Genomic DNA, 54,134 nt, shown 5'->3' with positions numbered 1-54,134 from the left:
TCGGCTCCGATCCGCGGATCGGCTATCACTTCCTGTATGCGGGCGTCGGCTACGGCGGCTCGTGCTTTCCGAAGGACGTGCAGGCGCTCATCCGCACCGCGAGCGAGAACGGTCAGCCGCTCAGGATTCTCGAGGCGGTCGAGGACGTGAACCACGCGCAGAAGAACGTGCTGCTCGACAAGATCGCGCAGCGCTACGGCGCCGATCTGGCGGGCCGCACGTTCGCCGTCTGGGGGCTTGCGTTCAAGCCGAACACCGACGACATGCGCGAAGCGCCGAGCCGGCGCCTGATCGCGTCGCTGCTCGCGCGCGGCGCGACGGTGCGCGCGTACGATCCCGTCGCGCTCGACGAGGCTCGGCGCGTGTTCGCGCTCGATCTGCACGACGGGCCCGACGCGCTCGCGCGGCTCGCGTTCGTCGATTCGGCCGACGATGCGCTCGCGGGCGCGGACGCGCTCGTCATCGTCACCGAATGGAAGGAATTCAAGAGCCCGGACTTCGCGCATCTGAAATCGGTGCTGAAGGCGCCCGTGATCTTCGACGGCCGCAACCTGTACGAACCCGACGCGATGGCCGAGCTCGGCATCGATTACCACGCCATTGGACGCCCCTATGTCGAGCCTTTCTCTTCCGAGCGCGGATAAGCGCGCGGCGCTCGCCGCGACCGCGCGCGCCGTGCCGCGCGAGCAGATCGCGAAATCGCGCGTGCTCGTCGTCGGCGACGTAATGCTCGATCGCTATTGGTTCGGCAACGTCAACCGGATCTCGCCCGAGGCGCCCGTGCCCGTCGTGCACGTGCAGCGGCAGGAGGAACGGCTGGGCGGCGCGGCGAACGTCGCGCGCAATGCGGTGACGCTCGGCGGCCAGGCGGGCCTGCTGTGCGTCGTCGGGCGCGACGAGCCGGGCGAGCGGATCGTCGAGCTGCTCGGCGAGAGCGGCGTGACGCCGTATCTCGAGCGCGATCCGTCGCTGCCGACGACGATCAAGCTGCGCGTGCTCGCGCAGCAGCAGCAATTGCTGCGCGTCGACTTCGAGGCGTCGCCGACGCACGAGGTGCTGCTCGCGGGGCTCGCGCGCTTCGACGCGCTGCTGCCGTCGTACGACGTCGTGCTGATGTCCGACTACGCGAAGGGCGGGCTCACGCACGTGACGACGATGATCGCGAAGGCGCGCGCGGCGGGCAAGCCCGTGCTCGTCGATCCGAAGGGCGCCGACTGGGCGCGCTATCGCGGCGCGTCGCTGATCACGCCGAACCGCGCGGAGTTGCGCGAGGTCGTCGGGCGGTGGACGTCCGAGGACGATCTGCGCGCGCGCGTCACGAAGCTGCGCGAAGCGCTCGCGCTCGATGCGCTGCTGCTCACGCGCTCGGAAGAGGGGATGACGCTCTTCTCGAACGACGGGGAACTGCACGTGAGCGCGCTCGCGCGCGAAGTGTACGATGTGTCGGGCGCGGGCGACACGGTGATCGCGACCGTCGCGACGATGCTCGGCGCCGGGCTGCCGCTCGTCGAAGCGGTGGTGCTGGCGAATCGCGCGGCGGGCATCGTGGTCGGCAAGCTCGGCACCGCGACCGTCGAGTACGACGAACTGTTTCATTGAACGACACCGGCGCGCGCCGCCCGCGCGCCATACGCACACTCTCATCGGCAGAACGATCATGACTCTCATCGTTACCGGCGCGGCCGGCTTCATCGGCGCGAACATCGTCAAGGCGCTGAACGAGCGCGGCGAGACGCGCATCATCGCGGTCGACAACCTGACGCGCGCGGACAAGTTCAGGAACCTCGTCGATTGCGAGATCGACGACTATCTCGACAAGACCGAATTCGTCGAGCGCTTCGCGCGCGGCGACTTCGGCAAGGTGCGCGCGGTATTCCACGAAGGCGCCTGCTCGGACACGATGGAAACCGACGGCCGCTACATGATGGACAACAACTTCCGCTACAGCCGCGCGGTGCTCGACGCGTGCCTCGCGCAGGGCGCGCAGTTCCTGTATGCGTCGTCGGCCGCGATCTACGGCGGCTCGAGCCGCTTCGTCGAGGAGCGCGAGGTCGAGGCGCCGCTCAACGTGTACGGCTATTCGAAGTTCCTGTTCGATCAGGTGATCCGTCGCGTGATGCCGAGCGCGAAGAGCCAGATCGCGGGCTTTCGCTACTTCAACGTGTACGGGCCGCGCGAGTCGCACAAGGGGCGCATGGCGTCAGTCGCGTTCCACAACTTCAACCAGTTCCGCGCCGAGGGCAAGGTCAAGCTGTTCGGCGAGTACAACGGCTACGGCCCGGGCGAGCAGACGCGCGATTTCGTGTCGGTCGAGGACGTTGCGAGGGTGAACCTGTATTTCTTCGATCATCCGGAGAAGTCGGGCATCTTCAATCTCGGCACCGGCCGCGCGCAGCCGTTCAACGACATCGCGACGACGGTCGTCAACACGCTGCGCGCGCTCGAAGGCAAGTCCGCGCTCACGCTCGCCGAGCAGGTCGAGCAGGGGCTCGTCGAATACGTACAGTTTCCGGACGCGCTGCGCGGCAAATACCAGTGCTTCACGCAGGCCGACCAGACGAAGCTGCGCGCGGCCGGCTACGATGCGCTGTTCCTGACGGTGCAGGAAGGCGTCGATCGCTACGTTCGTTGGCTGTTCGGCCAACTGTAAGCGGCGCGCCCGCCTCCTTAGACTGGGTCTCACGGTCGGCAGCCGCCGGCCGTTTTTCCACGGAGATCCAGATGCTGAAGAAACTTCTCGCGACGGTCGCGCTGTGCGCCGCGGCCGCGCACGGATGGGCTGCCGTCGACGTCAACGTCGCGAACGACGATGCGCTTCGCGGCATCAGGGGCATCGGCCCGGCGAAAGCCAAGGCGATCGTCGACGAGCGGGCCGCGCACGGCCCGTTCAAGGACGCGGCCGATCTCGCGCACAGAGTGAAGGGCATGGGCGGCAAGACGGTCGAGCGCTTGCAGGCCGAGGGCCTCGCGATCGGTGCGGCCCGCGCGCCCGCCGCAGCCGCGGCGCCGCAGAAAGCGGCGGCGGCCGGCAAGAAATAATCCGGGCTGCTGACGATTCTGGTGCTGGCGGCCTCTCGCAATCGAGCGGCCGGCGGCAGGGTGATGCCTCCTTCAGGCGCCGCTTCGGCGGCGAATTCCCGCGGCGCGTGCCGCGGGCTTTTTGCATGGCCGCCACGCAGCGTACTCGCGCGTGCGTATGTCGCGCGGGCCTCGGCTGGCGCGGCAATCATGAACGTCGGGCGGCTCGCGCACATCGAGCACATCGAGCGCCGGAAGGCCGGGCGCTTTCGGTGGCAGGCTTGATGGCCATCGGCGCGCATGTTTCTCCGCTGGTTTACAATCGACCCGTTCATCGGCATCGGATAAACGTGACGTTCATGGCTTACAAAACTATCGAAGACACGATCGGCAATACGCCGCTCGTGCAACTCGTCCGCTTGCCGGACGACGAGATTCGCGAGCGCAACAATGTGATTCTCGCGAAGCTGGAAGGCAACAATCCGGCGGGCTCGGTGAAGGACCGTCCCGCGCTGTCGATGATCCGCAAGGCGGAAGAGCGCGGCACGATCAAGCCGGGCGACACGCTGATCGAGGCGACGAGCGGCAACACCGGCATCGCGCTCGCGATGGCGGCGGCGATCCGCGGCTACAAGATGGTGCTGATCATGCCGGAGGATCTGTCCGTCGAGCGTCGTCAGAGCATGGCCGCGTATGGCGCGGAGATCGTGCTGACGCCGGTGAAGGGCGGCATGGAATTCGCGCGCGACCTTGCCGACCAGATGCAGCGCGAAGGCAAGGGCGTGATTCTCGACCAGTTCGCGAATCCGGACAATCCGCTCGCGCATTACGAAGGCACCGGCCCCGAAATCTGGCGCGAGACCGAGGGCCGCATTACGCACTTCGTATCCGCGATGGGCACGACGGGCACGATCATGGGCACGTCGCGGTATCTGAAGGAAAGGAATGCGAACGTCGAGATCGTCGGCGCGCAGCCCGACGAGGGCTCGCGCATTCCCGGCATCCGCAAGTGGCCGGAAGCGTATCTGCCGAAAATTTTCGATCGCAGCCGCATCGATCGCGTCGAGAACGTGAGCCAGGCCGCGTCCGAAGCGATGGCGCGCAAGCTCGCGGCCGTCGAAGGCATCTTCTGCGGCATCTCGTCGGGCGGCGCATGCGAAGTCGCACTGCGCGTCGCGCGGCAGGTCGAGAATGCGACGATCGTGTTCGTTGTCTGCGACCGCGGTGATCGTTATCTGTCGACGGGAGTGTTCCCCGCGTAACGCACGGCGCCGTCTCGCAGGCACGTGAAAAAAAGCGCTGCTCAAGCAGCGCTTTTTTCATTCCGGCGATTGCGCGCTCCGCGCTGCGTCGGCGTCACTCGGACGACGGCTGCGCCGCGGGCGCCGCGGGTGCGGCATCGGCAGGCGCCGACGTCAGCGCGCCGCTGGCTTCCATTTGCGCCTTCACGCGCTCGCCCAGTTGATAGACGGCGAGCGCATAGAAGAAGCTGCGGTTGTAGCGGGTCAGCACGTAGAAATTCTGCAGTCCGAGCTTGTATTCGGTTGTGCGGCCGGGCGTCGGCAGATCGATCACGGTGACGGGCGTGCTCGCCTCCGATGCGATGTTGACGGACGCCTCGTCGAGCACGAGGCCCGCGCGCAGCAACTGCGACAGCGCCCAGTGCGGCTCGGGCCGGCCGTCGGCCGCCGCTTGCGCGACGCCCTGGCTGCCCGCATCGGGCGCGATGTTCCATACCACCGGCCGGCTGGTTTCCCAGCCGTGCTGCTTCAGATAGTTCGCGACGCTGCCGATCGCGTCGGCCTGGCTCGCGCGCAGATCGATGTGGCCGTTGCCGTCGTAATCGACCGCGTAATCGCGGATGCTGCTCGGCAGGAACTGTGGAATGCCGATCGCGCCTGTGTAGGAGCCGAGCACGCTCGTCGGGTCGAGCTGGCTGTCGCGCGTCCATACGAGGAAGTCTTCGAGGTTCTTGCGGAACGTCGCCTGCCGCGCGTCGCGATTCGGCGTGTCCGGATAGTCGAAGGCAAGCGTCGTCAGCGCATCGAGCGTGCGGAAGTTGCCCATGTAGCGGCCGTAGATCGTCTCGACGCCGATGATGCCGACGATCACCTCGGGCGGCACGCCGAATTCCGTGGACGCGCGCTGCAGCGTGCCCTGGTTCGCGCGCCAGAACTTCACGCCGGCGTTCACGCGCACCGCGTCGAGAAAGCGCGACTGGTAGACGCGCCAGTTCTTGACGGTGGGCGACGGCGCGGGCATCACGAGCTTCGCGGCGGTCGCCGAGTAGCTCACGCGCGCGAACAGCGCATGCAGCGCGTTGGCGTCGAAGTCATGGCGTGCGACCATGTCGGCGATGAACGCGTCGATCTTCGCATTGTTCGCGTAGCGCTGCGGAACGATTTCTTCTTCGAACGTCTGTCCTTGCGGCGCGCTTGGCTGCGGTTGCGGCTGCGTTTGCGCGACGGCGGCTGACGCGAAGAGCGTCGCGGCGAGCGACAGCGCGGCGAGCGGGAGGCGAAGACGGAAAGCGAGCGAGACGGGTGCGGCAGGCTGGTGGAAGGTCATGTCGAAGCGAAGCGGACGAGACGGATGATTTCGGGGCAGTATAACCGACACGCCCGTCGCGCCGGCCCGGCGCGGGGCGCGATGTGGTAAGTTAGCGGCGAACTTCGCACCAGACGATATCGCGGACATCCTTGACGGAGACCTGCGGCGCGCACCGGCCGCGTCGCGGAACGAGCTTATGCCAACGGCCTTTTACACGCACCCCGACTGCCTGCTGCACGAGATGGGGGAGTGGCATCCCGAGTCGCCGGCGCGACTGTCGGCGATCCAGGATCAACTGATCGCGAGCCGCATCGACGATCTGATCGTCCACGAGACGGCGCCGTTTGCGAGCGAGACGGCGCTGGCCCGCGTGCACACGCAGGCGCACATCGACTACATCCGCAGCCGGATTCCGAAGGAAGGGTACGTCGAGATCGATCCCGACACGTCGCTGAACCGCTACACGTGGCGCGCGGCGCTGCGCGCGGCGGGCGCGGCCGTCGAGGCGACGGATGCGGTGCTCGAGGGCCGCTACGACAACGCGTTCTGCAGCGTGCGTCCGCCCGGCCATCATGCGGAGCCCGCGCGCGCGATGGGTTTCTGTTTCTTCAACAACGTCGCGATCGCCGCGCGCCACGCGCTCGAGACTCATGGTCTCGAGCGCGTGGCGATCATCGATTTCGACGTCCATCACGGCAACGGCACCGAGGCCGCATTCGCGAACGACGAGCGCGTGCTGATGTGCAGCTTCTTCCAGCATCCGCTGTATCCGTTTTCGGGCGTCGACCATCAGGCGCCGAACATGGTCAATCTGCCGATGGCCGCGCGCACGAACGGGATGGCGGTGCGCGAGGCGGTCGATCTGATGTGGCTGCCGCGGCTCGACGCGTTCAGGCCGCAGATGCTGTTCGTGTCGGCGGGGTTCGACGCGCATCGCGAGGACGACATCGGCGGGATGGGGCTCGTCGAAGCCGACTACGAATGGATCACGCAGCAGATCTGCGAAGTCGCGCGGCGGCATGCGCAAGGCCGGATCGTGAGCTGCCTCGAAGGCGGCTACAACCTGTCCGCGCTCGGGCGAAGCGTGGTCGCGCATCTGCGCGTGCTCGCGCAGGTGTGAGCGCGTAGGGCGCGCATCGCGGACGGCACGGGCGCCGATGCTCGATGTCGAGCCGCGGAGCGCCGACGTGTGCAGGCGTGTCCGCACGAACCGGTCGGCGCGCTTCCTGACGTCCCTGCCTCAACCGCGCGCCGGCGCGCGCGCGACGATCCAGTCGATCAGCGCGCCGATCACGCGCTCACGTTCCAGATCGTTCATCGTCTCGTGATAGTTGCCTTCGTACAGCGTGAGCGTGCGGTCGGGCGAGCCGACGTGCCGGCCGAAATCGCGGCTGCCGTCGGGCTCGGTCAGCTTGTCGGCGGTGCCGTGATAGACGAGGACGGGGACGCGCAGCGCCGCGCGGCCGGCCTCGATTCGCCGCATCGCGCCGAGAATCTCGGCGCCCGTGCGCGCCGGCACCGAGCCGTGGTGGACGAGCGGATCGGCGCGGTTCGCGGCGACCACGGCCGGATCGCGCGACAGCAGCGCGGCGTCGATCTTGATCGCCGGAAAGCGAGGCCACACGCGGCTGATGAAGCGGCTCATCGCGAGCATCCATTTCGGCACGTCGCGTCCGGGCGCGAGCGCGGGGCTCGACAGGATCAGGCCCGCCAGGCCCGGGCGGCGCGCGGCCGCGCGTTCGACCGCGCGTTCGACCGCGTAGAGCGCGGCGATCGCGCCGCCCATGCTGTGTCCCATCAGGAAGAGCGGCGTGTTCTCGCGCGCGGCGCTCGCGACGAGTGCGTCCGCGTCTTCCAGATACCGATCGAAGCGCTCGGCCCATGCGCGTTCGCCGGGCGAATGCCCGTGCCCGCGCAGATCGATTGCGACGGCCTCGATGCCCGCCGCGTTCAGCCGTTCGGCGAGCGCCTGGTAGCGGCCCGCATGCTCGGCGAGCCCGTGCACGAGCGCGACGGTCGCGCGCGGCGCCGCGCACGGGGACGCGGCCGCGGGCCAGCGGTAGGACGCGAGCTCGAGCCCGTCGGCGGTACGCAGGCGCCCGCGCTGAGGGGCGGTGCCGGAATCGGCGGCTAAGCGGGGCGAAGTCGAAGCGGCTGCGTCCATGGCGGGCGTCTCCGGCGTGTCGTTATGGGGGATGGGCTCGATCATAGACGCCGTCCGTGACGGCCCGCGCGGGCGTCGTCCTCTAATCGCCTTTGGTTATGAAAAGGTGGAAATCGATTATTAAGAGAAATGTGACGAATGCGGTAAACTCGCGGGCTATTCCCAAGATGCGGCGGCGGTCGACAGCGAAGCCCGGCACATCCGGCTGCGCCGTTCCGCCGTTTTTTACATGATCGAAATTCGCAACCTTTCGCAGCGTTTCGAGGGGCCTCGCGGCTGGATCGAGGCGCTGCACAACGTCAATCTGACGATTCCGCAGGGCGAGGTATTCGGCATCATCGGCCGCAGCGGCGCGGGCAAGAGCACGCTCGTGCGCACGATCAACCTGCTCACGCGGCCGTCCGAAGGCAGCGTGTTCGTCGGCGGGCGCGACCTGACGCAATTGTCGGCCGGCGAGCTGCGCGGCGCGCGGCGCGACATCGGGATGATCTTCCAGCACTTCAACCTGCTGTCGTCGCGCACGGTGTTCGACAACATCGCGCTGCCGCTCGAGCTCGCCGGCGTGAAGCGCGCGGAGATCGAGGCGACCGTGCTGCCGCTGCTCGATCTCGTCGGCCTCGCCGCGCAGAAGGACCGCTATCCGGCGCAGATCAGCGGCGGGCAGAAGCAGCGCGTCGGCATCGCGCGCGCGCTCGCGAGCAAGCCGAAGGTGCTGCTGTCCGACGAAGCGACGTCCGCGCTCGACCCCGAGACGACGCGCGCGATCCTCGACCTGCTCCGGCGCATCAACCGCGAGCTCGGCCTCACGATCGTCCTCATCACGCACCAGATGGAAGTGATCAAGGACGTGTGCGATCGCGTCGCGGTGCTCGACGCCGGGCGCGTCGTCGAGGAGGGCAACGTGATCGACGTGTTCATGCGCCCGCATCACGAAGTCACGCGCGCGCTGATCGGCGACGTGATCGCGCAGGAGCTGCCGCCCGCGATGAAGGCGCGCGTTGCCGAGCGCCTGAAGACGGGCTCGGGCCATCTGTTGCGCCTCGCGTTCACGGGCTCGGGCGTCGACCAGCCGATCCTCTCCGAGACGATCAGGCGCTACGAGCTGGACTTCAACATCCTGCACGGCCAGATCGACGAGATCCAGGGTCGCGCGTTCGGTTCGCTCGCGGTGCTCGCCACCGGCGAGCCGGGCAAGGTGGGGCAGGCGTTCGCGTATCTGCGCGAGCAGGGCGTGGTCGTCGAGGAGCTTTCGTATGTTGAGTGAAATGTTCGATATGTTCGTGCAGTCGTTCTGGGAGACGCTGATCATGGTCGGCATTTCCGGAGCGGTCGGCGCGCTCGTCGGCCTGCCGCTCGGTGTGCTGCTCTATCTCACCGACCGCCAGGGCGTGCTGCAGAATCTCGCGGTGAACCGCGTGCTGGGCGGCATCGTCAACGCGGTGCGCTCGACGCCGTTCATCATCCTGCTCGTCGCGGTGATTCCGTTCACGCGCCTCGCCGTCGGCTCGTCGATCGGCACCGCGGCGGCCGTCGTGCCGCTCACGATCGCGGCGGCGCCCTTCATCGCGCGGCTCGTCGAGACGGCGCTGCGCGAAGTCGACCGCGGCCTCATCGAAGCCGCGCAGGCGATGGGCGCGACGACGGGCCAGATCGTGTTCAAGGTGCTGCTGCCCGAATCGCTGCCGGGCATCGTCGCGGGGCTCACGATCACGTTCGTGTCGCTCGTCGGCTATTCGGCGATGGCGGGCGCGATCGGCGGCGGCGGCCTGGGCGACCTCGGCATCCGCTACGGCTATCAGCGCTATCTGCCCGAAGTGATGTGGACGGTCGTCGCGATCCTGATCGTGTTCGTGCAGATCGTGCAGTCGTTCGGCGACTGGCTCGTGCGGCGCCTGAGCCACAAGTGACGCGATCGGCAATCGAAGACGAACGAGCGCCGCGCAACGCGGCACGCGACGGCGCCGCAACCGCTGAGGAGATCCGAAGATGCAACGAAGAATGATGCTGAAGCTCGCCGCCGCGCTCGGCGCGGCCGCGTGCGTCGCGAGCGCGCAGGCGCAGGCGCAGGCGCAGACGATCAAGGTCGGCGTGACGGGCGGCCCGCACGCGCAGGTGATGGAGGAAGTGAGGAAGGTCGCGGCGAGGAGCGGGCTCGACATCCGTATCGTCGAATTCTCCGATTACGTGCAGCCGAACGCGGCGCTCGCGGCGGGCGACCTCGACGCGAACAGCTACCAGCATGCCCCGTATCTCGAAGCGCAGGTGAAGGACCGCGGCTACAGGATCGTCAAGGTCGCGGACACCGTGACGTTCCCGATGGGCATCTATTCGAAGCGCGTGAAGTCGCTTGCGGCGCTGCAATCGGGCGCGCGGATCGCGATCCCGAACGATCCGACGAACGGCGGCCGCGCGCTGTTGCTGCTGCAGAAGCAGGGCCTGCTGAAGCTGCGCGACGGCGCGGGCCTGAAGGCGACGCGCTTCGACGTCGTCGACAACCCCAAGCAGTTGAAGATCGTCGAGCTCGATGCCGCGCAGATCCCGCGCTCGCTCGCCGACGTCGACGCGGCCGCGATCAACACGAACTACGCGATGGAAGCCGGCCTGAAGCCGAAACAGGACGCGATCGCAATCGAGGGCCCGAACGGCCCGTACGCGAACATTCTCGCGGTGCGCGCCGAAGACAAGGACAAGCCGTGGGTCGCGAAGCTCGTCGCCGCATACCGGTCGCCCGACGTGAAGCGCTTCATCGAGCGCCGGTTCGGCGGGGCGGTGATCGCCGCATGGTAGGAGGAATAAGGGATGCCGCCGATTAGAGGCGAAAATCGAAAGCCCGGGCTTGGCGTCCGGGTTTTTTCTCTTTTAAAATAGAACGACCGTTCGCTATTATCGGCATGCCGCAAGGGGGCGCTATCCTCGGCGCAGCCGCAAATTGAATGACCGGCGTCGCCGCCGCGTCAGCGAGCCACGCTATAAAATGGCCGCTGATCGTATTCGTAACTTTGGAGCGTGTGCATGAAAATCCTGGTGCCAGTGAAAAGAGTGGTCGATTACAACGTGAAGGTCCGCGTGAAGTCGGATGGCACGGGCGTCGATATCGCGAACGTGAAGATGTCGATGAACCCGTTCGACGAGATCGCCGTTGAAGAAGCGGTGCGCCTGAAGGAAGCGGGCGTGGCGACCGAGGTGATCGCGGTGTCGGTGGGCGTCGCGCAGGCTCAGGAAACGCTTCGCACGGCGCTCGCGATCGGCGCGGACCGCGCGATTCTCGTCGAATCGAACGACGAGGTGCAGCCGCTTTCCGTCGCGAAGATCCTGAAGGCGCTGGTCGACAAGGAGCAGCCGCAGCTCGTGATCCTCGGCAAGCAGGCGATCGACGACGATTCGAACCAGACGGGCCAGATGCTCGCCGCGCTCGCGAACCTGCCGCAGGCGACGTTCGCGTCGAAGGTGACGGTAGCCGACGGCAAGGCTACCGTCGCGCGCGAAGTGGACGGCGGCGCGGAAACGCTGTCGCTGACGCTGCCGGCGGTGGTGACGACGGACTTGCGCCTGAACGAGCCGCGCTACGTGACGCTGCCGAACATCATGAAGGCGAAGAAGAAGCCGCTGGAGACGGTGAAGCCGGAAGACCTGGGCGTGGACGTCGCGCCGCGTCTGAAGACGCTGAAGGTGGTGGAGCCGCCGAAGCGCGCGGCGGGCGTGAAGGTCGCGGACGTGAAGACGCTGGTCGAGAAGCTGAAGACCGAAGCCAAGGTGCTGTAAGGGGAGCGCAAAGAGATGACGATTCTGGTGATTGCGGAACATGACAACGCGTCGATCAAGGCAGCCACGCTGAACACGGTGGCCGCGGCAACGAAGATCGGCGGCGACATTCACGTGCTGGTCGCGGGCCACGACGCGCAGGGCGCGGCGGACGCGGCGGCGAAGATCGCGGGCGTATCGAAGGTGCTGCTGGCCGACGCGCCGCAGCTCGCGGACGGTCTCGCGGAAAACGTCGAGGCGACCGCGCTGAACGTCGCGAAGGACTACTCGCACATCCTCGCGCCGGCAACGGCCTACGGCAAGAACATCGCGCCGCGGATCGCGGCGAAGCTGGACGTCGCGCAGATCTCGGACATCACGGCGGTCGATTCGGCCGACACGTTCGAGCGCCCGATCTACGCGGGCAACGCGATCGCGACGGTGCAGTCGGGTGATCCGATCAAGGTGATCACGGTGCGCGCGACGGGCTTCGATCCGGTCGCGGCGGAAGGCGGCAGCGCGTCGGTCGAGAAGATCGACGCGGCGGCGGACGCGGGCGTGTCGCAGTTCGTGAGCCGCGAAGTGACGAAGCTCGATCGTCCGGAGCTGACGAGCGCGAGCATCATCGTGTCGGGCGGCCGGGGCCTCGGCAGCGGCGAGAACTACACGAAGGTGCTGGAGCCGCTGGCGGACAAGCTGCAGGCGGCGCTGGGCGCGTCGCGCGCGGCGGTGGACGCGGGCTACGTGCCGAACGACTATCAGGTGGGCCAGACGGGCAAGATCGTCGCGCCGCAGTTGTACATCGCGGTGGGCATCTCGGGCGCGATCCAGCACCTGGCGGGGATGAAGGATTCGAAGGTGATCGTCGCGATCAACAAGGATCCGGAAGCGCCGATCTTCAGCGTGGCCGATTACGGCCTCGTCGGCGATCTGTTCACGCTCGTGCCGGAACTCGTGAACGAGCTCGGCTGACACGTTCAGCAGCCGGCGCGCGTCGCGTTCAACGCACGAGCCAGTCGAACATGAGCAAAGGGGCGCGGCGAGCGCCCCTTTTCACACCATAAGCAGACCAGGAGAGGAGCACCATGAGCTATACCGCACCCGTCAAGGACATGCTGTTCGTGATGAAGGAACTGGCCGGCATCGACGCGGTCGCGAAGCTGCGCGGCTACGAGGACGCCGGCTTCGACACGGCGCAGGCCGTGCTCGACGAATCGGCGAAGTTCTGCGGCGAGGTGCTCGCGCCGCTGAACATCGAGGGCGACAAGAACCCGAGTAGCTGGAAGGACGGCGCCGTCACGGCGACGCCCGGCTTCAAGGATGCGTTCCGCCAGTTCGCCGAAGGCGGCTGGCAGGGGCTCCAGCATCCGACCGAATACGACGGCCAGGGCCTGCCGAAGCTGATCGCGACGCCGTGCATCGAGATGCTGAACGCATCGAACCTGTCGTTCGCACTGTGTCCGCTCCTGACCGACGGCGCAATCGAAGCGCTCCTCACAGCCGGCACCGACGAACAGAAATCCCGCTACGTGCCAAAGCTCATCGCGGGCGTTTGGACGGGCACGATGAACCTCACCGAGCCGCAGGCGGGCTCCGACCTCGCGCTCGTGCGCTCGCGCGCGGAGCCGCAGCCCGACGGCTCGTACAAGGTGTTCGGCACGAAGATCTTCATCACGTGGGGCGAACACGACATGGCGGACAACATCGTCCACCTCGTGCTCGCGCGCACGCCGAACGCGCCCGAAGGCGTGAAGGGCATTTCGCTGTTCATCGTGCCGAAGTTCCTCGTCAACGAAGACGGCAGCCTCGGCGCGCGCAACGACGTGCATTGCGTGTCGATCGAGCACAAGCTCGGCATCAAGGCGAGCCCGACCGCGGTGCTGCAGTACGGCGACCAAGGCGGCGCGATCGGCTATCTCGTCGGCGAAGAGAACCGCGGCCTCGAGTACATGTTCATCATGATGAACGCGGCGCGCTTCGGCGTCGGGATGCAGGGGATCGGCGTCGCCGAGTGCGCGTACCAGAAGGCCGCCGAGTTCGCGAAGGAGCGCGTGCAGAGCCGTCCCGTCGACGGCTCCGCAAAGCGGTCGGTGACGATCATCCATCACCCGGACGTGCGCCGGATGCTCGCGACGATGCGCGCGCTGACGGAAGGCGCGCGCGCGCTGTCCTACGTCGCCGCCGCGCATAGCGATCACGCGCACCGCGCGGCCGACGAAGGCGTGCGTGCGAAGCATCAGGCGATCTACGAGTATCTGGTGCCGATCGTGAAGGGCTGGAGCACCGAGATGGTCAACGAGGTCGCGAGCCTCGGCATCCAGGTGCACGGCGGGATGGGCTTCATCGAGGAAACGGGCGCCGCGCAGTACTACCGCGACGCGCGCATTCTCGCGATCTACGAAGGCACGACCGCGATCCAGGCGAACGACCTCGTCGGCCGGAAGACGGCGCGCGACGGCGGCGCGGTCGCGAAGGCGATCGTCGGCGAGATCCGGCAGACGGTCGAAGCGCTCGGCGCGCACGACGGCCCGGCGTTCGCCGCGATGAAGGTTCAACTGGAGAACGGCGCGCGCGCGCTGTCGGCCGTCGTCGACTTTGTCGTCGCGAACGTGAAAGGCGATCCGAACGCGGTGTTCGCCGGCAGCGTGCCGTATCTGAAACTCGCGGGCATCGTGCTGTGCGGCTGGCAAATGGCGCGCGCGCTGCTCGTCGCGCAGCAAAAGCGCGCCGATGACCCGAAGTTCTACGACGCGAAGATCGCGATCGCGCAGTTCTATGCGGAGCACATCCTCGCGCAGGCGAGCGGGTTCGAAGCGTCGATCGTCGGCGCGAAGGGCGGACAAGGCGTGTTCGCGCTGACGGAAGACCAGTTCTGATCGTCGGGCTCGGCCGGTTCGTCCGCTAGACGCTCAAACGCAGAACGGCGCCCTCGGGCGCCGTTCTTTTTGGCGGAGGCGGCCTTGCATGCGGGCCGCCCCGATCGCGCGTCAGCGCGTCATGCGTACGCGGGGCGATGCTCGCCGTCCGTCTCGCTCAGATAGCGATGCACCGACAGGTCGTCCGCGCGGATCGCGGGCTTCTTGCCGGACATCAGATCGGCGAGCAACTGGCCGGAGCCGCACGACATCGTCCAGCCGAGCGTGCCGTGGCCCGTGTTGAGGAACAGGTTCGGCACGGGCGTGCGGCCGACGATCGGCGTGCCGTCCGGCGTCATCGGCCGCAGGCCGGTCCAGAACGTCGCGTTCGCCGTGTCGCCGCCACCCGGGAACAGGTCGTTCACGCACATGTCGAGCGTTTCGCGGCGCGCCTGCCGCAGCCGCTTGTCGAAGCCGACGATCTCCGCCATCCCGCCAACGCGGATCCGATCGTCGAAACGCGTGATCGCGATCTTGTAGGTTTCGTCGAGTACGGTCGACACGGGCGCCTTCGCCGCGTCGACGATTGGCGCGGTGATCGAATAGCCCTTCAGCGGATATACCGGGATCTTCACGAGATTCGCGACGAGGTTCGTCGAGTACGAGCCGAGCGCGACCACGTAGGCATCGGCGCGCACCATCTCGCCGCCGCACTGGACGCCCGCGATCTTGCCGCCCGCGACGGCGAGCGCGTCGATGCTGGTGTTGAATCGGAACGTCACGCCGAGCTGCTCGGCGAGCGCGGCGAGGCGCGTCGTGAAGAGCTGGCAGTCGCCCGTCTCGTCGCCCGGCAGCCGCAGGCCGCCCGTCAGCTTGTGCGACACCGCGGCGAGCGCCGGCTCGGCCTTCTTCAGCGCGTCGCTCGACAGCAGCTCGAACGCCACGTTCGCCTCGCGCAGCACCGCGATGTCCTTCGCGGCGCCGTCGAGCTGCTGCTGCGTGCGGAAGACCTGCAGCGTGCCGCCCGTGCGGCCTTCGTACTGGATGCCCATCTCGGCGCGCAGCGCCTGCAGGCAATCGCGGCTGTATTCGGCGAGGCGCACCATCCGGCCCTTGTTCAGCGCATAACGCTCGGTCGTGCAGTTGCGCAGCATCTGCCACATCCATTGCAACTGGAAGCGCGTGCCGTCGAGGCGGATCGCGAGCGGCGCGTGCTTTTCGAACATCCACTTGACCGCCTTCAGCGGCACGCCGGGCGCGGCCCACGGCGCCGCGTAGCCGGGCGAGATCTGGCCCGCGTTCGCAAAGCTCGTGTCGAGGGCGGGGCCGGCCTCGCGGTCGATCACCGTGACTTCGTGGCCCGCGCGCGCCAGATAATAGGCGCTCGCCACGCCGACCACGCCACTGCCCAAAATAACCACACGCATAGCTGCTCCGGATAGAGAAAACGCCGGATGGCGCGGCGCACCCGATGCGCTCTGCGATCTCCATACGGCCTAGTTTTTTGCGCTATGGTATGGTTGAGTCACTAGGTTTTGTTATTGTATTTTTCCAATTTTCAGTAAAAAAGAGATGAGAACTCAACGTCAGCCGGTACGCGCGCTCGACAAGCTCGACCGGCGCATTCTGAAGCTGCTGCAAGAGGACGGCCGCATGGCGATGAAGGACCTCGCCGAGCGCGTCGGCCTGACGGTCACGCCGTGTATCGAGCGGGTGCGGCGGATGGAGCGCGACGGCGTGATCACCGGCTACCACGCGCACGTCGATCCCGCGCAGCTCGGCGCCGCGCTGCTCGTGTTCGTCGAGATCACGCTCGATCACAAGAGCGGCAACATGTTCGAGCAGTTTCGCCGCGAAGTGATGAAGATCGACGAGGTGCTCGAATGCCATCTGGTGTCGGGCGACTTCGATTATCTGATCAAGGCGCGGATCGGCGAGATGGCCGACTACCGGAAGCTGCTCGGCGACATCCTGCTGCAGCTCCCGGGCGCCGTGCAATCGAAGAGCTATGTCGTGATGGAGGAGATCAAGGAGACGCTGATGATCGCGGTCAACGAGTGAGCGCGCGTCCGAGGCGCTTGGCATGAACCGCCAATTACTGTATGTTTGTACAGTAATTGGCGGTTTTGTCATTGGCGGCCCGGGCCGCTTACCAGAGGCACGATGAGCGAACGATCCGACGTCGAATATCCAGTGGCGCCGCCCGCGCCCCGCAAGGGGCGCGGCGCGGTGGGCAACCTGCAGGGGCGTTACGAGACCGTCGAGCGCGAGACGGTCGACGACGGCTGGACGCGCGACAACGATGGCGAGCCGCCCGCGCCGTTGCGCACGCAGGAGTTCGAGGAGCGCGCGAGGACGATCCTCACGCGCAATGCGTCGCCGGACATTCCGTTCAACGTGTCGCTGAACCCGTATCGCGGGTGCGAGCACGGCTGCATTTACTGCTTCGCGCGGCCGACGCACAGCTATCTCGGGCTGTCGCCGGGGCTCGATTTCGAGAGCCGGATCTACGCGAAGGTGAACGCCGCGGAGTTGCTCGAGCGCGAACTCGCGAAGCCGTGCTACGTGCCTGAGCCGATCGCGCTCGGCGTGAATACCGACGCGTATCAGCCGGTCGAGCGCGAACTGCGGATCACGCGGCAGGTGATCCAGGTGATGCACGACCACGGTCAGCCGTTTGCCGCGATCACGAAGTCGCCGCTGATCGAGCGCGATCTCGATTTGCTCGCGCCGATGGCCGAGCGCCGGCAGGTGATGGCGGCCGTCACGATCACGACGCTCGATCCCGAACTCGCGCGTGCGCTCGAGCCGCGTGCGGCGACGCCCGCGCGCCGGCTTCGAACGATCCGTGCGCTGCGCGACGCCGGGGTGCCGGTCGGCGTGAGCGTCGCGCCGATGATTCCGTTCGTCACCGAACCGGATCTCGAACGCGTGCTCGAGGCGTGCGCGGACGCGGGGGCGACGCACGCGAGCTATATCGTGCTGCGGCTGCCGTGGGAAGTCGCGCCGCTTTTCACCGAATGGCTCGCCGCGCATTTCCCTGATCGCGCGGAGCGGGTGATGGCGCGTGTGCGGGACATGCGCGGCGGCAAGGATTACGACGCGGATTTCAGCCGCCGGATGAAGGGCGAAGGGATGTGGGCCGATCTGCTCAAGCAGCGCTTCCGGATGGCGGTCAAGCGCTGCGGGCTGAACGAACGCGCGCGAGGGATTCTCGATTTTTCGCAGTTTTGCGCGCAGCGCTCGAAACTGCCGCGGTCGCTCGCGCGGCCGCGCACGGCGGCGCAAGCGGAAGGCCACTCGAAAGATCAGTCGCAGCTCAGCCTGTTCTGAGCGACGTGGGCGATGCGTCGTGTCGCGCCGGCAGAGCCGGCGGATGCGTCATTGCGAAATTTGCCTGGCGGCCTCGACCTGCGATTCGAAGTACGTCTGGAACGCGAGCGCGAGCCCGGTCATCAGCAGGAATGCGCCGATCAGCAGCGAAAAGATGACGACGAACACGACACCCCAGCCGGAGCGGCTTTGGCGGCCCGTCGCGGCATTGAATTGCGCGTCCCACTTGTCGTCGGCGCGCAGTCCGTAGACGAGCGCCGCGAGAAACGCGGCGAGCAGCGATGTCGCGCCGGGCACGGCGAGCCACCAGCCAAGCGCGGCGGCCCGCCCCGATGCCGCGAGCAGCAGGAAGCCGGGAATGCCGACGATCGTCGCGAGCAGGTGTGCCCAGCCTGCGAGGTCCTTCCAGCCGTACAGATAGAAGCGGTGCGCGCCGAGCGAGCCGAGCAGGAAAGCGAGCAGTGCGGTGAGCGTCTTCGAGCGGAAGCGGGGCGGCGTGGACGTGCTGCTGGACATGTCGGGAGGCAATGGGTCTTCTTCGTGGACGCCCGGGTGAGGCCCGGGAGCGGCGGGGTCGGCTCGCATTCTACGATGTTGGGCGCGGTGCGGTCACGCTACGGTTGTGTCAATGCGTCGCATCGTAGGTGATCCGGTAGATCGCGCCCGCGTAGTCGTCGCTGATGAGGAGCGAGCCGTCCGGCAGCGGCAGCACGTCGGCGGGGCGCCCCCAGACGCTTTCGTCGGGCCGCAGCCACCCCTGGACGAACGCTTCCTGGCGCGCGGCGCGGCCGTCGGGCGACGCGACCACGCGCACGACCCGGTAGCCGACCTTGCGGCTGCGGTTCCATGAGCCGTGCTCGGCAATGAAGATGTTGTCGCGGTATTCGGGCGGGAACATGTCGCCTGTGTAGAAACGCATGCCGAGTGAGGCGACGTGTGCGCCCAGCTTGAGCACGGGCGGCGCGTAGCTCGCGCACGTGTGGCCGCGCCCGAACTGTGGATCGAGCACGTCGCCGCCGTGGCAGAACGGGTAGCCGAAGTCGAGTCCCGCGCGCGGCGCGCGGTTCAGCTTGTCGTCGGGGCGGTCGTCGCCCATCAGGTCGCGGCCGTTGTCGGTGAACCAGAGTTCGTGCGTCGCCGGATGCCACGCGAAGCCGACGGTGTTGCGGACGCCTCGTGCGTAGACCTCGTAGCCGCTGCCGTCGGCGTTCATCCGGCCGATCATCGCGTAGCGGTCCCGGTCGGCGACGCAGATGTTGCACGGCGCGCCCGTTGGCACATAGAGCTTGCCGTCGGGGCCGAACGCGATGAATTTCCAGCCGTGATGGCGGTCGGTCGGCAGTGCGTCCGTGACGACGACGGGCTTCGGCGGCGCGGCGATCCGCTCGTCGATCCGGTCGAGGCGTAGAATCCGCGACACGGCCGACACGAAGAGCGCGCCGTTGCGATACGCGACGCCAACCGGCATCTCGAGCCCCGACGCGATCACGTGATGCTCGCGAACATGGCCGTCGCGCACGACGAGCGCATGCACGCGCCCGTCCATGCTGCCGACGTAGAGAATGCCGCGCGGCGACCACGCCATTTCGCGCGCCGTGGGCACGTCGTCGGCGAGCACCTGGACCCGAAATCCGGGCGGTACGCTGAGTTCGCCGATCGGCAGCGCGCCCGACGCGGCGGGGGCGGCAATTGTGGCAAGAACGAGACATGCGACGGCTGCCGCATGCAGTACCGCCGGCGGGCCTGACAAAACGATGCGGGACAGGGCGATGAGAGGGCGCATGGCGGCGGGTGAAGGCGGGCGAGCGCGGAGCGCGCAACAGATCGATTGTAAGCCTCCAGAGTCGGCGACCGGGTTTTTTGACAGGTAAGTGTTTGTTGTGCCACCGGTTTCGGGCTATAATCGCCCGTTTCAGTAGTTTTCGAACCCGGTTTTCCCGAAGGATTTCATATGGTCATCATCCGTCTGGCTCGCGGCGGCTCGAAGAAGCGCCCGTTCTACAACATCGTCGCTACCGATTCGCGCAACCGTCGTGACGGCCGCTTCATCGAGCGCGTCGGCTTCTACAACCCGGTCGCGACGAAGGGCGAAGCGCTGCGCATCGCTCAAGACCGTCTGACTTACTGGCAAGGCGTCGGCGCGCAATTGTCGCCGACCGTCGAGCGTCTCGTGAAGCAGGCGCAAAAGGCGCAGCCGGCTGCCTGACATGGCGCGGCGTGCCGGAAGTGCCGGCTGTGAGGTTCGTTGATGGCTGGTCACGATTCCGGTAATGCAAAGCGCGGGCGGTCGCCGTCGTTCGGCGTATTCGTCCGCAAGCCGGTCGAGCGCGCGCCCGAGAAGGGAGGGCGCGACGGCGCGGTTGATTCGGAAGCAAGTCGCGTCGATGCGGTGCAGTCATGGCCGGACGATGCGGTCGAGGTCGGCGCGGTGGTCGATGCGTACGGCCTCAAGGGCTGGATCAAGCTCGCGGCCCATGCCGGTGCGGGGCGAGGCGGCGATGCGCTTCTCGAGGCCCGCGACTGGTGGCTGCAAAAGGGTGTGGGGCGGGGTGCGGAGCGGAAGTTCGTGCGCGTCACGCAGGCGAAGCTGCACGGCGACACGGTCGTCGCGCATCCGGCCGGCTTGGCCGATCGCGATGCGGCGCTTGCGCTGCGCAGCTTTCGCGTGTTCGTGCGCCGTGGCGATTTCCCGGCGCTCGCCGCCGACGAGTTCTACTGGGTCGATCTGATCGGCCTCGACGTCGTCAACGAGGCGGGCGTTGCGCTCGGCAAGGTCGCCGACCTGATCGACAACGGCGTGCATTCGATCATGCGCGTCGAATATCAGGCAACCGGCAAGGATGGTCGGCCGAAAACCGGCGAGCGGCTGATTCCGTTCGTCGGCGTGTACGTGAAGGCGGTCGAGCAGGCGGCGGGACGCGTCGTCGTCGACTGGGAAGCCGATTACTGAAATGGACGAAGCCACGCAGAGCGCGATCCAGTTCGACGTCGTCACACTCTTTCCGGAGATGTTTCGCGCGTTGACCGACTGGGGCATCACGAGCCGCGCGGTGAAGCAGGGGCGGTTCGGCTTGCGCACGTGGAATCCGCGCGATTTCACGACCGACAACTACCGCACCGTCGACGATCGCCCGTATGGCGGCGGCCCCGGTATGGTGATGCTCGCGAAGCCGCTCGAGGCGGCGATCGGTGCGGCGAAGGCCGCGCAGGCGGCGCAAGGCGTTGCGAGCTCGCGCGTCGTGATGATGTCGCCGCAGGGCGCGCCGCTCACGCACGAGCGCGTCGCGCGGATGGCGGCGGAGCCGGGCGTCGTGTTGCTGTGCGGGCGCTACGAGGCGATCGACCAGCGGCTGATCGACCGTTGCGTCGACGAGGAGCTGAGCCTCGGCGATTTCGTGCTGTCGGGCGGCGAACTGCCGGCGATGGCGCTGATGGACGCCGTCGTGCGACTGCTGCCGGGCGTGCTGAACGATGCGCAATCGGCGGTGCAGGACAGCTTCGCCGACGGGCTGCTCGATTGCCCGCATTACACGCGTCCCGAGGAGTACGAGGGCGCGCGCGTGCCGGACGTGCTGCTCGGTGGACATCATGCCGAGATCGAGCGCTGGCGCCGGCAGGAAGCGTTGAGAAACACCCTCGCGAAGCGCCCCGACCTGATCGCGCGGGCGCGTCGCGAAAAGTTGCTGAGCCGGGCCGACGAGGCATGGCTTGCAAGTCTCGCGAAAGAAGCGAAGCAGGCCTCCTGAGGCGGCGGCGCTTTCGTTTGCGAATTTGGCGGTGCCGCGCATGCGTGCGCGGCGCCTGATGTGAATCCATCCTCTATCGGGGCCGAGCCTGGAAGCAGGCGGGCGCAAACGCCGACAAGATGGCTTTAGGAGTCAGTGATGAATCTGATCGGAAAACTTGAGCAGGAAGAGATCGAGCGCGCGCTCGCAGGCAAGACGATCCCCGAATTCGCCCCGGGCGACACGGTGATCGTGAACGTGAACGTGGTGGAAGGCAACCGCAAGCGCGTTCAGGCTTACGAAGGCGTCGTGATCGCGAAGCGCAACCGTGGCCTGAACTCGTCGTTCATCGTCCGCAAGATCTCGTCGGGCGAAGGCGTCGAGCGTACGTTCCAGACGTACTCGCCGCTGCTCGCGAGCATCGTCGTGAAGCGCCGCGGCGACGTGCGCCGCGCGAAGCTGTACTACCTGCGCGAGCGTTCGGGCAAGTCGGCTCGAATCAAGGAAAAGCTGGTGTCGAAGGATCGCGCCGCTGCTGCGCAGCAGTAAGCGCAGTCGGAAACGCGCGCCGGAAGTCGTTCGGCGTGCGTTTCGCCAGGCGTGGAAAAGCGCCGTGCGGAGGTTTCCCGCACGGCGCTTTTTTTCGACCGGCTGTCGAGGGCCGCTGCGAGGCAGCGGCTTTTTTGCATCCGGCCATCGCGGCGGCGACCGGCGCGATCGTTTAGCGTGTGCTCCCGTGTGGCCGATGGGCGGCGAGGCGCGGCGTTCGTGCGTCGCCGCCGAGACGGTGTGCGGGATCGGTCGCGACCCAACTCAAACCGCCGATCGACAAGCATTTGCCGGCGTGTGAGATCGTCATGCGCACGAGCGCCGCGTAGCTGACGACCTCGCAATTCGACGACGTCGACACGTAGAACGACATCGCGTCGAGGCGAGGGTCGTGGATGAGCGGGGCGCGGCCCGCCGCGGGCGCCGCGTTGCCGAATCCTGCCATTCGCATTTCGCGCGACGTTTGGCGCGATGACTAGCATGCATTCGACCGTCGGGCCGCAGTCGATATCGCTCCTGCGCCCCCCGTAGCGCGTCACGGCCCGACGAGCGTATCGGCTGAATGCGCGGCTGAATGCGCGGCTGAATGCGCGGCCGAATCTCGGGCGAACGCCGCGCTCGCCGACGACGGGCGCCGTCCGGCGAGCGGCCCCGACGGGCGTTTTTTTCTTTTCGGCGCGACAATATGGTCCTATCCATTCCAAGCCGAGCGTCCCTTGACCCGTCGCCCCATCATCGACCCCGAAGTGCTGCCGATCGAGACGACCGGCACCGGACTGCCCGCCATCCCGCCGTCGTTGCTGACCCCGGCCGGCCTGCGCGAGCGCTTCGCGCAGCCGCCCGAATGGACGCAGGAGCCCGCCGAGGCGCAGCTTGCCGACAGCGTCGATCCGCGCAGCGCGGCCGTGCTCGTGCCGCTCGTCGTGCGCGAGCGCGGCCTGACGGTGCTGCTCACGCAGCGCGCGGATCACCTGAACGATCATGCCGGCCAGATCAGCTTTCCGGGCGGGCGCCGCGAGCCCGACGACCGCGACGCGAACGCCACCGCGCTGCGCGAGGCGCACGAGGAAATCGCGCTTTCGCACGAGCGCGTCGAATTGCTGGGCGCGCTGCCCGACTATCTGACGGGCACGGGCTTTTGCGTGACGCCCGTTGTCGCGCTCGTCCATCCGCCGTTTACGGTGCAGGCGGATACGCTCGAAGTGGCCGAGATCTTCGAGGTGCCGCTCGATTTCCTGATGAACCCCGCGCATCACCAGGTGAGGGTGTTCCGCTGGGAGGGCGGCGAGCGGCGCTTTTTCGCGATGCCGTATCCGCGCGGGCCGGTCGGCGGCCAGTATTTCATCTGGGGCGCGACGGCCGGCATGCTGCGCAACCTGTATCGCTTTCTCGCGGCCTAGTGGCGGGCGCCACAGTCTGCGCAAGCCGGAGCCATCCGACGCGCCTGCTGTGCTATCTTTACGCGAAAAATCAATCATCCCAGAACGGCACGGCCCTTCGCATGACTTTCTTCTCGGTTCTCCTTGCTCTCATCATCGAACAGGTCCGCGCGCTGTCGCCGAGCAATCCGGTCTTCGCGCTGTTTCAGTCTCATGCGGAATCGGCTGCGCACGGCTTCGACGCCGGCAAAAAGAAGCACGGCGTGCTCGCGTGGCTCATCGTCGTGCTGCCGTGGGTGCTCGGCGTCGGGCTCGTCTATTTCCTGCTGTACAAGGTGAGCTTCGTGCTCGCGTTCCTCTGGAACGTCGCCGTCGTGTACTTCACGCTCGGCTTCAGGCAGTTCAGCCATTACTTCACCGATATCCATCTCGCGCTCAACAACGACGACGTGCCGCGCGCGCGCGACATCCTGCGCGAATGGACGGGCATCGACACGGTCGACATGCCGGTCAGCGAAATCGTCCGCCACACGCTGATCCATGCGGTCGTCGCGTCGCATCGTCACGTGTTCGGCGTGTTTTTCTGGTTCGTGCTGCCGATCGGCCCGGCGGGCGCGGTGCTGTACCGGATCGCCGAATATCTGTCGCGTAGCTGGTCGGTGCCGGCGGACGATCGCACCGCAGCGTTCTCGACGTTCGCGCAGCGCGCGTTCTTCGCGATCGACTGGGTGCCGGCGCGCCTGACCGCGCTCGGCTTCGCGATCGTCGGCAACTTCGAGGACGCGATCTACGCCTGGCGCAATCACACGCGCCAGTGGCCCGACTCGAACGACGGCGTGCTGCTCGCGGCCGGCAGCGGTGCGCTCGGCGCGCGGCTCGCGGGCCCGCTCGCGGAGCCGTCGAGCGTCGATGCGCTCGCGGCGGGCGACAGCGGCCCGATCACGGTCGGCGACGACTGCTCGCCGCGCACGCTGCAGTCGGCCGTCGGCCTCGTGTGGCGCGCGGTGATTCTGTGGATGCTACTCCTGCTGATGCTGACGATCGCGGTCTGGGTGTCGTGATGCGGTGCGGCGGATGCCGCGCGCGTGTCGTCGCGCCAAGGTTCGTCAACGAGCAAGCCGGCTTCGAGCCGGCTTTTTTGTGCCGATTTCCGGCTTGCTTCGGTGCTCCGGTGTTCCAGGGCTGCCCGGACGGCGCTCGCTTCGCGGCGGGGGCGGGCGTCGCGCCGCGCGTCAACCGTCACGCGGATCGCGGCTCGCGCCGCAATGCCAGCAGGCGGTGAATTGCGCGTCGAGCGTCTCGCCGCAGCGCGCGCAGCGCCACGGCGCCGCGCCGGCGGGCGGCCCGGCCGACGCCGCCTCGATCAGCCGCCGCGCGAGCGCCTCGTCGCGCTCGTCGTCGAGCCAGATCTCCGGCTGGCACGCATCCATCGGCAGCCCGCCCAGCGCGCCGAGCGCGTAGCAGTTGTGCAGCTCGCAGCGCACGCCTGCGACGTCGAGCACGTTCGCCCAGTGCTGGGCGGTCGCGAGATCGGGGGCCTTGAAGCGCATTGCGGCGTTTCCTCCGTGCATGGCGAATAGGCGGCGGGGGCGGCGGCGCGCGGCCGCCGGGCCGCCCGGCTAGCGGACGATCTGGCTCGCCTCGTGCACGAGCTGCGCGTACAGCGCGTGACGCGACGGCGCGACCCTGCCGTCGGCGACTGCCTCCAGAATCGCGCAGCCCGGCTCTTGCAGATGATGACAATTATAGAAACGACAGTGCGGCAGCAGCGGCCGGAACTCCGGGAACGCGCGCTCGAGGCGGCCTTCCGTCAGATGATAGAGCCCGAACTCCTGGAAGCCCGGCGAATCGATCAGCGCGCCGCCGTCCGGCAGCGGGTAGAGGCGCGTGAACGTCGTCGTGTGGCGGCCGCTGTTGAGCGCGGCGGAGATCTCGCGCGTCGCCGCCTCGGCGTCCGGCACGAGCAGGTTCACGAGCGTCGACTTGCCCATTCCCGACTGGCCGAGCAGGATCGTCGAATGGCCGGCCAGGCGCGGCGCGAGCTGCGCGCGCGCGTCGTCGGGCGCGCCCTTGATCGACATCTCGAGCACGTCGTAGCCGAGCGCGCGGTAGGGCGCAAGGCGCTCGCGCGCGACGGGCAGCGCCGCCTCGACGTCGATCTTGTTCAGCACGATGACGGGCTTCAGCTCGTTCGCCTCGGCGGCGATCAGCGCGCGGCCGAGCAGGTCTTCGCTGAAATACGGCTCGGTCGCGAGCACGATCAGCAACTGATCGAGATTCGCCGCGAAGAGCTTCGACTTGAACTGGTCGGAGCGGTAGAGCAGGTTGCGCCGTTCGCCGATCTCGACGATCACGCCCTGGTCGGCCGACGTTCGTTCGTAGACGACGCGGTCGCCGACCGCGACATCGCTCTTCTTGCCGCGCGGAAAGCACTGCAGCATCGGGCCGCCGCCGGCGGGCGCGACGATGTAGTGGCGGCCGTGCGCGGCGATCACGCGCCCTTCGGCGCGCTCGCCGCCGCGCGCGGCGGCTCTGGCCGGCTGCTTCGTCGGCGCGCGCTTCATGAGTGCTGGAGCAGCCGGTCGATCCGTTGCGACGCAGGCGGGTGCGAGTAGTAGAACGCGGTGTAGACGGGGTCGGGCGTGAGCGTCGACGCATTGTCTTCGTAGAGCTTCACGAGCGCGTTGACGAGATCGCGCGCGTCGGTCTGGTGCGCGGCGAATGCGTCGGCCTCGAACTCGTGCTTGCGCGAGCTCAGGCTGCCGAACGGCGTGACGAAGAACAGGAACACCGGCATCGACAGGAAGAACAGCACGAGCGCGATGCCCGCGTTGCTGCCCGCGAGCGACGGCATCACGCCGAGGCCCATGTAGAACCACGCGCGCTGCGCGAGCCAGCCGAGCAGCGCGAGGAGCGCGAGGCTCAGCGCGAACGTCCACAGCATCCGCTTCATCACGTGGCGGCGCTTGAAATGGCCGAGCTCGTGCGCGAGCACCGCTTCGATCTCGCTGCCCGTCAGGCGCGCGAGCAAGGTATCGAAGAACACGATCCGCTTCGATGCGCCGAAGCCCGTGAAATACGCGTTGCCGTGTGCGGAGCGGCGGCTGCCGTCCATCACGAAGAGGCCCTTCGCCGCGAAGCCGCAGCGCTTCATCAGCCCTTCGATGCGCGTGCGCAGCGCGTCGTCGGACAGCGGCTCGAACTTGTTGAAGAGCGGCGCGATGAAGGTGGGATAGAGCACGAGAACGAGCATCTGGAAGCCGACCCACACGATCCACGTCCACAGCCACCACAGCGCGCCCGCCTGGTTCATCAGCCACAGCACGACGAAGAGGAGCGGCAGGCCGAGCGCCGCGCCGAGCAGCGCGTTCTTCGCGAGATCGGCGAAGAACAGGCGCTTCGTCATCCGGTTGAAGCCGAAGCGCTCTTCGATGCCGAACTGGCGGTAGTAGTCGAACGGCAGATCGATCGCGCCCGAGATCACGAGCACCGCCGCGACGAGCGCGACCTGCTGGCCGTAGCCGTGGCCGAGCCAGCCGGCGAGCAGCGAATCGAGCGCGCCGACGCCGCCCAGGAGCGTGAGGCCGACGAGCACCGCCGAGGCGACGACGATCTCGAACATCGTGAGCCGCGTGCGCTCGATCGTGTAGTCGGCGGCGCGCTGGTGCGCGGCGAGCGGGATCGTCTCGCGGAACTGCGCGGGCACGCGGCCGCGATGCGCGGCGACGAAGCGGATCTGCCGCGACGCGAGCCACAGCTTGGTGCCCGTCATCGCGACGACCGCGATGGCGAAGAGCAGGGTGAAGGTATAGGCGGACATCGAAGGCGCTGGTGGGTATCTATGCGAGAATTATATGATCTTGCGGACCCGGCCCGCTCGTCGTTTGCCGGCCCGCCCGGCGGCGCGCGCGCCGTCCGCTCATTTCCCAGGATTGCTCATGACCGATATCTCCGCCGTGGCCGGCCAGCCCGTGCTCGTTCGCAACGAACTGAACCTCGTCTGGCTCGACATGGAAATGACGGGCCTGAGCCCGGACACCGACCGCATCATCGAGATCGCCGTCGTCGTCACCAATTCGACCCTCGACATCGCGCTCGAGGGGCCCGTGCTCGCGATCCATCAAAGCGACGAGACGCTCGCAAAGATGGACGACTGGAACAAGAACACGCATGGGCGCTCCGGCCTCATCGACCGCGTGCGCGCGTCGAGCGTCACCGAGGCGGACGCCGCCGCGCAGATCGAGGCGTTTCTCGGCCAGTACGTGCCGCCCGGCAAGTCGCCGATGTGCGGCAACTCGATCTGCCAGGACCGCCGCTTCATGGCGCGCTGGATGCCGGAGCTCGAGCGCTTCTTCCATTACCGCAACCTCGACGTCAGCACGCTCAAGGAGCTGTGCCGGCGCTGGCAGCCCGCGATCTACAAGGGCTTTCAGAAGCGCGCGATGCATACCGCGCTCGCCGACATCCACGAGTCGATCGACGAGCTGAAGTATTATCGCGAGCGTTTTCTGATTCCGGCCGCGCCGGCGGGCGAGACAGCGTAAGAAGCGGGCGACGCGCGCCGATCGCCGCCGCCGCGGCAGCCGTCACTTCGGCGCGCGCATCGCGCTCTTCGGCCGGAACGCCGCGCACACGGCCGGGTTCGTCTGCGCGTACGGGCCGCCGATCAGGTCGATGCAGTACGGCACCGCAGCAAAAATGCCCGGCACCTCGACCTTGCCGTCGTCGCCGCGCAACCCTTCGAGCGTTTCCTTGATCGATTTCGGCTGGCCGGGCAGATTCACGATCAGCGCCGCGTGATCCGCAGTTTCGCGAATCACCGCGACCTGCCGCGACAGGATCGCGGTCGGCACGAAATTCAGGCTGATCTGGCGCATCTGCTCGCCGAAGCCCGGCATGGCCTTCGTCGCGACGGCGAGCGTCGCCTCGGGCGTCACGTCGCGGCGCGCGGGGCCCGTGCCGCCCGTCGTCAGCACGAGATCGCAGCCGACCGTGTCGACGAGCTCGACGAGCGCGGCCGAGATCGTCGGCGCGTCGTCCCGGACGAGCCGCGTCTCGGCGCGCCACGGCGACGCGAGCGCCGCCGCGAGCCATTCGGACAGCGCCGGAATGCCCTTGTCCTCGTAGACGCCGCTGCTCGCGCGATCGCTGATCGACACGAGGCCGATCACGAGTTCGTCGGGGTGGTTACGCTTCGTCGTCGTCATCGTCGGAATCCGGTGAGTGGTCGGGCGCGTCGCTTTCGCCGCCGGCCGAGCCGCTCGCCGTCTTGATCCACTGGAACAGCTCGCGGAAGTAGCGCGGCGGCTTGCCTTGCTGCGCTTCCCTGCGCGTGTTGCGGATCAGCGTGCGGCCCTCCTGCACGTCGGCCGACGGATGCTCGCGGATGAACGCGGTCAGCGCATCGTCGCTCGCGAGCAGTTGCTCGCGGGTGCGCTCGATCCAGTGCAGGCGCGCCGTCTCGGCCTTGTTCACGCCGCGCTGCGCGTCGAGCGCCGCGCGCAGCGCGGCCGTCTCGTCGGCGCTGAGCGCGCGCATCACGCGCCCGACGTATTGAATCTGGCGGCGCTTGCCCTCGTGATCGGTGATGCGGCGCGCTTCGCGCACGGCGTCGGCGAGATCTTCCGGCATCGGCATGCGCTTGAACGCGTCCTTCGGCAGCTCGACGAGGGCGGCACCCAGTTCCTGCAGCGCGTGCATGTCGCGCTTCAACTGGGATTTGCTGGGGCGATCGTAGCCGTGGTCGGCGTTCTCGCCGGCGTGCTCGATCGGTTGGATACGGGTTTTGCGTGTCATGGGCGGCATTGTATCGCGCCGGGCACCGCGCGGCCGCGGCGCGCCGCGCGCCGTGTCGCCGACCCGCGTCGCTCGCGCCGGACCTTGCTATGATCGCGGGATACGCACATTTCGAAACATGCGGGCGACCCGCCCGTCACCGGATACCACGACGATGGCTGCAAACCTCGACGCCCAGGCGCACTATTTCCCGCACACGCAAGACGAACTGAAGGCAATCGCGACGGACATCCTCCGGCACGCGAAGACGCTCGGCGCGACCGACGCCGCGACCGAAATCTCCGAGGGCGACGGCCTGTCGGTGTCGGTGCGGCGCGGCGAAGTCGAGACGATCGAGCACAACCGCGACAAGACGGTTGGCGTGACCGTCTTCATCGGCAAGAAGCGCGGCAATGCGAGCACGTCGGATTTCTCGCCCGCAGCGCTGAAGGACACGGTCGCAGCCGCGTACAACATCGCGCGCTTCACGGCCGAGGACGACGCGGCGGGGCTCGCCGAGGCCGAGCTGCTCGAAACCGAACCGCGCGACCTGGACCTTTATCACCCGTGGCGCCTGTCGGCCGACGAAGCGGTCGACCTCGCGCGCCGCGCGGAGGACGCCGCATTCGCGGTGAGTCCGCAGATCCGCAATTCGGAGGGGGCGAGCGTGTCCGCGCAGCATTCGCAGTTCGTGCTCGCGACGACGCGCGGCTTCCTCGCCGGCTATCCGTACTCGCGCCACTACGTCGCGTGCGCGCCGATCGCGGGCGCCGGCCGCCACATGCAGCGCGACGACTGGTACACGTCGAAGCGCCGCGCGGACGAACTCGCTTCGCCCGAGTCGGTCGGCCGCTACGCGGCGCAGCGCGCGCTCGCGCGGATGGGCGCGCGCCGCCTCGACACGCGCAAGGTGCCCGTGCTGTTCGAAGCGCCGCTCGCGGCGGGCCTGCTCGGCGCGTTCGTGCAGGCGGTGAGCGGCGGCGCGCTGTATCGGAAGACGTCGTTCCTCGTCGACAGCCTCGGCAAGGAGGTGTTCGCGCCGCACGTGCAGATCGTCGAGGACCCGCACGTGCCGCGCGCGATGGGCAGCGCGCCGTTCGACGAGGAAGGCGTGCGCACGCGCGCGCGCAACGTCGTCAGGGACGGCGTGGTCGAGGGCTATTTCCTGTCGACCTATTCGGCGCGCAAGCTCGGCACGCAGACGACCGGCAACGCGGGCGGCTCGCACAACATCGCGCTCAGGAGCGCGCTCACGACGCCCGCCGACGATTTCGACGCGATGCTCAAGAAGCTCGGCACGGGTCTTTTGCTGACCGAGCTGATGGGGCAGGGCGTGAACTACGTGACGGGCGACTATTCGCGCGGCGCGGCGGGCTTCTGGGTCGAGAACGGCGAGATTCAGTACCCGGTCGAGGAGATCACGGTGGCGAGCACGCTGCAGGAAATGTTCCGCCACATCGTTGCGATCGGCGCGGATTCGATCGTGCGCGGCACGAAGGAAACGGGTTCGGTGCTGATCGAGCAGATGACGATCGCGGGGCAGTGAGCGCGGCGATCGCATGGATCGCGCAAAAGCAAAAAGCGCCGCGGCGAGCGGCGCTTTTTTTGTGTCGTCGCGCGAGAGCCCGCGATATCGCGCGCCGCCTCGCGTGCGTCAACCGGCGCGCTTGCGACGATAGACGACGAATGCATATGCGAAGTCGTTCGGCGCGGCCGCGCGATGCGCATCGCGCGACACGGCTTCCCATTGCGCGGGATCGGGCGCGGGAAACGACGCGTCGCCTTCGAAATCCTGATCGATCTCGGTGACGATCAGCTTGTCCGCGTGGCGCAGGCCCTCCGCGTACAACTGCGCGCCGCCGATCAGGAACGCTTCGGCCGCGCCGTCGCGCGCGGCGAGCGCGAGCGCGCCGTCGAGCGACGTGACCGTGTCGCAGCCGTCGAAGTGGCGCGCGGCGTCGCGCGTGACGACGATGTTGCGGCGGCCGGGCAGCGGCCGGCCGATCGATTCGTGCGTCCTGCGGCCCATCACGATCGGCGCGCCCATCGTCGTGCGCTTGAAGAATGCGAGGTCCTCGGGAAGTTTCCACGGAAGTTGGTTGTCGCGGCCGATCACGCCATTGCGGGCGCGCGCGACGATCAGGGTCAGCGTCGTCATGACGGGAAGAAAAAGATGCCGGAAGGGCCCGATTCTACCGGATCTCGCGGCGCGCGACCGCGTGTCACGCGGGCCCGGCTTCGTCGTTCGGATGGCTCGCGCCCGGGCGATGCGCGCCCCATGACAGCTCGCGCAGGCCGTGCGACACCATCAGCCGATACAGCGTCGCGCGCGACACGCCGAGCTCCGCCGCCGCTTCGGTCAGGCGATTGCGATGCCGCAGCAGCGACGCCTCGATCGTCCGGCGCTCGGCGCGCTCGCGCGCTTCGGCGAGCGTCGTCGCCTGGCGCGCCGCGAACGGCGCGAGATCGAGATCGGCGGCCGACAGTTGCCGGCTGTCCGACATCACGATCGCGCGCCGGATCCGGTTGATCAGCTCGCGCACGTTGCCGGGCCACTGATAGTTGTACATCGCTTCGATCGCGCACGACGTGAAGCCGTGGATGCGGCGCGCGCCGTCGCTCCTGAACTGGTGCAGGATGTGATGCGCGAGGATTTCGATGTCCTTGCCGCGGGCGCGCAGCGGCGGCTCGTCGAGCTTCAGCACGCATAGCCGGTGGTACAGGTCTTCGCGAAAGCGGCCGGCGCGCATCGCCGCGTCGAGATCGACGTGCGTCGCGGAGATGATCCGCACGTCGACCGGAATCGAATCGTGCCCGCCGAGCCGCTCGATCCTGCCTTCCTGCAGGAAGCGCAGCATGCTCGCCTGGCTCTCGAGCGGCATGTCGCCGATCTCGTCGAGAAACAGCGTGCCGCCGTCCGCCGATTCGACGCGGCCGATCTTGCGCTGACTCGCGCCCGTGAATGCGCCGCGCTCGTAGCCGAACATTTCGGATTGCAGCAGATGATTCGGAATTGCGCCGCAGTTGATCGCGACGAACGGCGCCTTGCGGCGCTCGGAGCGCTCGTGAATCGCGAGCGCGGTCAGCTCCTTGCCGGTGCCCGATTCGCCGGAGATGAACACGGTCGCGTCGGTCGCGGCAACCTTGCGGATCATCCGGAACAACTGCTGCATCGCGTCGCACGCGCCGACCATCTCATCGCCCGTCGCGGCGGCGGCGCCCGCCGCGAAGTCGAGATCGCACAGCGCGACCATCCCATAGGCGTGGCCGACCAGATAATCGATCGTCTCGTGCGGCGGCGGACCCTGCATGTAGTCGAAGCAGTACTGGCGAATCAGCCGGCGCACGTCGGGATCGTTGATGCGCGCGTCGCCCGCGAGCGCGATCCAGCCGACCTGCTGCTGGCGCAATACCGCTTCGAGCGTCGGCAGCTCGCGCGGCGCGAAGCCGTCGAGATCGGCGATGCCCGCCTGCGGCTGATTCGGCTTCACGCGCCGCGCCGCTTCGTTCGCGGAGCGCACGACGTGCACGTTCCAGCGTCGCGCGCGCAGATGCTCGACGAGCGTCGTGTCGGGCGTGCGCGACAGGTAGACGAGCTGGCGTGCGGCCGCGTCGTCCGGTGACGCGGGCCGCTGCACGGCGTGGCCGGGCGGCGCGCAATCGGTGGGAGAGCGGAAGTCTGGCACGATGCACCTCAGTTGGGATGTTGTTCCGAACGTGTCGGGGGCCGCGCGCGGCGTGCAATGCTCGATGGGGGAGTCGCGGGCGTCGTCGCGTGGCGCGCGTCGTTGGCGCGGGCGATGCGGACGGGCGGCGGGGATGTCGAGCGGCCGGCGCGCGGTGCCGGCGTCGCTGCGACGCATGTGCGGTGGTTCGGGACGGGAGCGAGGACGGGAGCGCGGCGATGCGCACGACATGCGTTGCTCGATGCGGGAAAACGTCGGCGCGCCGGCGGCGGCGTATCGCGCGGCGCGGCCGTGCGTCGTCGCGGCCGAATCTGTTCGGCCGGACATCGATGCGGCGATCGCGAACGCGCGCGCGGCGCGCGAATGCGGCGGCGGGCCGAGCGCGCGTCGGCGCGATTTCCTCGGACATGTGGTCCCCCCGCTGCGCGTCGCGCCGCGATCGCGGCGACGCAATGCGCATGCTCCATGAAGAAGCCGTCGACGGCTGCGCGTCAGCGCGGCGGCGGCGAATGGTTGTCCTGCGTCGCGCCGGCACCGCCGGCGGTCTTCGTTTCGGTGATGTCGATGGCGCTTGTCGCCACGCGGCGCGCGCTCGACGCGGCGAGCACGCCTGCTCTCCCCGCATGAAAAAGATCCGCGGCGCCGCGACATGCCGCGACGTTGCCGACGTCTTGCGCATCGCGCGAACGTCGTCGCCTGCATGCGGAAGCCGACGCGCTCGCGATGGACGGCGCGCATGCGGCCCGATGCGCATCACGGCGGTCGCACGTGCCGCACGCGCGGTCCGGCATCGTCGCGATTCGCCGCGCATCGGCGCTCGCCGCTGCATCACTGGCGCGACCGGCACGCGCGAGCCCGCACGGCGAGGCGGTGCGCGATGCGATGTTTGTCGCGCCGCGCGAAACGCGGCGGCGCGGCGAGATGAACGTGGAACCGTGTGCCGACGCTCGCTTCACTGTTGCAACGAGCGGGCGTTTCGTCGCGCTGCTGCGCGCATGGATTCCGCTGTCAAAAAGAGTGCCCGCCGGGGGACGGAGCACCAAAACGTTCGCCGTTGCATGAACGGCTCCGGCTATCTGGACGACCTGGACGATTCCGATGAGATGCGCGAGCGCGTTGCCGTGGCGCAATGCCCGCCGCAAGTCATGCCCCCCCGCCGGCTGTCCCAGACTTCCGTATTTGGGGGCCGCCTCGGATAGTTCGCTATCCGAGGCGGCTTCCGCTTCCGCGCGCAGCGCGAGGATCGTGACGCTGCGGCGCTGAAGAACTGCTGTGCCCGCGCATCGATGCGCGGGCGACGAACCCGACGGGTTCGCCGATGCGATGCATCCGGCGTTCGCCGTCGCATGCGATGCGCGGCGCAGAGCGGGATGGATGGACGTGTGTGAATGCTTCAATTCGGACAGACGCGAGACGCGTGCGCTTCGCGCGCCGAGCGAGGTCACGCTCATGCGATGCATCGGCGCGGGCGCGGCCCGTGCGTCGAGATCGCCACGATCGTCATGCTCGTTTCGAGCGTCGCGAGTGCGCACTGCGTACCGACAGGCGGCGCACGAAGTGGCCGCACGCAGATGCGCGATGCTGCGCGCAACCGCGCCTACCGGCTCGACGTGCACGTTCGCGGCGTTGAAACCGGTTCGTACGGCCGGCAGCGCGCGGCGCGACGACGGGTGCGAGGCGTCGGGCAGGGCGGTCATCTCGTTTCCTCTTGATATTGCGTGGTTGTGTCGCAGCGGCGATTCGCATCCGGATGCGTCATTGCCGCGTATAGCTCACGCCGTCGCCGTGGATCATGCGTGCGTTCGACGGCATGGGCAGCGGCGCTGGCGGGCCGATCTCGTCCCACAGCGTGACGGTCGCGCCGCCGTCGACGAGCGGCGGCGGCGTCGCGACGGGAGCGGGCGCCGGCGCGCGATCGCGCTGTCGCGCGGATGCGCCGGCATCGACGCGCACGAAACGTTCGCCCCAGCCGGCTGCGGCAACGTGCCCGGGCTGCGCGTCGACGATCCGATACGTTTTGTTTTCGTGCGCGACTGCGACATAAGGACACGGGGCGGCAAGCGATATGGCGAATGCTGCGGCGATGGAATGCCGTCGACAGGCAAGGCAGGCAGCGATTCGCATGACATCTCTCCGGTTTTGCCGGTGATCGAGCGAAATGCATGCCATCGCGTGCAATCCGTTGCGCGTTCGGGCTGCGGAAATGCGCGGACGAATGAGTGCGCGGTCAAACGCGCACAAAACGTTTCAGCTTTGAAACGGGCCCTCGGGAATACCGCTGATTCAAAAAATGAAGGATTAATCTAATCTTCTACTCAAGTGTGCGACGAATTAAGTGAATCGATAAACACGATCTGTCACGTTTCAAGCAGAGGAATGCAATGGTATTTTCAATGAAGCCGATGCTGAAAAAATGCTCGATTGAATTCATTTGCTTCGTCGCATGCTTGTCAGTACGCTGAGACAACATGGATTCGGGAACGGGCGGAGAGACCACGGCCCTTTTTTCGAACCAAGCGCCGATTGATGGGGAACGCAGTTCCAGTGGTAGTGAAAAATGACGGGCCGGGCCCTTCTCGCGGGGCCCGGCCCGGTTCCGTCGCGCACCGGTGTCGGGCGGCGCGGCGCAAATTGTTGACTGGGTGGCGTCATGGATGTTGCGGCTAGACACCTCATTTACTATTCCCATCGTCCTGATGCGGATCTGCGGCGCTGTTTCGGCCAGCATGGCTGGCAGGTCGACGTTGTCGATTCGCCTCGCGAGATGCGGCGCTCCGCCGCGCGCGGCGTGATGGCGGGCGGCTTGCTCGATTTTTCGTGCGGGGTCGGGGCCGCCGAATTGCGCGAACTCGAAGCGAGTCTGAAGACGCCGAACGTCGGCTGGATCGCGACGACGAGGCGAGGGCAGATGGAAGACGAAGCGGTGCGCCGCTTCGTGCGCGATTACTGCTTCGACTACGTGACGGTGCCCTACGAGTGCGACCGCATCGTCGAGTCGGTCGGCCACGCGTACGGCATGGTCACGCTGTCGGAAGGGCTCGCGCCCGCCGCCGCGACGGTGCGCAACGAGGGCGAGATGGTCGGCACCTGCGACGCGATGCTCGCGCTCTTCAAGATGATCCGCAAGGTTGCCACGACCGACGCGCCGGTGTTCATCTCCGGCGAGTCCGGCACCGGCAAGGAGCTGACGGCCGTCGCGATTCACGAGCGCTCGGCGCGCGCGAGCGCGCCGTTCGTCGCGATCAACTGCGGCGCGATTCCGCCGACGCTGTTGCAGGCCGAGTTGTTCGGCTACGAGCGCGGCGCGTTCACCGGCGCGAATCAGCGCAAGATCGGCCGTATCGAAGCGGCGAACGGCGGCACGCTGTTCCTCGACGAAATCGGCGATCTGCCGTTCGAGAGCCAGGCGAGCCTGTTGCGCTTCCTGCAGGAGCACAAGGTCGAGCGCGTCGGCGGACACCAGTCGATTCCGGTCGACGTGCGGATCATTTCCGCGACGCACGTCGACATGCAGGTCGCGCTGCGCAACGGGCGCTTTCGAGAGGACCTGTATCACCGGCTGTGCGTGCTGAAGCTTGAGGAGCCGCCGCTGCGCGAGCGCGGCAAGGACATCGAGATCCTCGCGCGGCACATGCTCGAGCGCTTCAAGGGCGACGCGCACCGGCGGCTGCGCGGCTTCACGCCCGATGCGATCGCGGCGCTTCACAACTATGCGTGGCCGGGCAACGTGCGCGAGCTGATCAACCGGGTGCGGCGCGCGATCGTGATGTCGGAGGGGCGGATGATCAGCGCGGCCGATCTCGAGCTGTCGGGCTACGCGGAAGTCGAGCCGATGTCGCTCGAGGAGGCGCGCGAGAGCGCGGAGCGGCACGCGATCGAGGTCGCGCTGCTGCGGCATCGCGGCCGGCTCGCGGACGCCGCGCGCGAGCTCGGCGTATCGCGGGTGACGCTCTATCGCCTGCTTTGCGCGTACGGGATGCGCGACGACGGCAGCACGCGCGCGAAGCGCGAAGAGGACCTGCGCCGGGCCTGCTAGCGCGGGCCTTGCTAAAATGGCGGGCACGACCGCTTTCGCGGCCGGAGGAACCCGCATGAAACAGTATCTCGATCTCGTTCGCACCATTCTCGACACCGGCGCCTGGCAGAGCAACCGCACGGGCATCCGCACGATCGGCATCCCCGGCGCGATGTTGCGCTTCGATCTGCAGCAGGGCTTTCCCGCCGTGACGACGAAGAAGCTCGCGTTCAAGTCGGCGATCGGCGAACTCGTCGGCTTCCTGCGCGCGACGCGCAGCGCGGCCGATTTCCGCGCGCTCGGCTGCAAGGTGTGGGACGCGAATGCGAATGAGAACGCGCAGTGGCTCGCGAATCCGTATCGCCGCGGCGTCGACGATCTCGGCGACGTGTACGGCGTCCAATGGCGGCGCTGGCCGGGCTACAAGGCGCTCGACGCGCACGCCGGCGCGCAGATCGCCGATGCGACGTCGCGCGGCTTTCGCGTCGTCGCGCGCTTCGAGGAGGACGGCGCGGACAAGGTGCTGCTCCACAAGGCGATCGATCAGTTGCGCGACTGCGTCGATACGATCGTGCGCGATCCGTCGAGCCGGCGCATCCTGTTCCACGGCTGGAATCCCGCGGTGCTCGACGAGATCGCGCTGCCCGCGTGCCATCTGCTCTATCAGTTCCTGCCGAACGTCGAGCGCCGCGAAATCTCGCTGTGCCTGTATATCCGCAGCAACGACGTCGGACTCGGCACGCCGTTCAATCTCGCGGAAGGCGCGGCGCTCCTCACGCTCGTCGGCCGGCTGACGGGCTACACGCCGCGCTGGTTCACGTACTTCATCGGCGATGCGCACATCTACGAGAATCAGCTCGACATGCTCAAGCAGCAACTCGAGCGCGAGCCGTTCGAGAGCCCGCGGCTCGAGATCGCCGAGCGCGTGCCCGATTACGCGAAGACGGGCGAGTACGAGCCGCAATGGCTCGAACGCATCGAGCCGTCGGACTTCGCGCTCGTCGGCTATCGCCATCACGAACCGCTGACCGCGCCGATGGCCGTCTGAACGGCGTGCGGCCCGTCTCGATCGACCCATGAAAAAAACCCGCGAATTCGCGGGTTTTTCGTTGATGCGAGGCGTGCGCTGCGGTTACGCGTGCCGGCGCTCTTCGCGGTGAGGGGCGAAACCGTGCTGCTGGTCGGGGCGCACCTGATGCTGCGGCTCCTGGCGCGGCGCGGGCGGCGGGTTGTGCGGCACGGCGGGCGGCGGCGCGGCGGGGCGCGGCTCCATCCTCGGCGCTTCCATTCGCGGTGCGGGCATCCGCGGGGCTTCCATCCTCGGTGCTTCAACCTGCGGACGCGGCGCGGGGGCCGGCGCGCGATATTCGCTGCGCGGTGCGGGCGGTGCGGCTTCCTGACGCGGGGCCTCGCGCGGCGCGCTGCGCGGCGCTTCGGGCGCGCGCATTTCGTTTCGCGGCGCCTGCTGCCATGCCGGCTGCGGCTGCGTGCGCTCGGCGGGCTGCGGCGCGGGCTGGGCGGAGTGCGTGGGCGTCGGCGTCGAGCGGATCGGCGGCACCGCGTTCTGCGTCGGCGACCGGTAATTGAGCGGCGCATTCGGCTCGCCGTTCGCGCGCGGCCGGCCTTCGTTCGCGCGCTGCTGCTGGATCGGCGGATGCGGCTGCGTCCAGGACGGCTGCGGACGCTGCGTTTCGCCCGGCGCACGCGCTTCGTTGCGCGCGCCCGGGTTCTCGACGGCCGTGGGCGGCCGCGGCACGCCGTTTTGGGGCGACGGCGCGGGATTCGGCCGGGCCCCGTTCGGCCGGGACGCGTCAGGCCGCATCGCGTTTTGCGGCCCGCCCGGCGCACCGGGAACAGCCGGCGCGTGCGGTGCATTCGGCTGCGTGGCGCCCGGCTGCGGAACGCCGGGGCGCGCGAAGTTCGATGGCGCGGCATTCGGTTGAGCCGCATTCGGTTGAGCTGCGTTCGGCTGCGGCATATTCGGCTGCGGCCGCTCGCCCGCGCGCGCGGCCGGATTGCCCGCGCCGCCCTGCAGGCCGCGCGCGGGTTGCGCGACGCTCGCGTGCGTGTCGACGAGCTGCACGTTGCGCATCGCCCAGCGGTTCGGCGCGCCGGTGTTCTCGGGCGTGCGCACCGGCCGCATCGCGTAGTTCGGCGGCACGGTGGTCTTCACGACGGGCGCGCCCGCGCCCGGCACCCGCGCGCCGCTCTGCGCGAGATGCGCGGCGAGCTGATCGTGATAAGCGGCCGGCACGGCCGGGTTGCGCGTCGCGACGATCGAGCGCTGCTCGACGGCCGCGGGCGGCCGGTACGCGGCGTTGCGCAGTGCGCCCGTGAAGCTTTGCCGTACCGGCGCGACGCCCGGCGCGCCCGAGCCGATGTGCGCATTGCGCCACTGCTGCGGATCGACCTTCTGCGCGAAGCGCGACACCGGCTGCCCGTGGACGAACGCGGTCGCCGGCACGGCCGTCACCGCGTTCGGCGCGCGGAAGTTCACGTACGTGTTGTGGATGTTCGTGATGTTCGTCACGTTTACCGTCTTGTTGACGTTGATGTTGTTGACGTTGTTCACGATCACCGTCTGGTTCACGCGCTGGTAGTAGTGCGGGCTCCAGCCGCCCCAGCTCGGCCGCCACGGGTCGCGCGGCCCGAGCGGGAACCACGCGACGCCCGCCGCCGCGATGCCGCCGACCGCGAGGCTCACGCTCCAGTCGAAGCCGCCGCCGCCCCCGCCGACGAACGCGACGAGCGCGGGCGCGTAGCACGGCGGCGCGCTGACGACGAGCGGGCCCGGCACCCATGCCCACGAGTCGTCGACGTACGCCCAGCGGCCGTAGTGATACGGCGCGAAGCCCCACGGCTCGTCGTCGACCCAGGTCCAGCCCCACGGCGCCTGCCAGATCCAGTGGCCGGTGTGGTACGGCGCCCAGCCGGCGGGCACCGCGCTCGGCACCCACACCTCGCCGTAATCGGGGTCGTCGCGCCACGTTCCGTTCGCGTCGAGGTCCTGGTAGCCCGGGATTTCGCGCGATACGTAGCGGGCCGACACGGAGCGCTCCTCGGCCGCATCGCGGCTAGCGGCCCAGTCGTCGAGACCGTCGGGCGGCGCCACGGCGCCCGTGTCCGCGACTTGCAGCCCGGTGCCCGTGAAGACGACCCGCTGGCCGGCCGACACCGGCATCTGCGTGCCGTCGCCGTAGACGGTTGCGCTGCCGCGCCGCACGGTGACGGTCGTGCTCGAACCGTCGGGCGCGACGTCGACGCGATAATCGCCGGGCGAGCCGACCGCGAGCGCGAGGTTCGGCGTGTCGATTTCATACGACGTGCCGGGCGGCAGTTCGCGCACGTGCGTCGACAGCGTGCCGAGCGGCACCTTCAGTTGCGTGTTCGCGTCGTCGAGATTGAGGATCGACAGGCTCGTCGATTGACCGAGCCGCACCGCGGTCGAGCCGATGTGCAGCTCGGAGCGCGCGCCCGAATCGTTCCATAGCTGGTCGCCCGTCGTGAGCGGACGGTTGACGGCTGCGTACGACCAGTCGCTCGCGCCCGCGGGCTCGGTCGTGACGGCCCCGGACAGGTAGTTCAGGCGCGCGACGCGGCTCGGCGGATCGCCGCCTGCTTGCTGGGCGACGCCGGCGGGCGGCGGGGCGACGTTTTGCGCGATGGCGGGCGGTAACGCAGCGAGCATTGCGACGGCGACGAGCGTGTAGCGGGCGATGCGCGAAAGCACAAACGGATGGCGAGTGGCAAGGATGGTCATCATTGTCTCTGTTTTGTCCGGCGTGGCACGCGCCGTATGAATCCACTCTATCCGCTCGGCATGTTTCAGTGACGGTGGTTTTGTTATGCGATTTGATGTGCGTGTAACAAGAGTTGTCGGCACGGTGGAATTCGTCAGAGCAATGAAAGCGCGCGTCATTCGCCGGTAAGCAAGGCGTCGAATTCGCGCTGGCCGGCGGGCGTCACGCGCAGCACGCGAGGCTTGGCCGCATGCTCGATCCAGCCGCGTTGGCGGAAGCTTTCGAGGAGCGCCGCGCCGAGCGAGCCGCCCAGGTGCGGACGGCGCTCGCTCCAGTCCGGGCACGTGCACGCGAAGCGCCGGCGCTTCGCGCGCTGGCCGCCGATGTCGATGCCCCATTGCGCGAACTGCGCGGCGCCCGCCGCGCTCGCATCGAGCGTGCCGTCCGCGGCCGTCAGCCAGCCGCGCGACATCAGCCGCTCGAACACCTGGACCGCTAGCTCGCCCGCCATGTGGTCGTAGCAGGTGCGCGCATAGCGCATGTCGGGCGGCACGATGCGCGCCGGCTGGGGGATCGGGCGCCGCGGCGCGGCCGCCTGCGCGACGTTCGCGAGCGCCTCGATCGCCGCGGCGATATCGGGCGACGCGATCCGGTAATAGCGATGGCGGCCGCGCACGTCGAGCGCGAGGAGGCCGCCGTCCGCGAGCCGCGCGAGATGCGCGCTCGCCGCCGACGGCGACAGCCCGGCGATCATCGTCAGCTCGCCCGCGGGGCGCGCGCTGCCGTCCATCAGCGCCCAGAGCATCGCGGCGCGTCCCGGATCGGCGAGCAGCGCGCCGAGATGGCTCAAGCCGGGGAAATGGTGATCGCGATCGGAAGCGGACATTGGCGAACCTCGGGAAGGAAATAGCTCGAGTGTAGGCGCGTATGGCATTCGATGTTTCGGGGCGGGCTGAAATGTCGGATGCGCGCCGGCGTTTGCTGCGCTCGCCATGACGGCGCGCGTAGAATGCGACGTCCGATGACTCGCCGGCGCGCGATCGCGGCGCGCCGGCCGCTCGACGATACTTCTTCCGATGAAAACACTTGTTGCCACCCTCATTGCCGCGTTCGTCTGCGCGGGCTGCGCGTCCGGCGGCGCCGGCGGATCGGGCGCCGGGACCGGCCGCATCGAGATGTACGGCACGATCGATCAGGGCGTGACGATCCGCAACTGACGGCGCAAAGCCGACCGCAGAGCGCGCGGTCGCGAGCAAGCGCCGCTCCCGCATCGGCGCGGGCGCTGGCCCGAAACGGCGGCTGCGGCGCTATGTCGCAGCGCAACGTATAATCGTCTCCTTTCCCGCCACACAGCAGAACCGGAGCCAGCCGAGATGTCCGCCACGCCCCCCGCGCCGCTTGATCGCACCGAAACCGTTTTCCGCTTCCTCGCCGAGCCGACGTCCGTCAACTTCGGCGGCAAGGTGCACGGCGGCGCGCTGATGAAATGGATCGACGAAACGGCGTACGCATGCGCGGCGATCTGGTCGAGCCGCTATTGCGTGACGGTGAGCGTCGGCAACATCCGCTTCCAGCGGCCGATCCTCGTCGGCAATCTCGTCGAGCTGAAGGCGCGCGTCGTCGCGACGGGCCGCACGAGCATGCACATCCACGTGTCGGTGCACGCGGGCGATCCGAAGGGCGGCGTGCTGCGCCAGACGACCGATTGCCTCGTCGTGTTCGTCGCGGTCGACGAGAACGGCAATCCGGTGCCGGTGCCGCCGTTCGTGCCCGTCACCGGCGAGCAGAAGCGGCTCGCGCAGTACGCGATGGACGTGCGTGAGGCGCTCGACAAGATCGTCGAGCTCAAGCCCGAGGAAGTCGCGAAAGGGGAAGTGTGAGCGTTCGTCGCCTTCGCGTGCGCAAAAGCAGGATGCCGGGCGCCCGGCGCATCGAATCGAGAAAGACGTCGCGATCGTTCGCGGCGTTTTTCGTTTGAAGCGCGAAGCGCGCGATACGAAGGAACGCGATCCGGCGTGCAGCCGTGCGCGACGCCTGCCGCGCCGGAGTCAGCGGTTGCCGACCATCTTCTCCGGCCGCACCCATTCGTCGAATTGCGCGTCGGTCACGTAACCGAGCGCCAGCGCGGCGGCTTTGAGCGTCGTGCCTTCCTTGTGCGCCTTCTTCGCGATCTGCGCGGCCTTGTCGTAGCCGATGTGCGGATTGAGCGCCGTCACGAGCATCAGCGATTCGTTGAGGAGCGCGTCGATGCGCGCGCGATTCGGCTCGATGCCGACCGCGCAGTGATCGTTGAAGCTTTGCGCGCCGTCCGCGAGCAGCCGCACCGACTGCAGCACGTTGTGCGCAATCATCGGCCGGAACACGTTCAGCTCGAAATTGCCGCTCGCGCCGCCGAAGTTTACCGCGACGTCGTTGCCGAACACCTGGCAGCACAGCATCGTCACCGCTTCCGATTGCGTCGGATTGACCTTGCCCGGCATGATCGAGCTGCCCGGCTCGTTCTCCGGAATCGACAGCTCGCCGAGCCCGCAGCGCGGCCCGCTCGCGAGCCAGCGGATGTCGTTCGCGATCTTCATCAGGCTCGCGGCGACCGTCTTCAGCGCGCCGTGCGCGAACACGAGCGCGTCGGCCGCGGCCATCACTTCGAACTTGTTCGGCGCGCTGACGAACGGCAATCCCGTGAGCCGGCCGATCTCGGCCGCGACGCCCGCCGCGAACTTCGGATGCGCGTTCAGGCCCGTGCCGACCGCCGTGCCGCCTTGCGCGAGTTCATACAGGTGGGGCAGCGCCGCCTCGACGTGGCGAATGCCCTGATCGAGCTGCGCGACGTAGCCGGAGAATTCCTGGCCGAGCGTGAGCGGCGTCGCGTCCTGCAGGTGCGTGCGGCCGATCTTCACGATGTCGGCGAAGGCGGCGGCCTTCGCGTCGAGCGTCGCGCGCAGCGTGCGCAGCGCGGGCAGCAGATGGCCGACGATCGCGCGCGCGGCGGCGACGTGCATCGCGGTCGGGAACACGTCGTTCGACGACTGGCCGCGATTGACGTCGTCGTTCGGATGCACGTTGCGGCTTTCGCCCCGCTCGCCGCCGAGCAGCTCGCTCGCGCGGTTCGCGATCACCTCGTTGAGGTTCATGTTGGTCTGCGTGCCCGAGCCCGTCTGCCAGACGACGAGCGGGAATTCGTCAGGATGACGGCCGGCGATGATCTCGTCGGCGCTGGCGATGATCGCGTTCGCCTTGTCCTGCGCGAGCACGCCAAGTTCGAGATTGACGGCGGCCGCCGCGCGCTTGACCAGCGCGAGCGCGTGAATCAGTTCGGGCGACTGCTTCTCGGTCGAGATCTTGAAGTTCTGCAGCGAGCGCTGCGTTTGCGCGCCCCACAGCCGGGCCGCCGGCACTGCGATTTCGCCGAACGTGTCGCGTTCCATCCGTACTGCTTCGCTCATGATTGCTCCTTTGGATGACGGGGAGCGCCGCGCGGTCGCGGCGCAATGCGCATGCGGGGACGGAGCCGTTCTCGCGACGGCGTCCACTGTTGGGCAAGCATAGCGCTGCACGCGATTTCGTGCCGCGGCGCGCAGGTGCGCCGCGGCGAATGGCGCGGTGCGATGCATGCGAGCATCGACATGCGCGGCGGCGTTCGGATGCGATCGCTTCGTGTCGGGGCGGCGTCGCGCGCGCATGTTCGATGCGGGACGACATTGGCCGCTTCGTCGAGCCCGTCGAGGGCAGCGGATCATGCGCTTGCGCGCTTACGTCGAAGCCCGTCCTCGAGCCCCCGCCCGCGCGCCGAGCGCGGCGCTCTTCCGGTGAAATCGCCACGTCATCAGCACCGCGACGCTCGCGAGGCCGGCCGCGAGCCCCCACCATAATCCGCGCGCGCCGAGGCCCGCGTGGAACGCGAACCAGTAGCCGGTCGGAAAGCCGATGCCCCAGTAGCCGAGCGTCGCGGCGAGCATCGGCACGCGTGTGTCCTTCAGGCCGCGCAGGCAGCCGGAGCCGACCGTCTGCATCCCGTCGACGATCTGGAACACCGCGGCGATGCCGAGCAGCGACGTCGCGAGCGCGACCGTATGCGCGTTTGCGGGATCGTCGAGCTTCAGGTAAAGGCCGACGATCGCGTGCGGCGCGACGATCAGTACGAGCCCCGACAGCGACATGAACGCGATGCCGAGCCCGAGCGCGACGAAGCCCGCATGCCGCGCGGCAACGGGCGCGCCCGCGCCCGCCCAGTAGCCGACGCGCACGTTCGCGGCCTGACCGATCGCGAGCGGCACCATGAATGCGACCGACGCGACGTTGAGCGCGATCTGGTGCGCGGCGAGCGACGATTCGCCGAGTACGCCGACCGTGAGGCCCGTCGCGAGAAAGAGCGTCGACTCGACGCCATACGTGATCGCGACCGGCCAGCCGATGCCGAACAGCTCGCCCATCAGCGGCAGCCGCGGCCGCGTGGCGGCGACGAAGTGCTTGAACGTCGGCCGTCCGTGCAGCAGCGCGACGAGCGTGATCGCGGTGAGCCAGATCGTGATCGTGGTTGCCGTAGCGGAGCCGAGGAAGCCGAGCCGCGGCAGCGCGAACGCGCCGTGGATCAGCCCGTAGTTGAGAAACGCGTTGACGCCGACGCCCGCGAGCGACACCCAAAGCAGTCGCTTCGCCGCGCCGATCGCGGGCAAGAACGAGCGCATCAGCCCGACGCCGATCAGGCTGCCGGGCGCCGCGAAGCGCAGCACGGCCGCGTATTCGCCGACGTTGTGCGCGAGCGCCGCCGGTTCGCCGAACGCGCGCAACAGCGGCTCCGCGAACGACAGCAGCGCGAACGCCGGAACCGCGAGCAACAGCGACAGCGCGAAGCCCGTCCAATAGATATGCGGCACGCGATCCTCGGCCTTTGCGCCGCGTGCGTGCGCCACGCTCACGCTGACCGACGTCAGTACGCCCTGCAGCAGCGTCACGACGACGAAGAACAGATTCGCGCCGAGGCCGCCCGCCGCGAGCGCGTCGGGGCCGAGCGAGCCGAGCAGCACCGTGTCGGTGACGCTCATCGCCATTTGCGAGAGTTGCGCGATCGCGAGCGGCGCGGCGAGGCGCGCCGTATCGGCGGCGTGGCGGGACAGTGTGGGAGGCGGCGCAGCGGCCGCTCGCGTGAAACCGGTAGGCGACATGGGACGCGTTCGCACGAGCGGCCCGCCCGCGCTTTGCTTATTTTTGCGAAACGATCAGCTTACGAGTTTCCGCAAGCGCTGTCGATGTGCGTCGTCGATGGCCTTACGATCGGCAGGGGCTCGCTATGACGCGCCGTGCACGGCGATGCGCGTGTCGCCGAGCAGCACGACCTGTCCCGCGCGGATCTTGCAGGTCTTGCGCAGCTCGATCGCGCCGTCGACCTTCACGGCGCCCGACGCGACGATCATCTTCGCCGAGCCGCCGCTATCCGCGAGACCCGTGAGCTTCAGCAGGTTATGCAGTTCGACGAATTCGCCGGTCAGCGTGAAATCGAGATTGGGCATGGCAATGAAAACGGAGACGAGCGCGCGCAGACGAGAGCCCGCCGCGCAGCGGGCATCGCATCATAAGCGATGCGCGCCGCGCGCGGTGTAAGGCGCGCGTCAAATGTTGTCCGGGTTTCGCGCGATTCGGGCCGCCGCTTGTAAGCGAGTGTGTCGAACTCGTCAGCAAATGAAACGGTGGGTAACAGTTGGCGAGAACGGCGAACTGCGAACGAGAGCGGCCGGTCTGTACACGGACTCGCTGCATGTCGCGGCGGGCCCATAGCGGCGGGCCGGTTCGAAGGCGCGCCGCATCCAACGACTTTGTTGAGGAGAATTGCGATGTCCAAGATTCGTGCAATGCTGATCGGTGCCGCGGTGGCGGCGATGGCGACGAGCGCTTTCGCGCAGACGGCAGGCGTGGCGACGCAAGGTTCGGTCGGCGGCTCGGCCGACGTGCTCGGCCAGAAGGCGGGCGCGAGCGCGCAACTGAACGCGGGCGGCGATGCGTCGGCTGCATCGCCGGAAGCGGCGGAGAACGCCGTCAAGCATTCGGCGAAGAAGCACGTGAAGCACGCGAAGGCCAAGGCGAAGGCGAAGGCTGACGAAGCGGCCGAACTCGGTGCGGATGCGAAGACGAAGGCGAGCGGCGCGGTCGAAGGCGCGACGAATGCGGCGGGCAACGCCGTCAGCGGCGCGACGAACGCGGCGGGCAACGTGGTCGGCGGCGCGACGAACGCGGTCGGCGGTGTCGCGGGCGCGGCGGGCGGTCTCGCGAAGGGCGTCGTGGGCGGCGCGAACGGCTCGGTGTCCGTCAACGGCGGCGTGAAGGCCGGCGCGGGCGAGTAAGCGCCGCCAGGCGAGGCGCGCGGGCGGTTCGCCCCGGAAGGCCCGCCCGACGCGGCGCGCTCAGGCTGAAGGGCAACGGCCCGGATCGCATCATGCGGTCCGGGCCGTTGCGTTGTCGGGGAGGCGCTTTCGCGCCGTCGAATCGCCTACCCGCGCGCGCCGATGAACGAGCGGAGGCGCCGTACGCTACGAGCGCCGCCGGCCTTGCGGCTGCGACGCGTTCTGCGCGCCGCGCGCGGGCGTCTGGACCATGAACACGCTGCGCAACCACGCGGCGGCGCGCGCGAAGATGTCATACGGCTCCTCGACGAAGATCTCGGGCTTCAAAAGGCGCAGGTATTCCATGATCTGTTGCGCTTCCTGCTTCTGGAACGAGCCGTGCGAGATGCCGAGCCTGAGCAGTCCGCGCAGCTCGCCAAGCTTTTCGCGCGCGACGCTGCCGACGCTCATCTCGCACGCGAGCTTCGCCTCGTACACGCGTTGCCGCAGCGATTCGGCGAGCCGCCACGCGGGCGTCTGCATCCGTTCCTCGAGCGTTTGAATGTCGGTGACGGCCGACTTGATCTGCGCGGCGAGCGGATCGACGAGCGCCGCGTCGCCCTGCGCGCCGGACACGATGGCGGCGGCCCAGTCGCGGCACGCTTTCGCGAGTTCGTCGGGCGTCCATTCGGAGCGCGACGCGAAGCCGAAACCGAATTCTCCCGCCTGCCGGATCAGGATCGAGACGACGTCCGGAAACTCCTTGTCGAGCGTGCGCTTCGCCCACGCATACTGGCCGCCCTGCAGAAGCCGCTGAACCGCGTGCTCGGTGAGCGGCACCATGCTGTCGAGCAGCTTCGCGCGCAGGAAATCCTCGAACGACGGCGTGACGAATTGCGGATCGAGCTTGAGCGACACGCGCACGAACGCATCGTAGTCTTTGCGCAAGGAAACGACGGTGTCGTCTTTCAGCGTGAGAGTGATCTGGCCCATGTCTGTCTCGATGCTCGATGCCGGTCGGCTCGACCGGCGCTTTCGCCCGCACGCGAGCCGACGCGGGCGGGCCGCGTGCGCGCTGCGCGGCCCGGCGGCTGGCCGCCGGTCCGCACGCCGGATGGACCGGGTCTCGTCTGGATCGGGTCCCGCCGCCGGGCGCGGGGCTGCATCCTCTTAACGGCAGCGCGCGCGAGAACTTGAGGGCCGTGCGCGCCGATGTCGCGCGCCGCGGCGAAGACGGCTCAGCCGGGCAGCCAGCCGTGCGGCAGCACGAGCGCCTGCCAGAAGAAGAACGCCGCGAGCCCGGCGGCGATCGTGACGAGCGGCCGGCGCGTCGCGGCGGACACGAGCACCGCGGCGGCGGCGCCGACGAGTCGCGGATTGCGCCACGTCAGCTCCGCGTCGCCGCCGTGCGGCGCGACGGTCATCGGCACGATGATCGCGGTCAGCACCGTCACCGGCACGAAGCGCAGCGCGGCGAGCGCGAGCGGCGGAAACACGAGGCGATCGCCGAGCAGGAAGAGCGTCGTGCGGATCGCGGACGTGAGCGCCGCCATCCCGAGAATCAGCAGCGCGTAGCTCATGACGCGGCTTCCGTCCGCCGGCGCGTGCGTTGCGCGGCGAGCCACGTCAGCGCGACGCCGATCGCGACGCCTGCGGCGACGGCGGCGAGCAGGCCGAGCTTGTACGGCCATGCGCGGCAGAAGAACGCGACGGCGCCCGCCGTCACCGCGGCGGCGAGATAGCGCAGCGCGGCGAGTTGCGGCACGACGATCGCGATGAACGTCGCCGCCATCGCGAAGTCGAGGCCGAGCGATTGCAGACGCGGGAACGCGGCGCCGAACAGCAGGCCCGCGATTGTCCAGATCTGCCAGTTCACGTACATCGCGATGCCCGAGCCGAAGAAGTGATATGGTCCCGTCGCGCCGGGTTCGGCGTGACGATAGTGCGCATACGCGACGGCGAACACTTCGTCCGTCATCAGCGCGCCGAGCGTCGCCCGCCACCGCAGCGGCAGATGCGCGACATATGGCGCGAGCGTCGCGCTGTACAGCAGGTGGCGCAGGTTGACGACGAACGTCGTCGCGAGCACGACCGCGTAGCTCGCGCCGCCCGCGATCAGGCCGAGCGCGATGAACTGCGCGGAGCCGGCGAACAGCGCGAGCGACATCAGCTCGCCGTGCCACGGCGCGAGCGGCCCGGTCGTGACGAGCGTGCCGAAGATCACGCCGAAAGGCGCCGCGCCGACCATCATCGGGACGGTGTCGCGCACGCCGGCGGCGAACTCGGCGAGCCGGCCGGGTGGGGGATGCGTGGGGCAGGACTGGGACACGACGGCTACCTCCTGTCCGGCGGAGGATAGCGGGGCGGGGCGCGCGCTCGCTTGTACGTTCTTGCGGTGTCGTGCTGTTGTTTTTGCCGTTGCCGTTGCCGAAGCCGACGCTAGAGGTGGAGCGTCGAAACACTGGCGCGTTGGAACTGAAGCGGGTAGCCAACGTGCTTGCCGCCGCCACGCTACGACGGCTGCCAACGCCCCGGCGGCACCCCGAACATTCGTTTGAAATGGCGGGTGAAGTGACTCTGATCGGCGAAGCCGCACGCGGCGGCGACATCGGCGACGCTCGCGCCCGCACGCAGCGGCGCGAGCGCGCGCTGCAGGCGCAACTGATTGCGCCATGCATGCGGCGGCATGCCGGTCGTGCGCGAGAACAGGCGGGCCGCATGGAACGGCGACAACCCGGCCGCCCGTGCGGCGTCCGATAGCGTGACGGTCTCGGACAGGTCGGCGGCAAGCCGCTCGCGCATCGCGTCGACGCGCCGACGGTCTGCCGCGACGCCGCGCGTCGTCGCGCTGCGATTGCCCGCGTGGCGGGCGATCAGCGTCGAATACGCGTCGAGCATCGTGGTTTCGGCGGACAGCGGATCGTCGGGAGACCGAGCCGCGCCTGCGCGGAACGAGCACGAGTCCGTAGGCGAGGCGAGGGACCTAACCGAAGCCGAACCCGAACTCCCGCCGGCCGCCCCGAGTCCCTCGCCCGGCCGCAGGCGACGGGCCGCGGCGCCGCCGCTCGCCTCCATCAACCGATGCGCGGCGACGAGCCGCGCGGCGAGATCCGCATCGTGGATGACGTCGAGCCGGAACCACGGTGCAGGCTGCGGCTTGCCGGCGATTTCGTCGGCGAGCGTGCGAATGAAATCGACGGGCACGTAGGCGACGCGATAGCGCCAGCCGTCGTCGGCCGCGCGCGAGCCGGTGTGGATTTCGCCCGGATTGATGACGGGGATCGAGCCCGCGTCGGCGACATATGCGCTGCCGCGGCACGTGTAGCGCTCGGCGCCCGCCTCGATGACGGGGATCGTGTACGCGTCGTGCCAGTGGGGCGCGAACGCGTGATCGCGATAGGTCGCCGTGACGAAGTCCGCATCCGGCAAGAGCGGCGTGCGCCAGTAGCAGACCTCCTCTCGCGCGCGTTCGGATCGCATGGCTCTCGGCTCTCGGCTTTCGGCTTTCGGGCGCGGCGGGCTTCGTTACCTGACCGGGATCGGCGTGCCGGCCGGCACGGGCACGGCGGTCACGCTGTTCTTCGGGCTGCCCGTTGCGATCCGGTCGCTGTAGGTCAGGTAGACGAGCGTGTTGCGTTTCTTGTCGACGACGCGCACGACGTGCAGCGTCTTGAAGATGAACGACAGCCGCTCGCTGAACACGTCGGTCTGCTGCCTGAGCGGCTCGGTGAAGCGGATCGGGGCGACCTGCCGGCACGCGATCGACGCCTCGGTCGGGTCCTCGGCGATGCCAAGCGTGCCCTTGATGCCGCCCGTGCGTGCGCGCGACACGTAGCAGGTAACGCCGCTCACGAGCGGATCGTCGTACGCTTCGACGACGACGCGATCGGAGCCCGTCAGGCGGAAATTGGTGTTGACGCTGGCGACTTCCTCGCCGCGCGCGGCGGTCGTTGCGATCGGAAGGAGGGCGGCGCAGGTCGCGAGGACAGCGAAATAACGGTTTTTCATCGGTGGCGAGGCGGCAGACGTGGCGAGAAGCGGAGCACGACTCTAGCACGCCGCCGGGTGCGCGACGGTGCGCGGCGCAACGAAAACCCGGAGGGGAAAGGCAAAAAGGCCCGTCGCGAACGACGGGCCTTCGAAGCTGGCTCCCCGACCTGGGCTCGAACCAGGGACCTACGGATTAACAGTCCGGCGCTCTACCGACTGAGCTATCGGGGAATAAAACGGTTCGGCATGCTCGACGCCTCGAAACAGCAGCGCAAGGCGATCATCGGCCATGAAAAAGCCCGTTTGAAACGGGCCTTTGCAATTCTTGGCTCCCCGACCTGGGCTCGAACCAGGGACCTACGGATTAACAGTCCGGCGCTCTACCGACTGAGCTATCGGGGAACAAACAGCAGAGAAATGAGATTCTATGGGGCGCTGGCCGATCTGTCAACACTTTTGCGTACCGGCACGTATCGGCACCGTCACGCGGCGTCGGGCCGCGCCCCGCGGGCGATCAGCGCTCGAGCAGGTGCAGCTTGTCCTGCACGTCCTTCCACTCGTCGGCGTCGGCGGGCGCGGGCTTCGTCTTCGTGATCGACGGCCAGTCCTTCGCGAGCTCGGCGTTCAGCGCCGTGAACTGCTGCTGGTCGCCCGGCACGTCTTCTTCCGCGTAGATCGCGTTGGTCGGGCATTCGGCGACGCACACCGCGCAGTCGATGCACTCGTCCGGATCGATCGCGAGGAAGTTCGGGCCTTCACGGAAACAGTCCACAGGGCACACATCGACGCAATCCGTGTATTTGCACTTGATGCACGCTTCGGTCACAACGTGGGTCATTCAAAACGCTCCTGCGGCGGTATCTAGGTATGTATAGGGGGCGGCGGCGTGGCGCCAAAAGCGGCATTGTAACTGATGCGTCAAACCCGCATCGTGCGCTCGGCTTTCCCTTTTATACCGTTTCGTGATTAGTTTATGGCGGTTTGCGCGGTCCCGCGGCGTTCCGGCGCGGCGCGACGCCGCATTCGGGTAACATGCGTCAACCGGAGGGCGGGCGCGCGGGGCGCGCAAACGCTCGGGCTCCGTTTCGATTTTGGCAGTCTGGAATCATGATCATCACTTCGCTGCTCGATACCGACCTGTACAAATTCACGATGATGCAGGTCGTCCTGCATCACTTCCCGGCCGCAAGCGTCGAATATCGCTTCAAGTGCCGTACCCCCGGCGTCGATCTCGTGCCGTACATCGACGAGATCCGCGCCGAGGTACGCTCGCTCTGCGAGCTGCGCTTCACCGATCCCGAGCTCGACTATCTGCGCCGGCTGCGTTTCATCAAGAGCGATTTCGTCGATTTCCTCGCGCTCTTTCACCTGAACGAGAAGTACATCTCGATCATGCCGTCGCAAAAGGGCAACGGCGAGATCGACATCGAGATCAAGGGGCCGTGGCTGCATACGATCCTCTTCGAGATTCCGGTGCTCGCGATCGTCAACGAGGTGTACTTCCGCAACACGCAGCGCCGGCCGGATTACCGCGAAGGGCGCGGCCGGCTGCGCGAGAAGATCAAGCTGCTCGGCGCGAAGCCGGAATTCGCCGACTGCAAGATCGCCGACTACGGCACGCGCCGCCGCTTCTCGAAGGTCTGGCACGAGGAGGTGCTGCGCACGCTGCAGGACGGGCTCGGTCCGCAGTTCGCCGGCACGAGCAACGTCTATTACGCGATGAAGCACGAGATCACGCCGCTCGGCACGATGGCGCACGAATATCTGCAGGCGTGCCAGGCGCTCGGCCCGCGGCTGCGCGATTCGCAGACCTACGGCTTCGAGATGTGGGCGAAGGAATACCGCGGCGACCTCGGGATCGCGCTGTCCGACGTCTACGGGATGGACGCGTTCCTGCGCGACTTCGACATGTATTTCTGCAAGCTCTTCGACGGCGCGCGCCACGATTCGGGCGATCCGTTCGACTGGGGCGAGCGGCTCATCAAGCACTACGAGGAAAACCGCTGCGACCCGCGCACGAAGGTGCTCGTGTTCTCCGACGCGCTCGACATCCCGAAGGTCATGCAGTTGTACGAGCGTTTTCGCGGCCGCTGCAAGCTCGCGTTCGGCGTCGGCACGAACCTGACCAACGATCTCGGCTACCAGCCGCTGCAGATCGTCATCAAGATGGTGCGCTGCAATGGGCAGCCGGTCGCGAAGCTGTCCGATTCGCCCGGCAAGAGCATGTGCGACGACAAGGCGTATCTCGCGTATCTGCGCCAGGTGTTCGGGATCACGCAGCCGCCCGACGACGACGCGGGCAAGTGACCGCCGTCCGCGCGTCGTATCGGCCGGTATAATCGGGCCGGTATCGAAAGCCATCGTCACGAGGAGTTCATGGACACATCGGCTGCCCGCCGCAACGTCCTCGCGCGCATCCGCGCGGCGCAGGGCCGCCCGGCCGAGCTGGCCGGCGTGGAGCGCGAGCATGCGGCCGACTACGTCGCGCGTCATCCGGCGGGGCCGCGTCCGCCGCTCGGCGACGATCTCGTTTCGCGCTTCGTCGACGAGGCGCTGCGGCTCGCGACGACGGTCGACACCGTCGCGTCGATGCGCGATGCGCCCGCCGCGGCCGCCGCGTATCTGCAGCGCATGGGGCTCGGCGCGCAGGCGATCGCGTGGCCGACGCTCGATGCGCTCGACTGGGCGGGCGCGGGGCTCGCGGTCGAGTTCAGGAAGCCTGTCGACGGCGATCGCATCGGCATCACCGGCTGTTTCTGCGCGACGGCGGAAACCGGTTCGCTGGTTCTGCTGTCTAGTCCGAAGACGTGCTCGTCCGCCGCGCTGCTGCCCGAGACCCACATCGCGCTCGTGAGCGCGTCGCGCATCGTCGCGGGGCACGAGGACGCGTTCGCGCTGATCCGCTCGGAGCGCGGCGTGTTGCCGCGCGCGGTGAACTTCGTGTCGGGACCGTCGCGCACCGGCGACATCGAGCAGACGATCGTGCTCGGCGCGCACGGGCCGTCCCGCGTTCACGCGATCGTCGTGCGTGACGTGTGACGTGTGACGTGTGACGTGTGACGTGTGACGTGTGACGCGACGGCCGCCGCCGCTGCGTTACGCGCCGTATCCATTCGCATTTCAAGAGGAATTCATATGAAACGACATGCCGCCTGGGCGGGCATGGCGCTGGGAGGCGCGTTAGGCGTCGCTCCCGCGCTCGCATCGGCCGCAACGCTCGACGGTGCCGCGCTTTCCGCGTTCTGGGCGGTTCCGTTCGCGGGCATCCTGTTGTCGATCGCGCTCTTTCCGCTGATCGCG

The 54,134-nt window shown here is 68.1% G+C and carries 56 protein-coding genes, 2 tRNA genes and 4 pseudogenes (2 of these 62 running past the window's edge); 32 read left to right on the top strand and 30 right to left on the bottom strand.

The window, feature by feature from the left end:
- The 5 genes from WT16_RS12140 to cysM form a co-directional block, all read left to right on the top strand.
- On the top strand, positions 1-644 hold the final stretch of the coding sequence (locus WT16_RS12140; RefSeq protein ID WP_015600060.1) for a UDP-glucose/GDP-mannose dehydrogenase family protein. It extends 757 nt beyond the left edge of the window; 644 of the gene's 1,401 nt are visible here — the last part of the coding sequence; its start codon lies beyond the left edge, outside the window; its stop codon occupies positions 642-644.
- Complete coding sequence (gene rfaE1 / locus WT16_RS12135; protein ID WP_009916397.1) at positions 613-1,599, top strand: D-glycero-beta-D-manno-heptose-7-phosphate kinase; 987 nt, start codon at positions 613-615, stop codon at positions 1,597-1,599. Before WT16_RS12140 ends, rfaE1 begins: the two co-directional genes overlap by 32 nt.
- Positions 1,600-1,657: 58 nt before the next feature.
- Positions 1,658-2,650 carry an ADP-glyceromanno-heptose 6-epimerase gene (gene rfaD / locus WT16_RS12130; RefSeq protein WP_063533413.1) on the top strand — a complete coding sequence of 331 codons (993 nt, stop codon included), beginning with the start codon at positions 1,658-1,660 and terminating at the stop codon, positions 2,648-2,650.
- 71 nt (positions 2,651-2,721) lie between these two features.
- Positions 2,722-3,039, top strand: a complete 318-nt coding sequence (locus WT16_RS12125) for a helix-hairpin-helix domain-containing protein (RefSeq protein WP_015601656.1) — start codon at positions 2,722-2,724, stop codon at positions 3,037-3,039.
- 338 nt (positions 3,040-3,377) lie between these two features.
- On the top strand, positions 3,378-4,280 hold the full coding sequence (gene cysM, locus WT16_RS12115; protein WP_009916396.1) for a cysteine synthase CysM: 903 nt from the start codon (positions 3,378-3,380) through the stop codon (positions 4,278-4,280).
- 94 nt (positions 4,281-4,374) lie between these two features.
- On the opposite strand, the gene mltB is transcribed toward cysM, so the two are convergent.
- Complete coding sequence (gene mltB / locus WT16_RS12110; RefSeq protein WP_059934040.1) at positions 4,375-5,586, bottom strand: lytic murein transglycosylase B; 1,212 nt, start codon at positions 5,584-5,586, stop codon at positions 4,375-4,377.
- 178 nt (positions 5,587-5,764) lie between these two features.
- Here mltB and WT16_RS12105 point away from each other — a divergent pair, with 178 nt between their 5' ends.
- Positions 5,765-6,688, top strand: a complete 924-nt coding sequence (locus WT16_RS12105) for a histone deacetylase family protein (protein WP_006025725.1) — start codon at positions 5,765-5,767, stop codon at positions 6,686-6,688.
- Positions 6,689-6,808: 120 nt separating this feature from the next.
- On the opposite strand, the gene WT16_RS12100 is transcribed toward WT16_RS12105, so the two are convergent.
- Entirely contained in the window at positions 6,809-7,732 is a 924-nt protein-coding gene (locus WT16_RS12100; RefSeq protein ID WP_015600898.1) for an alpha/beta hydrolase, read from the bottom strand.
- A 229-nt stretch (positions 7,733-7,961) separates the two neighbouring features.
- Here WT16_RS12100 and WT16_RS12095 point away from each other — a divergent pair, with 229 nt between their 5' ends.
- From WT16_RS12095 to WT16_RS12070, 6 genes are all read left to right on the top strand, one after another.
- Complete coding sequence (locus WT16_RS12095; RefSeq protein ID WP_006025727.1) at positions 7,962-8,996, top strand: methionine ABC transporter ATP-binding protein; 1,035 nt, start codon at positions 7,962-7,964, stop codon at positions 8,994-8,996.
- Positions 8,986-9,639, top strand: coding sequence for a methionine ABC transporter permease (locus WT16_RS12090; RefSeq protein ID WP_006025728.1), 654 nt, complete (start codon positions 8,986-8,988; stop codon positions 9,637-9,639). The genes WT16_RS12095 and WT16_RS12090 overlap by 11 nt, the downstream gene beginning before the upstream one ends.
- 79 nt (positions 9,640-9,718) lie before the next feature.
- Positions 9,719-10,519, top strand: a complete 801-nt coding sequence (locus tag WT16_RS12085) for a MetQ/NlpA family ABC transporter substrate-binding protein (protein ID WP_082874788.1) — start codon at positions 9,719-9,721, stop codon at positions 10,517-10,519.
- A 225-nt stretch (positions 10,520-10,744) separates the two neighbouring features.
- Entirely contained in the window at positions 10,745-11,494 is a 750-nt protein-coding gene (locus WT16_RS12080) for an electron transfer flavoprotein subunit beta/FixA family protein (protein WP_004189750.1), read from the top strand.
- 15 nt (positions 11,495-11,509) lie between these two features.
- Complete coding sequence (locus tag WT16_RS12075; RefSeq protein WP_063533412.1) at positions 11,510-12,445, top strand: FAD-binding protein; 936 nt, start codon at positions 11,510-11,512, stop codon at positions 12,443-12,445.
- A 113-nt stretch (positions 12,446-12,558) separates the two neighbouring features.
- Positions 12,559-14,349, top strand: a complete 1,791-nt coding sequence (locus WT16_RS12070; protein ID WP_063533411.1) for an acyl-CoA dehydrogenase — start codon at positions 12,559-12,561, stop codon at positions 14,347-14,349.
- Between the two features lie 119 nt (positions 14,350-14,468).
- Here the strand turns inward: WT16_RS12070 and WT16_RS12065 are convergent, their stop codons facing one another.
- Positions 14,469-15,755, bottom strand: coding sequence for a D-amino acid dehydrogenase (locus tag WT16_RS12065; protein ID WP_015602124.1), 1,287 nt, complete (start codon positions 15,753-15,755; stop codon positions 14,469-14,471).
- 145 nt (positions 15,756-15,900) lie between these two features.
- Here WT16_RS12065 and WT16_RS12060 point away from each other — a divergent pair, with 145 nt between their 5' ends.
- Together WT16_RS12060 and WT16_RS12055 are read left to right on the top strand one after the other, a co-directional pair.
- Entirely contained in the window at positions 15,901-16,389 is a 489-nt protein-coding gene (locus WT16_RS12060; protein WP_006025733.1) for an Lrp/AsnC ligand binding domain-containing protein, read from the top strand.
- Positions 16,390-16,491: 102 nt separating this feature from the next.
- Positions 16,492-17,661: a PA0069 family radical SAM protein gene (locus WT16_RS12055; RefSeq protein ID WP_063533410.1), complete on the top strand. Its 1,170-nt coding sequence runs from the start codon at positions 16,492-16,494 to the stop codon at positions 17,659-17,661.
- Between the two features lie 48 nt (positions 17,662-17,709).
- Here WT16_RS12055 and WT16_RS12050 read toward each other — a convergent pair whose 3' ends face one another.
- Positions 17,710-18,177, bottom strand: a complete 468-nt coding sequence (locus WT16_RS12050; protein WP_063533409.1) for an NINE protein — start codon at positions 18,175-18,177, stop codon at positions 17,710-17,712.
- Positions 18,178-18,286: 109 nt separating this feature from the next.
- The gene (locus WT16_RS12045) at positions 18,287-19,444 is read right to left on the bottom strand and encodes a sorbosone dehydrogenase family protein (protein WP_063533408.1); all 1,158 of its coding nucleotides are present in this window, start codon (positions 19,442-19,444) and stop codon (positions 18,287-18,289) included.
- Between the two features lie 168 nt (positions 19,445-19,612).
- Here WT16_RS12045 and rpsP point away from each other — a divergent pair, with 168 nt between their 5' ends.
- The 4 genes from rpsP to rplS all read left to right on the top strand — a co-directional run bounded on the left by rpsP (position 19,613) and on the right by rplS (position 21,935).
- Positions 19,613-19,867, top strand: a complete 255-nt coding sequence (rpsP, locus tag WT16_RS12040) for a 30S ribosomal protein S16 (RefSeq protein ID WP_004189402.1) — start codon at positions 19,613-19,615, stop codon at positions 19,865-19,867.
- 42 nt (positions 19,868-19,909) lie between these two features.
- On the top strand, positions 19,910-20,611 hold the full coding sequence (gene rimM, locus WT16_RS12035; RefSeq protein ID WP_015600907.1) for a ribosome maturation factor RimM: 702 nt from the start codon (positions 19,910-19,912) through the stop codon (positions 20,609-20,611).
- Between the two features lies 1 nt (position 20,612).
- On the top strand, positions 20,613-21,407 hold the full coding sequence (gene trmD, locus WT16_RS12030) for a tRNA (guanosine(37)-N1)-methyltransferase TrmD (RefSeq protein WP_006025748.1): 795 nt from the start codon (positions 20,613-20,615) through the stop codon (positions 21,405-21,407).
- A 138-nt stretch (positions 21,408-21,545) separates the two neighbouring features.
- The gene (gene rplS, locus WT16_RS12025; protein WP_006025749.1) at positions 21,546-21,935 is read left to right on the top strand and encodes a 50S ribosomal protein L19; all 390 of its coding nucleotides are present in this window, start codon (positions 21,546-21,548) and stop codon (positions 21,933-21,935) included.
- 214 nt (positions 21,936-22,149) lie between these two features.
- On the opposite strand, the pseudogene WT16_RS31015 reads toward rplS, so the two are convergent.
- A pseudogene (locus WT16_RS31015) lies at positions 22,150-22,338 on the bottom strand (GNAT family N-acetyltransferase); the annotation flags it as partial.
- A gap of 313 nt (positions 22,339-22,651) precedes the next feature.
- On the opposite strand from WT16_RS31015, the gene WT16_RS12015 reads away from it, so the two are divergent.
- Positions 22,652-23,335: a CoA pyrophosphatase gene (locus WT16_RS12015; protein WP_009913230.1), complete on the top strand. Its 684-nt coding sequence runs from the start codon at positions 22,652-22,654 to the stop codon at positions 23,333-23,335.
- 101 nt (positions 23,336-23,436) lie between these two features.
- Entirely contained in the window at positions 23,437-24,375 is a 939-nt protein-coding gene (locus WT16_RS12010; RefSeq protein WP_006025751.1) for a CobD/CbiB family protein, read from the top strand.
- Positions 24,376-24,546: 171 nt separating this feature from the next.
- On the opposite strand, the gene WT16_RS12005 is transcribed toward WT16_RS12010, so the two are convergent.
- The 3 genes from WT16_RS12005 to WT16_RS11995 all read right to left on the bottom strand — a co-directional run bounded on the left by WT16_RS12005 (position 24,547) and on the right by WT16_RS11995 (position 27,134).
- The gene (locus WT16_RS12005) at positions 24,547-24,864 is read right to left on the bottom strand and encodes a DUF2007 domain-containing protein (RefSeq protein WP_006025752.1); all 318 of its coding nucleotides are present in this window, start codon (positions 24,862-24,864) and stop codon (positions 24,547-24,549) included.
- Positions 24,865-24,933: 69 nt separating this feature from the next.
- A complete protein-coding gene (gene rsgA / locus WT16_RS12000) occupies positions 24,934-25,878 on the bottom strand; it encodes a ribosome small subunit-dependent GTPase A (RefSeq protein WP_006025753.1) in 945 nt (314 codons plus the stop codon).
- On the bottom strand, positions 25,875-27,134 hold the full coding sequence (locus WT16_RS11995; RefSeq protein WP_063533407.1) for a M48 family metallopeptidase: 1,260 nt from the start codon (positions 27,132-27,134) through the stop codon (positions 25,875-25,877). The genes rsgA and WT16_RS11995 overlap by 4 nt, the downstream gene beginning before the upstream one ends.
- 118 nt (positions 27,135-27,252) lie before the next feature.
- On the opposite strand from WT16_RS11995, the gene orn reads away from it, so the two are divergent.
- Positions 27,253-27,858: an oligoribonuclease gene (gene orn / locus WT16_RS11990; RefSeq protein WP_009913224.1), complete on the top strand. Its 606-nt coding sequence runs from the start codon at positions 27,253-27,255 to the stop codon at positions 27,856-27,858.
- Positions 27,859-27,900: 42 nt separating this feature from the next.
- On the opposite strand, the gene mog is transcribed toward orn, so the two are convergent.
- On the bottom strand, positions 27,901-28,521 hold the full coding sequence (gene mog / locus WT16_RS11985) for a molybdopterin adenylyltransferase (protein ID WP_015601319.1): 621 nt from the start codon (positions 28,519-28,521) through the stop codon (positions 27,901-27,903).
- On the bottom strand, positions 28,502-29,110 hold the full coding sequence (yjgA, locus tag WT16_RS11980; RefSeq protein WP_015601572.1) for a ribosome biogenesis factor YjgA: 609 nt from the start codon (positions 29,108-29,110) through the stop codon (positions 28,502-28,504). Before yjgA ends, mog begins: the two co-directional genes overlap by 20 nt.
- Positions 29,111-29,264: 154 nt before the next feature.
- On the opposite strand from yjgA, the gene pmbA reads away from it, so the two are divergent.
- On the top strand, positions 29,265-30,635 hold the full coding sequence (pmbA, locus tag WT16_RS11975; protein WP_063533406.1) for a metalloprotease PmbA: 1,371 nt from the start codon (positions 29,265-29,267) through the stop codon (positions 30,633-30,635).
- 108 nt (positions 30,636-30,743) lie between these two features.
- Here pmbA and WT16_RS11970 read toward each other — a convergent pair whose 3' ends face one another.
- Both WT16_RS11970 and WT16_RS11965 read right to left on the bottom strand, forming a co-directional pair.
- The gene (locus tag WT16_RS11970; protein ID WP_015600609.1) at positions 30,744-31,247 is read right to left on the bottom strand and encodes a dihydrofolate reductase; all 504 of its coding nucleotides are present in this window, start codon (positions 31,245-31,247) and stop codon (positions 30,744-30,746) included.
- A gap of 64 nt (positions 31,248-31,311) precedes the next feature.
- Positions 31,312-32,891 (bottom strand): annotated as a pseudogene (locus tag WT16_RS11965) (sigma-54 dependent transcriptional regulator).
- Positions 32,892-32,908: 17 nt separating this feature from the next.
- On the opposite strand from WT16_RS11965, the gene WT16_RS34390 reads away from it, so the two are divergent.
- The gene (locus WT16_RS34390; RefSeq protein ID WP_197486469.1) at positions 32,909-33,244 is read left to right on the top strand and encodes a hypothetical protein; all 336 of its coding nucleotides are present in this window, start codon (positions 32,909-32,911) and stop codon (positions 33,242-33,244) included.
- A gap of 22 nt (positions 33,245-33,266) precedes the next feature.
- Here WT16_RS34390 and WT16_RS34385 read toward each other — a convergent pair whose 3' ends face one another.
- The 3 genes from WT16_RS34385 to WT16_RS34860 form a co-directional block, all read right to left on the bottom strand.
- Complete coding sequence (locus tag WT16_RS34385; protein ID WP_063533403.1) at positions 33,267-34,472, bottom strand: hypothetical protein; 1,206 nt, start codon at positions 34,470-34,472, stop codon at positions 33,267-33,269.
- A 58-nt stretch (positions 34,473-34,530) separates the two neighbouring features.
- Complete coding sequence (locus WT16_RS34865; RefSeq protein ID WP_009913214.1) at positions 34,531-34,728, bottom strand: hypothetical protein; 198 nt, start codon at positions 34,726-34,728, stop codon at positions 34,531-34,533.
- Between the two features lie 358 nt (positions 34,729-35,086).
- Complete coding sequence (locus WT16_RS34860) at positions 35,087-35,503, bottom strand: hypothetical protein (RefSeq protein WP_231892078.1); 417 nt, start codon at positions 35,501-35,503, stop codon at positions 35,087-35,089.
- Between WT16_RS34860 and WT16_RS11945 the strand changes: the two genes are divergently transcribed.
- Together WT16_RS11945 and WT16_RS11940 are read left to right on the top strand one after the other, a co-directional pair.
- Positions 35,426-36,811: a sigma-54 dependent transcriptional regulator gene (locus WT16_RS11945; RefSeq protein ID WP_063533402.1), complete on the top strand. Its 1,386-nt coding sequence runs from the start codon at positions 35,426-35,428 to the stop codon at positions 36,809-36,811. The two genes, WT16_RS34860 and WT16_RS11945, sit on opposite strands and share 78 nt — an antisense overlap.
- Positions 36,812-36,866: 55 nt before the next feature.
- Positions 36,867-37,838 carry a thymidylate synthase gene (locus tag WT16_RS11940; protein WP_063533401.1) on the top strand — a complete coding sequence of 324 codons (972 nt, stop codon included), beginning with the start codon at positions 36,867-36,869 and terminating at the stop codon, positions 37,836-37,838.
- An 84-nt stretch (positions 37,839-37,922) separates the two neighbouring features.
- On the opposite strand, the gene WT16_RS11935 is transcribed toward WT16_RS11940, so the two are convergent.
- Both WT16_RS11935 and WT16_RS11930 read right to left on the bottom strand, forming a co-directional pair.
- Positions 37,923-40,550, bottom strand: a complete 2,628-nt coding sequence (locus WT16_RS11935) for a DUF6600 domain-containing protein (protein ID WP_063533848.1) — start codon at positions 40,548-40,550, stop codon at positions 37,923-37,925.
- Positions 40,551-40,705: 155 nt separating this feature from the next.
- Complete coding sequence (locus WT16_RS11930) at positions 40,706-41,416, bottom strand: helix-turn-helix transcriptional regulator (protein ID WP_015601942.1); 711 nt, start codon at positions 41,414-41,416, stop codon at positions 40,706-40,708.
- Positions 41,417-41,606: 190 nt separating this feature from the next.
- Here WT16_RS11930 and WT16_RS33650 point away from each other — a divergent pair, with 190 nt between their 5' ends.
- On the top strand, positions 41,607-41,747 hold the full coding sequence (locus WT16_RS33650) for a hypothetical protein (RefSeq protein ID WP_009913199.1): 141 nt from the start codon (positions 41,607-41,609) through the stop codon (positions 41,745-41,747).
- A 156-nt stretch (positions 41,748-41,903) separates the two neighbouring features.
- Positions 41,904-42,410 carry an acyl-CoA thioesterase gene (locus tag WT16_RS11925; RefSeq protein ID WP_006025769.1) on the top strand — a complete coding sequence of 169 codons (507 nt, stop codon included), beginning with the start codon at positions 41,904-41,906 and terminating at the stop codon, positions 42,408-42,410.
- A 168-nt stretch (positions 42,411-42,578) separates the two neighbouring features.
- Here WT16_RS11925 and fumC read toward each other — a convergent pair whose 3' ends face one another.
- Positions 42,579-43,973: a class II fumarate hydratase gene (fumC, locus tag WT16_RS11920; RefSeq protein ID WP_063533400.1), complete on the bottom strand. Its 1,395-nt coding sequence runs from the start codon at positions 43,971-43,973 to the stop codon at positions 42,579-42,581.
- A gap of 14 nt (positions 43,974-43,987) precedes the next feature.
- Here fumC and WT16_RS34855 point away from each other — a divergent pair.
- A pseudogene (locus WT16_RS34855) lies at positions 43,988-44,095 on the top strand (fumarate hydratase); the annotation flags it as partial.
- 184 nt (positions 44,096-44,279) lie between these two features.
- On the opposite strand, the gene WT16_RS11915 reads toward WT16_RS34855, so the two are convergent.
- Positions 44,280-45,692, bottom strand: a complete 1,413-nt coding sequence (locus tag WT16_RS11915) for an MATE family efflux transporter (protein ID WP_006025771.1) — start codon at positions 45,690-45,692, stop codon at positions 44,280-44,282.
- 123 nt (positions 45,693-45,815) lie between these two features.
- Positions 45,816-46,037, bottom strand: coding sequence for an RNA-binding S4 domain-containing protein (locus tag WT16_RS11910; RefSeq protein ID WP_006025772.1), 222 nt, complete (start codon positions 46,035-46,037; stop codon positions 45,816-45,818).
- A gap of 321 nt (positions 46,038-46,358) precedes the next feature.
- Here WT16_RS11910 and WT16_RS11905 point away from each other — a divergent pair, with 321 nt between their 5' ends.
- Positions 46,359-46,865, top strand: a complete 507-nt coding sequence (locus WT16_RS11905) for a hypothetical protein (RefSeq protein WP_015601267.1) — start codon at positions 46,359-46,361, stop codon at positions 46,863-46,865.
- A gap of 186 nt (positions 46,866-47,051) precedes the next feature.
- On the opposite strand, the gene WT16_RS11900 is transcribed toward WT16_RS11905, so the two are convergent.
- The 9 genes and pseudogenes from WT16_RS11900 to WT16_RS35595 all read right to left on the bottom strand — a co-directional run bounded on the left by WT16_RS11900 (position 47,052) and on the right by WT16_RS35595 (position 51,801).
- A complete protein-coding gene (locus tag WT16_RS11900) occupies positions 47,052-47,837 on the bottom strand; it encodes a DUF4088 family protein (protein WP_006025774.1) in 786 nt (261 codons plus the stop codon).
- 245 nt (positions 47,838-48,082) lie between these two features.
- Positions 48,083-48,424: an AzlD domain-containing protein gene (locus tag WT16_RS11895; RefSeq protein ID WP_006025775.1), complete on the bottom strand. Its 342-nt coding sequence runs from the start codon at positions 48,422-48,424 to the stop codon at positions 48,083-48,085.
- Positions 48,421-49,173 (bottom strand): AzlC family ABC transporter permease, encoded by a 753-nt coding sequence (locus WT16_RS11890; protein ID WP_059934013.1) that lies wholly within the window; start codon positions 49,171-49,173, stop codon positions 48,421-48,423. Before WT16_RS11890 ends, WT16_RS11895 begins: the two co-directional genes overlap by 4 nt.
- 182 nt (positions 49,174-49,355) lie before the next feature.
- Positions 49,356-50,324, bottom strand: a complete 969-nt coding sequence (locus WT16_RS11885) for an AraC family transcriptional regulator (protein ID WP_063533399.1) — start codon at positions 50,322-50,324, stop codon at positions 49,356-49,358.
- Positions 50,325-50,369: 45 nt separating this feature from the next.
- On the bottom strand, positions 50,370-50,852 hold the full coding sequence (locus WT16_RS11880; RefSeq protein ID WP_006025778.1) for a CreA family protein: 483 nt from the start codon (positions 50,850-50,852) through the stop codon (positions 50,370-50,372).
- A 137-nt stretch (positions 50,853-50,989) separates the two neighbouring features.
- Positions 50,990-51,065 (bottom strand) — tRNA-Asn (locus WT16_RS11875).
- Between the two features lie 95 nt (positions 51,066-51,160).
- Positions 51,161-51,236 (bottom strand) — tRNA-Asn (locus tag WT16_RS11870).
- A gap of 112 nt (positions 51,237-51,348) precedes the next feature.
- Complete coding sequence (gene fdxA, locus WT16_RS11865; RefSeq protein WP_009913193.1) at positions 51,349-51,672, bottom strand: ferredoxin FdxA; 324 nt, start codon at positions 51,670-51,672, stop codon at positions 51,349-51,351.
- Positions 51,590-51,801: pseudogene (locus tag WT16_RS35595) on the bottom strand (hypothetical protein). The gene fdxA and the pseudogene WT16_RS35595 overlap by 83 nt, the downstream one beginning before the upstream one ends.
- A gap of 140 nt (positions 51,802-51,941) precedes the next feature.
- Here WT16_RS35595 and pncB point away from each other — a divergent pair.
- From pncB to WT16_RS11850, 3 genes are all read left to right on the top strand, one after another.
- Positions 51,942-53,141, top strand: a complete 1,200-nt coding sequence (gene pncB, locus WT16_RS11860; protein ID WP_006025780.1) for a nicotinate phosphoribosyltransferase — start codon at positions 51,942-51,944, stop codon at positions 53,139-53,141.
- A gap of 69 nt (positions 53,142-53,210) precedes the next feature.
- On the top strand, positions 53,211-53,873 hold the full coding sequence (locus tag WT16_RS11855; protein ID WP_063533398.1) for an LUD domain-containing protein: 663 nt from the start codon (positions 53,211-53,213) through the stop codon (positions 53,871-53,873).
- Positions 53,874-53,969: 96 nt separating this feature from the next.
- On the top strand, positions 53,970-54,134 hold the 5' end (the start) of the coding sequence (locus WT16_RS11850) for a sodium:proton antiporter (RefSeq protein WP_063533397.1). The gene runs 1,275 nt beyond the window's last position; only the first 165 of its 1,440 coding nucleotides appear in the window; its start codon is at positions 53,970-53,972; its stop codon lies beyond the right edge, outside the window.

The organism is Burkholderia sp. MSMB1589WGS (genome assembly GCF_001636105.1).
Taxonomy (GTDB): Bacteria; Pseudomonadota; Gammaproteobacteria; order Burkholderiales; family Burkholderiaceae; genus Burkholderia; species Burkholderia humptydooensis.
The sequence above is the reverse complement of the archived record's forward strand: the minus strand, read 5'-3'. Positions and strand labels throughout refer to the sequence as shown.

What these genes read in the sequence shown, in the direction of transcription:
- WT16_RS12010 (WP_006025751.1), top strand. Translation starts at nt 23,437, where the DNA reads ATGACTTTCTTCTCGGTTCTCCTTGCTCTCATCATCGAACAGGTCCGC.
- WT16_RS12075 (WP_063533412.1), top strand. Translation starts at nt 11,510, where the DNA reads ATGACGATTCTGGTGATTGCGGAACATGACAACGCGTCGATCAAGGCA.
- WT16_RS34860 (WP_231892078.1), bottom strand. Translation starts at nt 35,503, where the DNA reads ATGCTGGCCGAAACAGCGCCGCAGATCCGCATCAGGACGATGGGAATA.
- pncB (WP_006025780.1), top strand. Translation starts at nt 51,942, where the DNA reads ATGATCATCACTTCGCTGCTCGATACCGACCTGTACAAATTCACGATG.
- rimM (WP_015600907.1), top strand. Translation starts at nt 19,910, where the DNA reads ATGGCTGGTCACGATTCCGGTAATGCAAAGCGCGGGCGGTCGCCGTCG.
- rfaE1 (WP_009916397.1), top strand. Translation starts at nt 613, where the DNA reads ATGTCGAGCCTTTCTCTTCCGAGCGCGGATAAGCGCGCGGCGCTCGCC.
- WT16_RS11855 (WP_063533398.1), top strand. Translation starts at nt 53,211, where the DNA reads ATGGACACATCGGCTGCCCGCCGCAACGTCCTCGCGCGCATCCGCGCG.
- WT16_RS11930 (WP_015601942.1), bottom strand. Translation starts at nt 41,416, where the DNA reads ATGTCCGCTTCCGATCGCGATCACCATTTCCCCGGCTTGAGCCATCTC.
- WT16_RS12085 (WP_082874788.1), top strand. Translation starts at nt 9,719, where the DNA reads ATGCAACGAAGAATGATGCTGAAGCTCGCCGCCGCGCTCGGCGCGGCC.
- trmD (WP_006025748.1), top strand. Translation starts at nt 20,613, where the DNA reads ATGGACGAAGCCACGCAGAGCGCGATCCAGTTCGACGTCGTCACACTC.
- WT16_RS11935 (WP_063533848.1), bottom strand. Translation starts at nt 40,550, where the DNA reads ATGACCATCCTTGCCACTCGCCATCCGTTTGTGCTTTCGCGCATCGCC.
- WT16_RS11940 (WP_063533401.1), top strand. Translation starts at nt 36,867, where the DNA reads ATGAAACAGTATCTCGATCTCGTTCGCACCATTCTCGACACCGGCGCC.
- WT16_RS12090 (WP_006025728.1), top strand. Translation starts at nt 8,986, where the DNA reads ATGTTGAGTGAAATGTTCGATATGTTCGTGCAGTCGTTCTGGGAGACG.
- WT16_RS34385 (WP_063533403.1), bottom strand. Translation starts at nt 34,472, where the DNA reads ATGACCGCCCTGCCCGACGCCTCGCACCCGTCGTCGCGCCGCGCGCTG.
- WT16_RS11915 (WP_006025771.1), bottom strand. Translation starts at nt 45,692, where the DNA reads ATGTCGCCTACCGGTTTCACGCGAGCGGCCGCTGCGCCGCCTCCCACA.
- WT16_RS11925 (WP_006025769.1), top strand. Translation starts at nt 41,904, where the DNA reads ATGTCCGCCACGCCCCCCGCGCCGCTTGATCGCACCGAAACCGTTTTC.
- fdxA (WP_009913193.1), bottom strand. Translation starts at nt 51,672, where the DNA reads ATGACCCACGTTGTGACCGAAGCGTGCATCAAGTGCAAATACACGGAT.
- WT16_RS12105 (WP_006025725.1), top strand. Translation starts at nt 5,765, where the DNA reads ATGCCAACGGCCTTTTACACGCACCCCGACTGCCTGCTGCACGAGATG.
- WT16_RS12045 (WP_063533408.1), bottom strand. Translation starts at nt 19,444, where the DNA reads ATGCGCCCTCTCATCGCCCTGTCCCGCATCGTTTTGTCAGGCCCGCCG.
- WT16_RS11945 (WP_063533402.1), top strand. Translation starts at nt 35,426, where the DNA reads ATGGATGTTGCGGCTAGACACCTCATTTACTATTCCCATCGTCCTGAT.
- WT16_RS33650 (WP_009913199.1), top strand. Translation starts at nt 41,607, where the DNA reads ATGAAAACACTTGTTGCCACCCTCATTGCCGCGTTCGTCTGCGCGGGC.
- WT16_RS11905 (WP_015601267.1), top strand. Translation starts at nt 46,359, where the DNA reads ATGTCCAAGATTCGTGCAATGCTGATCGGTGCCGCGGTGGCGGCGATG.
- WT16_RS12055 (WP_063533410.1), top strand. Translation starts at nt 16,492, where the DNA reads ATGAGCGAACGATCCGACGTCGAATATCCAGTGGCGCCGCCCGCGCCC.
- WT16_RS11880 (WP_006025778.1), bottom strand. Translation starts at nt 50,852, where the DNA reads ATGAAAAACCGTTATTTCGCTGTCCTCGCGACCTGCGCCGCCCTCCTT.
- WT16_RS12005 (WP_006025752.1), bottom strand. Translation starts at nt 24,864, where the DNA reads ATGCGCTTCAAGGCCCCCGATCTCGCGACCGCCCAGCACTGGGCGAAC.
- orn (WP_009913224.1), top strand. Translation starts at nt 27,253, where the DNA reads ATGACCGATATCTCCGCCGTGGCCGGCCAGCCCGTGCTCGTTCGCAAC.
- mog (WP_015601319.1), bottom strand. Translation starts at nt 28,521, where the DNA reads ATGACGACGACGAAGCGTAACCACCCCGACGAACTCGTGATCGGCCTC.
- WT16_RS34390 (WP_197486469.1), top strand. Translation starts at nt 32,909, where the DNA reads ATGTCGAGCGGCCGGCGCGCGGTGCCGGCGTCGCTGCGACGCATGTGC.
- rpsP (WP_004189402.1), top strand. Translation starts at nt 19,613, where the DNA reads ATGGTCATCATCCGTCTGGCTCGCGGCGGCTCGAAGAAGCGCCCGTTC.
- WT16_RS11885 (WP_063533399.1), bottom strand. Translation starts at nt 50,324, where the DNA reads ATGCGATCCGAACGCGCGCGAGAGGAGGTCTGCTACTGGCGCACGCCG.
- WT16_RS12065 (WP_015602124.1), bottom strand. Translation starts at nt 15,755, where the DNA reads ATGCGTGTGGTTATTTTGGGCAGTGGCGTGGTCGGCGTGGCGAGCGCC.
- WT16_RS11895 (WP_006025775.1), bottom strand. Translation starts at nt 48,424, where the DNA reads ATGAGCTACGCGCTGCTGATTCTCGGGATGGCGGCGCTCACGTCCGCG.
- WT16_RS12060 (WP_006025733.1), top strand. Translation starts at nt 15,901, where the DNA reads ATGAGAACTCAACGTCAGCCGGTACGCGCGCTCGACAAGCTCGACCGG.
- rfaD (WP_063533413.1), top strand. Translation starts at nt 1,658, where the DNA reads ATGACTCTCATCGTTACCGGCGCGGCCGGCTTCATCGGCGCGAACATC.
- WT16_RS11900 (WP_006025774.1), bottom strand. Translation starts at nt 47,837, where the DNA reads ATGGGCCAGATCACTCTCACGCTGAAAGACGACACCGTCGTTTCCTTG.
- WT16_RS12050 (WP_063533409.1), bottom strand. Translation starts at nt 18,177, where the DNA reads ATGTCCAGCAGCACGTCCACGCCGCCCCGCTTCCGCTCGAAGACGCTC.
- rsgA (WP_006025753.1), bottom strand. Translation starts at nt 25,878, where the DNA reads ATGAAGCGCGCGCCGACGAAGCAGCCGGCCAGAGCCGCCGCGCGCGGC.
- WT16_RS12100 (WP_015600898.1), bottom strand. Translation starts at nt 7,732, where the DNA reads ATGGACGCAGCCGCTTCGACTTCGCCCCGCTTAGCCGCCGATTCCGGC.
- WT16_RS11995 (WP_063533407.1), bottom strand. Translation starts at nt 27,134, where the DNA reads ATGTCCGCCTATACCTTCACCCTGCTCTTCGCCATCGCGGTCGTCGCG.
- mltB (WP_059934040.1), bottom strand. Translation starts at nt 5,586, where the DNA reads ATGACCTTCCACCAGCCTGCCGCACCCGTCTCGCTCGCTTTCCGTCTT.
- yjgA (WP_015601572.1), bottom strand. Translation starts at nt 29,110, where the DNA reads ATGACACGCAAAACCCGTATCCAACCGATCGAGCACGCCGGCGAGAAC.
- WT16_RS12095 (WP_006025727.1), top strand. Translation starts at nt 7,962, where the DNA reads ATGATCGAAATTCGCAACCTTTCGCAGCGTTTCGAGGGGCCTCGCGGC.
- fumC (WP_063533400.1), bottom strand. Translation starts at nt 43,973, where the DNA reads ATGAGCGAAGCAGTACGGATGGAACGCGACACGTTCGGCGAAATCGCA.
- WT16_RS12125 (WP_015601656.1), top strand. Translation starts at nt 2,722, where the DNA reads ATGCTGAAGAAACTTCTCGCGACGGTCGCGCTGTGCGCCGCGGCCGCG.
- WT16_RS12080 (WP_004189750.1), top strand. Translation starts at nt 10,745, where the DNA reads ATGAAAATCCTGGTGCCAGTGAAAAGAGTGGTCGATTACAACGTGAAG.
- cysM (WP_009916396.1), top strand. Translation starts at nt 3,378, where the DNA reads ATGGCTTACAAAACTATCGAAGACACGATCGGCAATACGCCGCTCGTG.
- WT16_RS12070 (WP_063533411.1), top strand. Translation starts at nt 12,559, where the DNA reads ATGAGCTATACCGCACCCGTCAAGGACATGCTGTTCGTGATGAAGGAA.
- pmbA (WP_063533406.1), top strand. Translation starts at nt 29,265, where the DNA reads ATGGCTGCAAACCTCGACGCCCAGGCGCACTATTTCCCGCACACGCAA.
- WT16_RS11910 (WP_006025772.1), bottom strand. Translation starts at nt 46,037, where the DNA reads ATGCCCAATCTCGATTTCACGCTGACCGGCGAATTCGTCGAACTGCAT.
- rplS (WP_006025749.1), top strand. Translation starts at nt 21,546, where the DNA reads ATGAATCTGATCGGAAAACTTGAGCAGGAAGAGATCGAGCGCGCGCTC.
- WT16_RS11970 (WP_015600609.1), bottom strand. Translation starts at nt 31,247, where the DNA reads ATGACGACGCTGACCCTGATCGTCGCGCGCGCCCGCAATGGCGTGATC.